This window comes from Bacillus badius NBRC 15713 (assembly GCF_001591605.1).
Classification (GTDB): Bacteria; Bacillota; Bacilli; order Bacillales; family Domibacillaceae; genus Pseudobacillus; species Pseudobacillus badius.
The window spans coordinates 1-57,671 of record NZ_BCVF01000014.1 but is presented as its reverse complement, the minus strand read 5'-3'; the positions used below and the strand labels follow the sequence as shown (position 1 = coordinate 57,671).

Here is a 57,671-nt window from a genome sequence, read left to right as displayed (position 1 = left end):
TGTATATAAGCAAGCCTTTGCAATTTTCAATAAATTGTTTGAACAAAATGATGACTTGTTCCTTGTAACGAATGTCTATAAGCATAAAATGAAAAAGCAGCGAACAAAAAAATTGAAAGTCTATCAGTCATTTCTTAAGTGTAAAAGTATGTTAGATCGTATTCAGGTAAGAACTTACCCTTATCCGTTTGATTTGGATGAATCCACAGAATATGAGATGCAACAATTTTCATTGCTGTGTAAACGAAAAGATATACGTGTCAATGAATTGCTTAAGGCAGCAAGTAATGAAGACTTTCCCTTAAAACCAAAGTTTGGAGGTTACTCCATCAATTACCCTGATGTTTTCTTTGTGAACATGACAAAAGATATTATTTTCTTTGTATATGATGATCGTGGATGTGAAGTGATAGCCCGTGAAGCAGACCTAATACGCTCTCTCTATAAGCAATACTATGATTGGGTGGAAGAAGCAGATAGAAAACGGATTGAGGATGGACTAGGAGATCTTTTCTAATGCCTATGTCGAGTATTATGTAAATCAAAGGGGGGATCGTCATGTCTAAACGAAAAACTTTACTCACGGTTGTTATTTTAGCAGCCGTGCTTGTTTCAATCATATCTTATAGGGTGAAATATCCTATCAAAAATAATCATGACGATATCCAAGAGTATTTGATAAAGTGGGAGAATCAAATTTCTGATCGGTCCAGCTTTTAACTTGAATTAATACAAGGAACTATCTATAAGTAGGACCATCCACCACCATAGGGCGCACCGGCACTTTCAGGATCATTCCTCTCTATAGATCGCCATTTTGGGCTTTCCGCTTCCTAATCATTATATTTTTTCATATAATTGTAAAAAGGTATCTTAAAAGGGGATTTAGCTAAATGGCAAAGAAAATTTTTCTCAGTGTTTTCATCTTATTATTGATGGCTTTAGGAGTTTATTATGTTTACTGGGATCACAGGGTGAAGAATGAAGAAATAGTTGCAAAAAAAGCTTTAAATGAGTACCTATATGAGGAAAGAGCTTTCCAGAAATCTGATATAAAAGAGATTACCTTTTTCAATGATAACCCCTTAGGCGGTGAAGATTATTTATTACATTATGCTTATGTCGTATATACAGATGAACCTGAAAATCAATATATATACTATATAACCAAGGACAAAAAAGCAACATTTGCAGGTTATGCAGGACAAGGAGATTCAGACACAATGAAACATGAAGATTATGAAAAGCTGAACGATGAAAAAGTCGAAGAGTAGCGCGATTATACGCTACTCTTCGACTTTTTTGTACCATTCAAGAAGAAAATGAAACGGCTTCATACTCTATTTAACTGGTATCGGGATGTCTAATTGGCCAATTTTTCTATAGATTGTTCTGACGCTTACTCCTAAATCTTCTGCAGCTAATTTCTTCCCTTCATGATCATAACCATAGAGATTCAGTTTTTGAATCAGCATTTCTTTCTCCATTTGTTTAAATCCTTGCTTTTCATTCGGAGAGTAAGGATGGCTCGCTGTTGCTTCTTTGAAAGCGCTAGGCAGGGACGAAATCGTCAGCTGCTGGCCTCTTTCCATGTTCATGCTATATTCCAGAATATTTTCTAACTCCCGAATGTTTCCGGGCCAGTGGTGCTGCTTCAGTCTTTTTAAAAACTCCGGTTCACAGCCTTGAATGAATTTTCCTGTTCTATCCTGTAATCTCTCCATTAATACGGGAACAATCTCAGCGATATCTTCTTTTCTTTCACGCAGAGGCGGCAAATGTATAGGAATTACGTTTAACCGGTAGTAGAGATCCGAGCGGAATTGCTTGGATTCTACTAAATGCTCCAACGATTGATTGGCTGCCGCGATGACGCGAACATTTACTTTTTTGGGAATCGTGCTTCCTATTCTTTGTACGATTCCATCCTGCAGGACTTTGAGCAGCTTGGGCTGCATAGATAAAGGAAGGTCAGCAATCTCATCCAAGAAAAGAGTTCCCCTGTCAGCCAGTTCAAAATAACCTGGTTTGCCTTTTTTGCGTGCCCCTGTAAACGCTCCTTCCTCGTAACCGAATAGTTCGCTTTCAAATAAGGCTTCTGGAATGCTCGCACAGTTAATCTCGATAAAGTTTCCTTTCCGGAAGATGCTTTGTTCATGAATCAGCTTGGCCAGTAAGCTCTTTCCAGTGCCTGTTTCTCCTGTGATTGCAATGGAGGAAGAACTATTGACAAGATTCTTCAGCAGCTCCTTTAAATCATTTAATGCCTTGTTGTTTCCAAGAATATAGTCCGTCTTTTCCTTTTCTTTTTTTGATACTAATTGAAAGTCGCCTAGTGCATGAAGAATGTGCATGATCGTTTGGCTTAGTTGTGACATCCAATAACTGTACTCTTTTTGCTTGTCCATTAATTCGTTTTGTCCATCTAGTGAAAAGCTGGCAAATGTAAGATACCCATAATGTCTACCGTTTTCCACGATATTGCGGACGATTTCAACGGTGGAGGGACAGTTTTTTTGAAAATGACACCCTTGGCACATCTTCATATGTCCCGGCTTTTGAATAAAGCTGATCGGGTGCTTATATAACTTTTTGAAGAAGGGCAAATGAACCCGGTTTCCTTTTCTTTTTCTGTATTCTGCTGTTGAGGCGGTTAACATCCCTTCTTGGTTGAAAAAAGCAATTTCGATTTGCAAAAGTTCGGAAAACGTTTGAATAACTGCGGCCACTGCGTTAACTGAAGACACCAAAACCCCCCCTTATTTTAAATCCGCCTGATTCTTCAATCATTTTTAGTGAATCACTTTAGCCAAGAATGCTTTTTCTGATTATAATTTCGAAAATTCAAAATTGTCAATGAACAAATAAGTATTGTCATTTCTGTCAAAGACCAAACTAGAGAAAAAGCTAAAAACTATCATTTTTGCTGTCTCCTCAATTTGGCACGCTTATTGCAATATAGTTAGCAAAACAATAAAGGAGGTCATGTGTTGGAAAAAGACTATTTTCAATTAAGGAATAAAGTGGCAGTTGTGACGGGAGCTGCATCAGGGATTGGATATGCAGCTGCAGAACTGCTTGCGGAAGTCGGAGCTAGCGTGCTTCTTCTGGATATCGATGAACAAAAAGGAAATCAAGCTGTGCAAGAGATTCGTGAGCGAGGGTTTCAGGCAGAGTTTAGAAGGTGCAATGTCACAAGCAAATCGGATTGCGAGGAGGTGGCTCACTATATTAAAGAGACCTATCAGCACGTCGATGTGCTCTTTAATAATGCAGGGATCATCAGAAGAAAAACAGTTGTCGACTTAGAGGAAGAAGAATGGGATGCGGTGATCGATGTTTCTTTGAAGGGCGTCTATCTTCTCTCCAAGCATTTGATCCCTCTTATGGACAAGGATCGCGGCGGAAGCATCATTAATACTGGTTCCGGCTGGGGGTTGAAGGGAGGGGATAAAGCAGCTGCCTATTGTGCAGCCAAAGCGGGTGTTGTCAATTTAACCAGGGCAATGGCCATTGATCATGGTCCTGAAAATGTCCGTGTAAATTGCCTATGTCCAGGCGACACGGATACACCGTTGTTGCGGGATGAGGCAAAGCAGCTGCAAGTGGATGAAGGGGACTTTCTTAAAGGATCAGCCACTGACCGTCCGCTAGCCAGAATCGGCACCCCCCGTGATATCGCTAAAGGCGTGTTGTTTTTGGCCAGCGATCTGTCTGCTTGGATCACCGGGACAGAGCTAGTCGTTGATGGAGGCGGTTTAGCGTAACGACAAAAATCTTTTTAGGAGGTATTACTATGAAAAATAAGGTGCATCCTTACATACCGAATATGGTGCCCGAGGTTAAAGAAGACATGTTAAAGGAGATTGGCGTCCCTTCTGTTATGGAGCTCTACTCATGTATTCCTGAAGAGCTTCATCTTAAGAATGAAATGAATATCCCTAAAGCCTTAACAGAATATGAACTGCGACGTCATATAGAAGGACTGCTGAACAAAAATGTCAGTGCTGATGAATATATCAACTTCTTGGGAGCCGGCTGCTGGCAGCACTTTGTGCCGGCTGTGTGCGATGAAGTAAATCAAAGATCCGAATTTCTCACAGCCTATGCCGGAGAGCCTTACGAGGACCACGGCCGCTATCAGGCCTTATTTGAGTATCAAAGTTTATTGGCAGAGCTCGTCGATATGGACGTAGTCAACGTACCGACATTTGATTGGGGGCAGGCAGCAGCCACCTCTCTAAGAATGGCAGCCCGCCTCACAGGAAGAAAGAAAATCCTGTTAGCGAGCACAGTGGCGCCGGAAAGAATGAAGATTATCGTGAATTACGGATCACCAGAGCTTGATTTTGACTTTGTAGACTTTGAGAAGGACACAGGTTTGCTAGATATGAAGGATTTAAAAGCAAAAATCTCTGATGAAACGGCGGCTATTTACTTTGAAAATCCTTCTTATCTCGGCTTTATTGAATCCCAAGGAGCGGAAATTTCGGAGGTGGCCCGGGAGAATGAAGCATTGCTTGTTGTTGGTGTAGACCCTATTTCTTTAGGCGTGCTCGCACCGCCAAGCCAGTATGGTGCCGATATTGTTTGCGGTGACTTGCAGCCGCTGGGTATGCATATGAATTACAGCGGCGGACAAGCGGGGTTTATCGCCACAAGGGATGAAGAGAAATTTATCAACGAATACCCTTCCCGGTTGTTTGGCATTGTGCCGACTGTGAAGGAAGGCGAATACGGGTTTGGCGATGTGGCCTATGATCGAACTTCTTTTGCTTTACGGGAGAAAGGGAAAGAATCGGTCGGGACGCAAACGGCATTGTGGGGGATCACGGCCGGTGTGTATCTATCCTTGTTAGGACCGAATGGAATGTATGAGTTAGGGCAAGCCATTATGCAAAATAGCCAATATGCGGTTAAGCAGCTGAATAAACTTCCGGGTGTGAAAGGCTCGCGGTTGACTTCCCCTTTCTTTAAAGAATTTATTATTGATTTTAATGATACAGGGCTTTCAGTGGAAACCATTAATAAAAAATTATTAGATCAAAAGATTTTCGGAGGAAAGGACTTATCGAAAGAGTTTCCGGAATACGGGCAATCCGCTTTGTACTGTGTAACAGAAGTTCATACGAAGGATGATATTGACCATTTAATTACATCCTTACAAGAAATAGTGACGAACTAAATCCCGTACGGGGAAAGGAGAGCTGGCAAATGGAAAGAATCCAGAGAAAAAACAAAGTAAGAGATTTTCATCAGGCAAAGTGGAACGAGCCAATTATCTTTGAATTGCATCAAAAAGGAGAAAGAGGAGTTGATATTCCGCTTTCCGATCAAGCGGTGGCGGCTGAGGTAGGCAATGGGGTTTCCGCTATTCCTGAGGGCATGTTGAGAAAGGAAAAGCCGAATCTTCCAGAAATCGGCCAAGCCCGGGTACTTAGACATTATGTTCGCCTTTCTCAAGAAACGCTGGGATCGGATTTCAATGTCGAGATTGGCCAGGGAACATGTACAATGAAGTACATTCCCAAAATCAATGAGCTGCTGGTCCGCAACCCGAAAATAATGGAATTACACCCTCTTCAAGATGAGAGCACTGTTCAGGGCATGCTTGAAATTATTTATAACCTGGATGTGTGTATGCGTGAAATTTCCGGGATGGATCACTTTTCTTTCCAGCCGAGCGGCGGCACTCAGGCATTATTTGCCATGGCCTCCATTGCCAGAAAATATCATGAATCCCGCGGAGAAGCAGAACAAAGAAATGAAATCATCACAACGATCTTTTCTCATCCTTCTCAAGCGGCCACTGCCGCAGTGAAAGGATTTAAAGTAATTACACTGCATCCTGATGAAGAGGGGTTCCCTGACATCGAGAAATTAAAAGCGGCGGTGTCTGAACGGACAGCCGGCTTTGTCGTAGCAAATCCAGAGGATACAGGTATCTATAATCCGAGAATCAAAGAATTTACTGATATTGTTCATCAAGCGGGAGGCTTATGCTATTACGATCAAGCGAACGCCAATGGCCTTTTGGGAATCACCCGTGCAAGAGAAGCGGGCTTTGACATGTGTTTCTTTAATCTCCATAAAACATTTGCCGCTCCGCATATGTGCGGAGGACCGGCGACAGGCGCACTTGGCGTTGTTGAAGAATTAAAAGAGTTCTTGCCTGCCCCGATTGTCGAGTTTGACGGCGAGAAGTATTACTTAAATGAAGACCTTCCGCAGTCGATCGGCAAAGTTCGTGCTTTCCATGGAGTCGCCCAAACTGTTTTGAGGTCGTATGCCTGGATTCGTGCATTAGGGCCGGACGGTTTAAAGGAAGTAGCACAAACAGCGGTCCTCAATAATAATTATCTGTATTCCAAAATACAGAAGATTCGCGGCGCAAGCGCTCCTTATGTGAAGGGCCAGCGGCTTGAACAGGTTCGTTACAGCTGGGAGCAAATGGCGCAAGAAACCGGAGTAACGACAGAAGATGTGCAAAGACGCATGACAGACTTCGGCCTTCATTATTGGACGAGTCACCACCCGTATATCGTGCCGCAGCCATTTACGCTTGAGCCGACTGAAAGCTATTCAAAAGCGGATTTGGATGAGTATATTGCGGCGCTTGAGCAGATTTCGGAAGAGGCCTATGAAAATCCGGAGATTGTTCAAGATGCGCCTTACAACAGTACGATTCACAAATTAGATGAACAGGATTTTCTTGATCATCCCGAAAAATGGTGCATTACATGGAGAGCCTACCAAAAGAAGACGAAACAGCCAGAGCGTATTTAACTGAACAGGCAATCAAGTGCAAGCTTGATTGCCTTCTTATCTACTGTTTTTTTAAGTAAAGTAACGGTAAAGTTCATTCAATCCTATTGATAAGAGGTGCAGATAATGAGAAAAATATGGTCCTTTGCTTTACTTGTAGGCACATTTCTTCTTTTAGTAGTAGGCGGCTGCGGATTGAAAGAGGATCAAATATCCGGAAAAGCAACAGAAAACGAAAAAGAGATCAAGCTGGTGAAAGAAGGAAAGCTGACGTTTGCTATGAGCGGGTTATTAAAGCCATTAAATTATAAAGAAAATGACAAGCTGGTAGGCTTTGATGTTGAAATCGGAAAGGAGATCGCCAAACGCATAGGACTAGAAGCCAATCCGGTGACGAACCCGTGGGAAACCATCTTGCAGGGCTTAAAAGGAAATAAGTATGACGCTATCATCGGCAGCATGACCGCTACGGAAGAACGGGCAAAGCAGGTGGACTTTTCAGACCCTTATTATATTTCCGGCGCGCAGATCTTTGTCTCTGAATCAAACCAATCCTTGGGGAAAAAAGCGGACTTGACAGACCGGAAGATAGGAGTTGTGCAATCGAGCACATATCAGCAAGATGCGGAGCAATATACGAAAAATATCAAGAGTTATCCAAGTGATGTATACGCTTTGCAGGACCTTGAACCTGGACGCGTCGATGCGGTGATTACGGATAAGATTGTAGGCATTCATGCGATGAAAGAAGCCGGCTTAAAGATCAAACCGGTAGATAAGGTGCTGAAACAAGAAAACATTGCTGTTGCTGTAAATAAGGACAATCCCATTCTTTTAGCTGAGATTAACCGAGCCATCGCCTCTATGGTTGAAGACGGCACCTATAAAACAATCAGTGAAAAGTGGTTTGGGGTCAACCTTTTGGAAAAGTAAACAGCGGAGATAGTTGATGAGAGTGAGCTTAAATGAAGGGATGGGGTAACCTTGAATGCCATCACAAGCATGATGTCTATTTTTCAAACACACGGACTTGAATTTTTAAAAGCTACGGTGATCACTGTGCAACTCACCGCTGTCTCTTTGCTCATTGCGATGGCTATCGGCTTGGTCTTTGCTTTCTTCAAGGTGTCCAACGTGTTCATTCTTGAAAAGCTGGCTGATATCTATGTCTTCTTAGTAAGGGGCATGCCGTTAATTGTACAGCTTATGTTTTTGTACTATGGCATATCCAGTGTTTTTGTATTAACAGATTTTACTGCGGGAGCCATCGCTCTAGGAATCCATTCTGGCGCTTATATCGCGGAAATTTTCCGCGGCGCTATCCAATCCATTGACCGCGGACAAATGGAGGCGGCCCGTTCCTTAGGAATGCCCTACACTCTTTCTATGAGAAGAATCATTTTGCCTCAAGCCTTTAAAAGAGCCATTCCTGCATTAGGCAACCAGTTCATTATCGGCTTAAAGGATTCTTCCCTCGTTGCCTACATCGCTGTGACGGAATTGTTCAACCGAGCGCTCTCTGCGCAGGCTGAAAACTATATGCCATTTGAAACTTATTTTGTGGTCGGAATCTATTATCTGATTCTTGTGCTTATCTTTACCGTCATTTTCAACAAAATTGAAGGAAGATTAGATACAAGCAAGAGAAGCAGGCGCAAGGGAGGAAAACCGTTTGATCAAGGTAAAACAGTTATCCAAAGCGTTTAATGGCTTGCAGGTGCTGAAGAATATTTCTATTGAAATCGATCAATCAGAAGTGGTCGTTTTAATCGGGGCAAGTGGCTCTGGAAAAAGCACTTTATTGAGATGCCTTAATTTCCTTGAGTTAAAGGATAGCGGAGAGATCGAAATAAAAGGACAAGCCATTGATGTGAACCGAACCAATCTCAACAAGGTACGCGAAGACATGGGAATGGTGTTTCAGCACTTTAACTTGTTTCCCCACATGACGGTGCTGGCTAACGTCATTGAGGCACCTGTTCATATTAAAAAGAAAAGGAAGCAAGAGGCTATTGATCAAGCAATGGGGATTTTGCAAAAAGTAGGATTAGTCGATAAAGCGCATGATTATCCGGAACAATTATCAGGCGGACAAAAACAAAGGGTAGCGATCGCCCGTGCATTGGCGATGGAGCCGGCTGTCATGCTATTTGATGAGCCGACATCCGCCCTGGACCCGGAGCTTGTCGGCGAGGTCCTTGAAACGATGAAAGGCCTGGCAAGAGAAGGAATGACCATGGTCATCGTCACGCATGAAATGGGATTTGCCCGTGAAGTGGCTGACCGTGTGATCATGCTGGCTGACGGAAAAATTATTGAAGAAGGCCATCCGACTGAATTCTTTACTCATCCTAAGGAAGAAAGAACCCGCCGCTTTTTGCAGCAGGTATTATAAGTTGAGACGATTTAAATGGTAGAGAAGGAGCGTGTGAACAATGTTATCCTGCCGGCAAGAAGTTTTACACTTAACTGATGAACTCGTTAGAATTGAAAGCGTTGTCAATACAAAAGGCGAAGTGACGATTGCCAATCGCTTGTATCAGCTGATCCGTTCATTTTCTTACTTTCAAGAAAATCCGAGTTATCTTATTCAGTCACGAACAGATAACGATGAAATCGAGCGCTACAATATACTGGCGTTTGTGAAAGGAACAAAGGAGAAAAGCAATAAAACAGTCATTTTAATGGGACATACCGATACAGTCGGCGTGGATGACTACGGGCACTTGAAAGACAAGGCCTGCTTTCCGGATCAGCTTATGGAGGCATTATCGGATGAAGAGCTTCCGGAGCTGGTTAAGTCGCATTTAGATTCAAGTGATTGGCACTTCGGCCGGGGTGTATTAGATATGAAAAGCGGTGTGGCCAGCCATCTCTATCTATTGAAATATTATTCTGATCACCCAGAGGAATTGGCTGGGAACCTCGTTTTATTAGCTGAATGCGATGAGGAAGACAGTTCTCATGGCGTGTTATCCGCTCTGAAAAATTTAAAACAATGGAAAGCGGAGCATCAATTTGACTATGTGGCTCTCATCAACTCTGATTTTGTCGCTCCCCGTTTTGAAGGAGACACCAATCGCTACATCTACAAAGGGACAGTTGGAAAATTGCTTCCGTCCTTTTTTATTACAGGGGCTGAGACTCATGCAGGTTCTTGCTTTGAAGGATTAGACCCTAACTATATAGCGGCAGAATTAACAAGCCAAATTAGCTATAATCCTGAGCTGTGCGATCAATCATTAGGAGAGACGCCTATGCCGCCAGTATCCCTCAAGCAGACGGACTTGAAGCCTGCCTATACCATACAAACGGCCTTGTCTGCATATGTCTATTTTAATTTTTTTATCCAATCCTGGTCGCCAAAGGATGTCTTGGCGAAATTGAAAAAGCAAGCTGAAATTGCTTTTGACCGGGCTTTAACTCAATTGAGAGAGCGGCACCAAACGTATTGCAAATTAAGCGGGCAGCCTTATAAGGAACTGCCTTGGCAATCGAGAGTTCTTGTTTATGAGGAAATGCAGAAGCAGCTGATCCAGCAGCATGGAGAGCCCTTTATTGAGCACATGAAAACGTTTAAGGAACAACTGCTGCTGGATCGCACCTTAGATATGCGCATGTTTGCAGCAAAGGTTGTAGAAGAAGAATGGAATTGGATGAATGATAAGAGCCCGGCGATCATTTTATTCTATTCATCTCTTTATTCTCCGCGCATAGAGTTGACCGGCAAAAACGAATATGAACAAAATCTGCTGCTGGCATTAGAGGAAGCTGTTCAATCTGTTCAGCCTTATTATCCCCATCCTATCGTGACAAAAAATTACTTTCCGTATGTTTGTGACATGAGTTGCGTGGCTTTAAGTGACAATAAAGAAGGGATTAAGGCGGCCAGCGTCAACAATCCCGGCTGGGGAACAAAGCACTACGTGGATTATCAGGCGATTCAGGAGCTTAATGTACCGGCTATCAATATCGGTCCCTACGGCCATGATGCCCATAATAGATACGAGCGGATGGAGCTGAAATACTCGACAGAGATGGTGCCGAACATTACAAATGAAGTTATTTGCAGACTGCTGGGGATGGGCAAAAGGGAAGCCGGTACATCTTTGCCGGAACGAACCATTGCAAAAAGCTAGAAAATGCTTGTCAGCTGGCAGTCAGTATTTTTTTATTTGACAGAAAATTCAAATTAATTAAGTTGGAATACTCCAAGAAAAGAGGGGAGTTCATGAGCAATTTAGAGATCAAGCCACCTGTCGAAAATGTTTCAGCACATTCAGATGCAAAACTGGAGCGAGGCTTACGCTCTCGCCATATAACGATGATTGCCATCGGAGGAGCGATCGGGACCGGTTTATTCGTGGCGAGCGGCGCAACGATCAGCCAGGCGGGACCAGGAGGGGCTCTTGCTGCTTATCTCGCTATTGGCTGCATGGTCTATTTTTTAATGACCAGCCTTGGAGAGATGGCCACCTATTTGCCGGTTTCCGGTTCATTTGAAACATACGGCACCCGCTTCGTTGATCCCGCATTCGGATTTACTCTCGGGTGGAATTACTGGTTAAGCTGGGCCACTACCATTCCTGCAGAATTGGCTGCTGGTGCATTGGTAATGAAATATTGGCTGCCGGGATCTTCAGACCTGTTATGGGGAAGCATTTTCCTCGGTTTAATATTCTTGTTGAATGTACTTTCTGTTAAAGGATATGGAGAGGCGGAGTTCTGGTTTGCCGGCATCAAGGTGATCACGATTATAGTCTTTTTAATTGTTGGCGTTCTGATGATCTTCGGGATATTTACAAGCTCTACAGCCGGCTTTGCGAATTTCACCTCGGGAGAAGCTCCTTTTAAAGGAGGTTTTTTAGCCATTGTCGGGATTTTTATGATTGCCGGCTTTTCTTTTCAAGGAACGGAGATGGTCGGTATTGCTTCCGGTGAAAGCGAAGACCCCGAACGAAATGTGCCCCGGGCGATTCGCAGCGTATTTTGGAGAGTGCTTATCTTTTATGTATTTTCCATCCTCGTTATAGGGCTGATTGTTCCTTATACGGACCCAAGCCTGTTGAAATCAGATGTGGATAATATTACAATTAGCCCCTTTACACTAGTATTCCAAAAAGCCGGGCTTGCGTTTGCGGCTTCCTTGATGAATGCTGTTATTTTGACATCTGTACTATCGGCCGGCAATTCTGCGGCTTATGCCTCTACTCGTATGCTGTGGGCGCTGGCGCAATCAGGAAAGGCGCCGAAGTTTCTGCGCAAAATCAATGCAAAGGGCGTGCCGATCTATGCGCTTTATGCCAACATTCTTTTTGGGTTAATCGTTTTCCTTTCTTCCTTTGTCGGTGATGGGGTTGTCTATCTTTGGCTGTTGAATATGACAGGCTTAACCGGTTTCCTGACATGGGTCGGCATTGCTATTTGCCACTACAGATTTCGCAAAGCTTATGTAGCACAAGGCAGGGATTTGAATGACTTGAAGTTTAAAGCGAAGTGGTATCCATTCGGTCCTCTGTTAACTTTAATTCTTTGCTCTATTGTTATTATAGGACAAGGGAGCGGAGTCATCTCAGGGGAAGGAATTAACTGGTACGGTATGCTGGTTTCATATATTAGCCTTCCAGTGTTCATTATTCTTTGGATTGGTTATAAGGTGATGAAAAAGACAAAGGTTGTGCCGCTGGAGAAGTGCGATTTTAGCCGCGATCATTTATAGTTGCTGCTGTATCCCGAAGGCTTCCCGAGCCTTCGGGATATTTATGTTTGATTTTGCCTGATATGAAAAGAACGATCCTTTCTTTGAAGTAATATCTGCTGCGGCTCTTGGCCATACTCTGTGAAAGGAGACGTTAACGTTTGTAACCAGTAGAGAAGGGGACAAAAAAGCATGCCAGAGTATTTACAAGTTCTTTTGCGGACGATGTTCGCTTTTTTTATGTTGTTTGTAGCAGCCAGATTTTTAGGGAAACAGACGATTTCCAAGATGACTTACTTTGATTTTATTGCCTCCATTACTATGGGTGCTATTATTGCCAACCTTTCCTTTAATGTTTCTTTAAAAGCCCATTATTTAGCTCTTTCGTTCATTGAGTTTACTTTAATTGTTTTCTGTATTGCCTTTATTTCACTTAAAAACAGGAAAGCGAGAAAGCTTTTTGCGGGCGATCCGACAGTGGTAATCGAGAACGGAAAAATATTAGAAAACAACATGGAGAAAATGCGTTATACACTAGATTATTTGAATCAGCAGTTAAGAGAAAAAGACGTGTTCAATATTGAAGAGGTTTTATTCGCAGTGATTGAAACGAACGGAACGTTGACTGTACTGAAAAAGCCTGAATATCGAAATGTTGTCAAACAGGATTTGTCATTAGCTGTTCAACCCGAGAAAAAGCTTCCAGTTGAGCTTGTCATGGACGGCTGCATTGTTCACAGCAATCTCATACAGAATAACTTAGAAGCCAGCTGGGTCGAATCTGAAGTGAAAAAACGGGGTCTCCACCTTAGTGAAGTGGTCTATGCTGTCCTGGCGGCTAATGGGAGAGTATATATCGATACTTACCGGGACGACATTGAATCTCCTGTTGACCAAGAGCCATCTGTCTGATAGGCCCTCTATTAATTTACAAATTTTATCTTTACAAATGGTTTTTCCGGGAGTATAGTAGCTATTATCAATTTAATGTTTACATTAAATCATACCTTATATCGCTTAATTCATGAAGAAGTGGGGGACCCATTTTTGTGCTTGGCACTTGGGGTGAATCCTTCGTTAGAGGGTAGGGCTACTTTCAAGGCCCGAGTCCGACAGCTAACCCCATCAGCGTTTTGAAAGGAGGTTTGCTTTGTGTTGTTTAAAGGGACACTGAGTAATGCCTTGGTGTTCTTTTTTGGTGTTTGCAAAAAGGCATCTTTCACCTATTTCTTGCCCTTTTAGGGACATTATATCCGATGAAGAAATGAAGGAGATACTATGGTTCACAGCAAATCCAGTCATTTTATGGATCCTCCTAAGATTTTAGCGGGCGGGTTTGCTCTTGTTATTTTATTAGGTGCCTATCTTTTAACATTACCTGTGGCGACAGCGGATGGAGAGGGTTTATCATTTTTAAACGCGCTGTTTACAGCGACTTCTGCCACCTGTGTCACGGGCCTGGTTGTTGTTGATACAGGTTCGACATTTACGCTGTTCGGCCAGCTGGTCATTTTAAGCTTGATTCAAATTGGCGGTCTAGGATTTATGTCGGTCGCAACGCTCTTTGCTTTTTTGCTGAGAAGGAAAATTTCTTTAAAAGAACGCCTTATTTTGCGGGAAGCTTTCAACTCACTGGCGATCGAGGGAATTGTGAAGCTGGTAAGAAGAGTTTTGCTCTTTACGCTGGTGTGTGAATTCATTGGCGGCACTTTGCTTGCGATCCGCTTTTCGTTTGATATGCCGGCAGCCAAAGCTATTTATTTTGGTTTTTTTCATGCCATTTCTAATTTTAATAATGCAGGATTCGATCTTATGGGCGACTACAGAAGTTTAACGGGTTATGTAAATGATCCAGTCGTTGTGTTAGTCGTCTGTTCGCTGATCATCCTGGGGGGAATTGGTTTTGTTGTCATGAATGAATTGTATGAATATCGCCAAAAGAAGCAGCTGTCTTTGCATACAAAAATTGTTTTGGTGACAACCTTCCTGTTAGTCTCTGTCGGAGCGATCTTGATTTTCTTATTGGAGCTTCATAATCCGAAAACACTGCAGCCTTTATCATGGCCAGGGAAGTTCTTAGGATCTCTATATCAATCGGTAACGGCGCGTACAGCTGGCTCCAATACGCTAAATATTGCTGATTTAACCGATACCACCTTGTTTTTAATTATCTTTTTAATGTTTATCGGTGCTTCTCCCGGCTCTACAGGAGGCGGGATTAAGACAACTACCTTTGCTACGCTTGTTGGAGCGGTGATATCCCAGATCAAGGGGAAGGAAGAGGTTGTTTTCTTTGAAAGAAGAATTGATTATAAGCTGATTTATAAATCTTTGACTATTATTCTGAGCAGTTTATCTGTCATTGTCATTGTTACGATGATCTTAACTATTACAGAAACAGGAAAAGGATTTTTAATGATTGTGTTTGAGGCGACATCCGCTTTTGCAACGACGGGTCTGTCAATGGGACTGACTCCGGACTTGACTCCTATTGGGAAAGCCGTCATTATCTTTGCTATGTTTGCGGGAAGACTCGGCCCGTTGACGTTAGCAATAGCACTTACACTCAACCGTCAGCCTGATCGCTTCCGATATACAGAGGAAAAGATAATGATTGGCTAAGTTTACTGTCATATGCGATGGCACAGGAGGATTCACAGATTGTGATTAGAAAATTGATAAGTCAATGGTTTTTCCGCTTTGGTTCAGCCCATATTCATCTGATTTTAGATAAGAAAGAGTTTACTCCAGGAGAAAGAGTAACTGGTTATTTTTCTTTAGAAGGCGGCTGGTTTGAACAGGAAATTAAACGGCTGGAGTGCGATTTGGTCGTTACAGATAAACAAAATCAAACAGAGCAATTGATTCAAGGAGCTGTGACAAGGCTAATGTCTAAATCAATTGAATCAAAGGAATCTGACCAAATTCCATTCACGTTCCTGCTGCCTGATGAGTTGGATTCTTCATCAGGCAGTCGCTCGTATCGTTTCCACACGAGAGTGGTATTCAGCAACGGGGCTCAAAGCGTTGAACATGATGAAATTAAAATTTTGAAGTAGACGGCAAAGTGCGGATCTAATCATCCGTACTTTGTTTTTGTTTGTAAGAAAAAGGAAACATGGAGATGCATATGAGAGAGCGGCGTAATGAATAACAGGCTGCAGATAAACATACTACGTAATAAAAGATGAGTTTTGAGATGATTTGAGATGGATAGCGTGAAATGACTGGAGATAAGCTTTAAGCCATGTGTAACTGTGGATAGCTGAACTGAAGCAATGAAAATCAACAAGAAAACCAATCATTTTTATTGCGCTAAAGTTAAGAATAAATTTGATCTAGTGAATCGAGACAAGCTGTAATGAAATCGTGAGAAAACATCAGAATAGTGATAAATCTAATCTGCATAAAAACGGTTGGCTTATTTTTTAAAATATCTCAATATTAGTAGTTTACTTATGAAATGAGATAAAAAAGAATAACTTCCTATAATATATATTATGTTAACTAAAAAATAGATGAAAAGATAAGCAGTGTTGTTCCTTCTTCCCTTTTGTATTTCCAGCCAACTTTATGGCTGGTAGCCTTGCTCTCCTTTATACTTAATAAATCCCGCGCAAAGTTGTATAGGCTTCTTGAAGAATCCGTTTGTTTTGACTGCTGAGCCATCCATTTACTATGCATTTTTAATTGTAAGGAGATCCTGTTGTTAGTTCATTTTTAAGAGACTGGCCACATTTTATTGTAGTGAAGCTCTCTAAAGCTAGTTCATTTTTAATGCACGAGCTTGCAATGTTTAACAAATTTATGATCACTTAGCATTCATGTCTTTTTGCCTTTATCACATGTAAAGACGATCTCCAGATTCGGGATCGTCTTTTTGGCTTATTTAACGAGGTCTTTTGCTGGCTCCTGATAGGTTTCTTTTCTTCCCGAGCTGATTAAATGGTTTGTCAGAAGGCTGACGAAGATCGCTATGATCACATTGACTGCCATCGCAATTGCCCCTGTGTTGATATCATTGATGATAGGTGGAATAGACGGAAAAGCATCAGCTAGCTTAGCGCCAGTAACCGTTGCATATAATACAATGGCAACTCCGGTGATAATGCCAGCCATTGCCCCGAATTTATTAAAGGCACGCTGGTTGAAGAAGCTGAATAACAAGGCTGGAACCAGTTGGGCAATGAAGCTGTAGGACATAATATTTAATATCGCTAAAGCATTTCCGCCTGTAACAGTGAAAATAAAGGCGACAACAATGATGATCAAGACAAATACCTTTGAGACGATCAATTGCTGGCGGTCTGAAGCCTGTGGGGCGATCAATTTATAAAACCCTGTCATCAATCCAATAGAAGCAGACATCAGCATGACAGAGACCGGCACCAGGGCTGTTAATAAGCCGGCAGCCCCGACAATGCCTACCACCCATGGGTCAAATGTTTGCAGTGTTAAACGAAGCAAGGATAAATCGCCATCCGCTCCTTGTAACCCCGGAATCTCTATGATGGCTGCGAAGCCGATGAAAAATGCAAATAGCAAAAGCAACGTATACAAAGGCAAGGTAATCGCATTTTTCTTTAATGACCTCTCCCCTTTTGCTGATAATACAACGGAGAAGGAATTCGGCAATAAATAGAAGCTGAAAGCATTCAGTATAACAGTAGACACGAACCAGGAAATACTTAAACCTTCAGCTGATAAGACTAGACTCTCCGGCTTAACGGCCTCTACCGCTTTGAATAAAGGCTGGATTCCGCCAAAATAGTGAAAGGGAATGTAAATCCCTAAAAAAACGATGACAAATAAAATCATGATGTCCTTCAGCACAGCCGTCCAAGCGGATCCGTGAATGCCTGAAATGATCACATAGATAGTGGCGATAATCGCCCCTATTGTGCTTGCTGCAAGCGGGCTGATACTTCCGTAAGACGCTTCCGATACAATGATCCCCAGTCCTTTGAGCTGGATGACAATATACGGAATCAAGGCGATCGTTCCGATGAAGCTCACAACCAATCCTAATATCGGACTATTAAATTTTGAAGCGAAGTAGTCAGGCTGAGAGATAATGTGATTCTGTTTAGCGTATCGCCAAATGTTCGGGACGATCCAATAGGAAATTACATAGGCCAGACAGATGTAGGCCGGAACGTAAAATGCCGCTGCTCCTTTTGAATAAGCCCATCCGCTGCCCCCCAAGAAAGTGAACGTCGTATAAACTTCGCCGGCAATCAGCAGGAAAATAAAAAGTGTGCCAAAGCCTTTGTTTCCAACAGCAAATTCATCTACATTCATCTCTTTTCCATGTGTCGCCCGAATGCCAAGGAAAAGGGCAAGAGCGGCAAAGGCAAATATAATGAGCAAAGCGACATTCACTTTTCTTCGCCTCCCTGGTTGGCAGGATCATACTTATAAACGATCGCCAGAATAGCCGATGACAGAACCATCCATAATATGATCCAAAACAGCAAGAATGGCAAACCGAATATATACGGTTCAATTCTGTTGGCAAACGGAAGCAGCAGGCACATGCCAATGAAAGGCACAATCAGCAACAGCTTAATCATTTACTCCCTCCTCCCCTAGTGCGCACCCGTTTTCGTTCGTTCAAAAACAAGCTCACCGTCTATCATTGTCCATTCCACTTTAATATCCTTTAATTTCTCCGGGGATTCGTTCAAGATACTTCGGTCTAAAACGACAAGGTCTGCGAGTTTCCCTGCTTCTAAGCTGCCTTTGATGGTCTCTTCAAAGCTGGCATAAGCGCCGTTATAGGTATACATGCGAATCGCTTCCAGCAAACTTATTTTTTGACTGTTTCCGAAGGGGCTGCCTGTGTTGATGCGGCGGTTAACGGCTGTATGGATGCCCACCCATGGGTTGTAAGTCGTGATAGGAGCATCAGAACCGGCTGCAGCCAGGATCCCTCGATCGATAAAGTCACGGGCCGGATACATAAAGTCTGTCCGTGCTCCATAATTGTGAAGATAGCTTTCACCAAACTCATAAGGAAACGGAGGGTTTGGCACGGGAATGACGCCTAGTTTCTTCATTCGCTCCTGCAGATCAGGACTTGAAATACCCGCATGCTCAATCCGGTGCCGATGATTGTTTCGGGGAGCTTCCTGCAGCGCTTTTTCGACCACATTTAAGTACATGTCAATTGCCTGGTCTCCCTGGGCATGAACGGTTATCTGGTAGCCGCGCTTATGGGCTTCTCCCAAGACCTCGTATATCTCATCTTCTGAGTAATACAAGATGCCGCGATCCTCTTTATTGCTTGTATACCCCTCTCTAGTCGCAATCGTCGGTCCTGTGCTGCTTCCGTCTGTAAAAAGCTTGGCCGGCCCGATCTTGAAAAATTCATTGCCTGTGCCTGTAACAACACCGGCATTTATCATATTCAGGGTAAACTGTTTACAGTCATTCAATGCGCCAATCATGGCGTAGACGCGGATTTTCAGGTCGCCTGTATTCGAAGTGAGCTGAAGAAGCCGATAGCTTTCCTGATCAAAGGTTCCTGCTTCATGGATACTCGTGATTCCTGTTTGTATAAAGTGCTGCTGGGCGATGGAAATCGCTTGCTGGAGTTCTGCTGGAGTATATCTGGCGGTCTCATTCATTCTCATGTAGGCGGTCTCAATAAGGCGTCCTGTCAGTTTGCCATCCGTCCCTTTTTCAATGATGCCGCCTTGGGGGGTGATCGTCTGTTCATTGATCGATGCTAGGTGCAGGGCGCGGCTGTTGGCGACTCCTATATGGCCGCATGTTCTCGTAATCACTATGGGATGGTCTGTTGAAACAGCATCCAATTCTTGCAAAGTAGGATACCGCTTTTCGTTGATCGTCCGTTCGTTAAAGCCCCAGGCTCGGACCCACTGGCCTTTTGGCGTCTTGCTTGCCCTTTCTTTTAATTTGGCCAATAAAGCATCTATTGATGGCATCTTTGGATCTTTGCAGCTGAGATTTAATTGGAATACACCATACAGAACGAGATGCAAATGAGCATCAACGATTCCAGGCAGCAATGATTTTCCCTTCAAATCAACCACCCGTGTCCCTTCGCCCACAAACGCCTGTAAGGCAGCATTTGAGCCGACAGCTAAAATTTTATTCGCCTTGACTGCAAGTGCTTGCTGGATAGAATCATGTTTGTCCACGGTAATGACCTCACCATTCACAAAAACAACATCTGCTTTCATCTGACCCCTCCCGATAATAGAATATTCAAATAAATGAAGCCGTAATCCTAACCTGGCAATTTGTAAAAATATAGCATAAAAAAATCGTGAAGAAAATGGTCAAAAGGTAAGTTCATTTATTGATTTAATGGACAATTTGTTAACCGCTCAAAACGGCCTTCCCATACAAAAAAGCCGGAGTTCCCTCCGGCTTTTTCATTATTTATCTGTTGTCATTTCCAATGTTCTTGGATGGTCTTCGATATGGGGCTGCAAATAGGCTTCCCTTACTTCATGTCTCATCCAGCCCATCAATCCCAGCACAATCAGGAAGGAAGCGACTGCTCCCGTAAAGGCCCGGTAAGAATCTTTTTTATCAGTGACATATAAGAAGCCCAGTAAAATAAGCGTGACAACAATAGATGCCATCAAGAGGCCAGTCGTTAACGCATTGCCCCCCATATAAAGCAGCATGACCTCTCTTTTCAGCGCAAACAGCACAAACGTGCCGGCGGCAAATTGGAAAAGCGTCAGCCAGAACGTCGTTTTAATGCCAATTTTTCTGATTTGACGGTCTGCTTTCTTTTCCTGATAATTCTGGTCTTGTTTCTGATTCCGGCGACGTTTCCACGTATAGAAAAGGTAAAGGTACAATCCGCCGGCAGCAAAACTGGATAGCATAAAGTGCACATATCGCTGCCACACTTGCGGATAAGAAAATAAGCTGTGGAAAAAGCCGTTTGATTCCATCCATTTTTCCGGATAAAGCATTGAGACAACATTGACGATAAAAATCAGCGGCACAAATAGCAGAATAACACAGGCGGCAAAACCAATCAGCCAATGAAGCATCTTTTTGTTTTTAAGCTTCTGCCACAGGAATTTATACGCATATAAGAGCAGGAAAGCCGTAATTAACAGCAGGATGATGCTTAACCAAGCCTTGCCGATTAAAATGGTGGATGAGTAAAAATATTGGGTATATACAATGCTCACCAATAAAATCGGGCCAACGCCGAGAACAACAGCGATGCTTTTGTGGATCGATGCATGATAAGAGCAAATTTGGGCCATGCGATCATACAATGGGCTTTGCTTCTTGATGCCGATTGCTTCTAAAATAACCGCTCCTGTGGCCAGCGAAATGGTCACATTGACAAATACGATATGTAATAGAAAGGTGACGATCAATAATACCGTCAGCAAGCCCATATCACCGGGAATTGGAAGCTGAATATCATTGGGGATGGGCAGCGCTTGCGCGAACATCATGTTCTTTCTCCTCCTTTGCCTGCTGTGTGTTTGTCTCCTCGTTGACGACATTGTATAAATAATGACTGAGCGCCTCCAGCTCTTTTTCCGTTCCTACGAATGGAGGCATCACGGGCCGAACATGATGCATGGTTGGAATAAAGCCCTTGATCGTTTCTTCCGACCAGCCGTCTAGCCTCTTGCTTAGCGCCCGTTTCGAGCGCCAGCCATCTACTGTATGGCAGGTCAGGCATTGGCTTTTATACACTTCTCGTCCGGCCTCATACATATTATCCGGGGTCACGCTGGTTGTTTCGGCAAATGTCGAATGAGTCAGCACGCCTTCTTTATTCAGTTTTTCGGCGTCTTTTGCTAGGACTCCATTGGCATACATATAGTCATAAATAATAAACGGCTTTCGGACAGATTCCCGGACAAATTCAAATTCTGCGATAAAGCCCATCGAGGCGCCTAATACGATAAACGATAAAATCAGCGGCATCGTCTTTGGTTTGATCGCCGCCCAAAAAATAAAGAGCAAAATCACCCCTAATCCGGTTAAATTGATCACGTCAAACATCTTTTCGCTCATGCCTGTTGAATAAACAACCAAATCATACGCTTCTTGAGGAATCGACTGTAAGTACCAAATAGCTGTTGTCAAAATCCCCGGGATCGAAATGGCCGCCCAAATTGAGAAGATCCGAAAGATTTCCTCTTTCAATTTGTTATCCTTGATGAGCCATTTGACGAAGAAAGAGACGAGGCTGATGGCCAGCAAGAGCGCTAAAAAGGTTCTGAAGCCCAATGACGGCAAATACGTCGGATTGAAGAATGCATGCCAAAAGGAAAAGGTTTCTGTCCATTTTCCCGGCGTCAATTTAGCTGCAAGCACACCGGTAATAATCGCGGCGGTAATCCAGGAAAAGATACAGAGCGCAATCCCGATGCGGATGTGCTTCATTTTTTTGGCGGTCTCTTTATACATATCCCATGTGTAATAATAAATAATGAGCAGAACGACTTCTGTAATAAAGACAGCCCATTCAGCTACCCATGCCCAAAAGAAAATCCGCAAAAGCGAGCCGATAGAATCAGGCTGAATCACAGTGGTGGAGAACCAAATCCCCACTCCTGTCATGGCCCCTGCTGTAGTGGTGATAATCAAGATCCACTTCGCCATATTTCTAGCGAAGGCATCCAGCTTCAGATTCTTCTTCCGAAATGCATGGTATTCGGCTGTGACCATTAATGTTGAGGCTCCAATGGCGACGCCATGGCTAATAACAACATGCACAATCGCAATTAAAGCAATGATGGTTCCGTTTCCAAACCAAGAAAATTCGACAGTTGGAAAGTTCAAGTTCATAACCCCCTTAATGAATAAATGAATGTTACGTAAAAAAGTTACTGCAACAGTTTGAGGGAAATGTGAAGAAAGGGGGATTGTTGTCGAATCGTCAAACTTCCTTCCTATAAACTTCATACATACTTAACTCTTTCTTCGTTAATAAGAGTTTCAGCTTGCCGGCCATATAAAAAAGCGCTTCCTGATGGAGAACGCTGTTTGTCCTGTGGCGGTTTCACAATGTATTCAATTCGGTGTCCGCCTTTTGTCTGCGTCTCTTCTACTCGATTTAATAAAGACAGCGGAATGAACCCTTACGAGGCGTCTTCTGAAGTGCTTTCTGAAAAACCCTCTCACACAAACGAAAAGCTGTGATGATCTTATTAGGACCGCCACAGCTTTTTTTCGATTACTTCGTGCCTGGAAAAAAGGCTTGTGCTGTCGGGATGTCGACTAATGCAGGCGCCGGGGTGTTCAATGCTTTTGCGAGAACCGCTTCTATTTCACTGTCTGGCTCAGCGCGGAAGCTTTTCCAGCCGCAGCTTTCTGCCATTTTCACAAAATCGGGGTTAGTTAGCTTCGTCCCGGTCTCTTTCTGTCCTGCCGCTTTCAGCTTGTCCCTCTCCATTTGCAGCGCTTCATTATTGAACACAACGACGGTAATATCGAGTTCATAGCGTGCCGCGGTTAAAAGATCGGCAAGTGTCATTTGCAAGCCGCCATCACCGACAACGGCAACTACTTGTTTTTCCGGCTTTTCGAGCTTGGCGGCCATGGCTGCCGGCAGGCCGAACCCCATCGTCCGCCAATATCCCGAGAACAGAACGGTTTGTTCGTTTGGACGGAAGTTCCGATTCATCCACACAGTGACATCGCCCGTATCTAATGTCAAGATAGCGTCTGCAGCAACTGTTTGTTCAATCGCGCGCACGATATGGGAAGGATAGAACGGGTAACCGGACGTACGCCCCTCCTGCTCATTTTTCTGAGACCACTTTTCTTTCGCATCCCCGCAGGAGGCGGCCCATTCTTTTGAAGGTGAAAAGCCTTGCAGTTCCTCTATTAAAAATGGAAGCACCTCTTCGGTTTCGCCGGTAATTCCGAGTTCTGCCGGAATACCCTTTTCGATTTTATCAAAGTGCTTATCGATTTGAATAATCCGCGCACGAGCCGGCACATATCCTTCTGGCCACCATGTCGTGCCAGCGAGCAGAACAACGTCCGCTTGTTTAAATAAGTCAGGTGCATAAGGGTTTCCGCCTTCTCCGATGCCTTGCAGCAGGTGCGGGGAGGAGTCAGGGAACAGCCCTTTTCCGCCAAGGCTTGTCAGAATGCCGGCTCCCCATGAGGCAGCAAGCGTTTCAATAGCCCCTGCGGCTGCCGCTGCCCCAGCGCCGGCAAGAATCATGGGACGTTCGGCTGTTTTCATAATAGCTGCCGCCTGTTCTAAGCTTTCTTTCGTGAACGTAGACACTCCTTCTATAACGGAAGGCAGCCGGCGCGGCTGAACAGCAACAATCTTTTCAAAAAGATCTTTCGGAATAGACAAATGAGAGACTGCCCGCTGTCCTAAAGACGTTTGTGCGGCTTTATGCAAAAGTTCAATGATGGCATCCTGGCTCGCCAAGTTCTCGGAATACGCAGCAAACGGCTTCATCAGCTCCTGCTGATTAACATACTGCTTAAAGGCGGTCCCGATTTTATTCCGGGGAGCCTGGCCCGTAATCGCAAGGACTGGAGCTTTATCAGCATACGCATCTCCTAACCCATTCAGAAGGTTAGCTGCTCCCGGTCCCATCGTAGCTGCACATACAGCCAGTTTTCCTGTCAGCTTAGCCTCTGCAGACGCCATAAAAGCAGCGGTTGCTTCGTGCTTCACCGCGATAAATTTAATAGTATCCTGCTTGGCCAGTGCATCAATCAGCCCAAAAATCCCATCTCCTACGACCCCGTAAATCCGTTTCACACCGAAAAGTGATAACTGCTCAAGTATTAGTTCAGCGACAGTTTGTTCTGTTTGTTTCATACAAGCGTCCGCCCCCTCTGTTTTCATAGTTTACGGTTCTTTTAATATTGATACTTTCACGAAAGCAAGGCCGTTAAACTTTCTATTTTTCCTATATCTTGTTATTCTTAGTAATGTTCCCCGAATGGAAACAGAACGGATACTTCATATAAAAGGAGAGATGCCAAATGAATGTTGTAACGTTAAATAATGGCTTAAAGATGCCTCAACTCGGCTTTGGCGTTTGGCAAGTAGAGGACGACCAGGCGACGGTTGCGGTCACTAAAGCGATCGAAACAGGCTACAGATCGATCGATACAGCGATGGTATACCAAAACGAAACAGGTGTCGGCAAGGCGATTCAGCAATCCTCTGTGCCGCGTGAAGAGCTGTTTATAACGACAAAGGTTTGGAATAGCGATCAAGGCTACGAAAACACATTGCGGGCTTTTGAAGAAAGCCTGGAGCGGCTCGGCCTTGAATATGTCGACTTATATTTAATCCACTGGCCTACTCCAAAATATGACGAGTATGTCGATACATACAAAGCGCTGGAAAAGCTGTATCATGATGGGCGCGTAAAAGCGATCGGCGTTTGTAACTTTGAAATTGAGCATTTAGAACGCATTTTGAAGGAATGCGATGTAAAGCCTGTGCTGAACCAGGTGGAATGCCACCCGTATCTTGCCCAGCCGGAAATGAAAGAGTTTTGCGCAAAACACGATATTCTCGTGGAAGCGTGGAGTCCGCTGGAGCAAGGAGGCGACGTATTGAAAGATGCGGTGATTCAGCAAATTGCTGAGGTGCACCGTAAATCGCCGGCTCAAGTAGTGCTGCGCTGGCATATACAAAACGGCACGATTGTCATCCCAAAATCCGTCACTCCATCCCGGATTGAAGAAAACTTCCAGGTGTTTGACTTTGAGCTATCCCAAGAGGAAATGACAGAAATTAACGAATTAAACCGCAATCGGCGCAAAGGGCCGGCGCCAAATGACATGAACATTCGCTAAATGAAACAGCGGCATGGGAAGAATCATCTTCTAGTGCCGCTTTCATTATGGAAAGCATCCCTCTTCGTTGTATCTTGCCACATCACCTCCCTTCTTTATTCTTCCCTTTAAAGTTCGGAATAAAAACAGCGGGAAATAGACAACCTACACAGTGAAGCTTCCATCGGCAGACACTGATGGATGGGTAGAAACAACTGCAATGAACTCAAGGAGGGCAATATCAAATGACAAAAAGAATTGCTGTAGAACAGTCGCTTACCAATGTCACTCAGGCACTTCGCGAAAAAGGATATGAGGTCATCGATTTTAAATCAGCGGGAGATTTAAACAACTGTTCTGCCTGTGTCGTAACAGGAATGGACTCCAATGTTATGGGCATGCAAGAGCTATCCGCAAAAGCGCCTATTATTGAAGCAAGCGGCTTATCGGCAGATGAAGTATGCCGCGAGATCGAGGAAAGAGTTCAGTAATCTAGAATGAGAATGTTATCAGCGATGCTGAAACGCTGTATCATACAAAAAGCCGTCGCCTTGAACGTGTTTCGATGTTCAAAGCGACGGCTTTTTTTACATTAATCCGCTAATATGACCGGAGTCATCAAGATCCATGTTCATGGCTGCCGGCTGTTTAGGCAGCCCGGGCATCGTCATCATCTCTCCGGTTAAACAGACAAGAAAGCCTGCGCCTATTTTCGGGATGATCTCCCGGACGGTGATCGTAAACTCTTGTGGACGGCCAATGCGGCCTGGTTCATCCGTAAATGAATATTGGGTCTTTGCCATGCAGATCGGCAGCGTATCCCAGCCATTTTGCTCAATAGCGGCAAGCTGCTTTTGGGCTTTATCAGTAAAGTGCACGTCTTCTCCTCCATAGACCTCTTTGACAATGGTCTGCACTTTATCTGCTACCTTCTCTCCTGGACTGTAAAGCGGAGCAAAGTGATTTGGCTGATTCAGTTGTCTGCAGACAGCTTCGGCAAGTTCAAGTCCGCCTTGCCCTCCTTTTTCCCAAACATCCGCAACAACTGCTTCTGTCTGATGCAAGCGGCACCAGTTAAGAATTTCATTTATTTCCTCCGGCGTATCGGATGTAAAGCGATTAACAGCGATAACAGGTTCGAGCCCAAAACGGCGGATCGTATCAATGTGTTTTTCTAAATTCGGCAAGCCAGCTCGGACTGCTTCTGCATTTTCGGCTTTTAATTGCTGCTTTGGCACGCCGCCATGCATTTTCAGTGCCCGTACGGTTGCTACAATCACGACCGCATCCGGCGAAAACTTCCCTTGTCGTGCTTTAATGTGCATAAATTTCTCTGCACCGAGATCGGCTCCGAAGCCCGCTTCGGTCACGACGATATCCGCCAGCTGCCGCGCTGTATTGGTAGCCATGATGGAGTTGCAGCCGTGAGCGATATTTGCAAACGGCCCGCCGTGGATAAGTGCCGGTGTTCCTTCAATCGTTTGAACGAGGTTCGGCTTGAACGCCTCTTTCAGCAGAACAGCGAGTGCCCCTTCTGCTTCTAAATCATGGGCCGTTACCGGTTTCTTGTCATATGTATAACCAATGACAATGCGACCGAGCCGCTCTTTTAAATCAGATAAACTTGTGGCTAAGCACAGAATGGCCATAATTTCTGAAGCCACCGTAATATCGAAGCCATCCTCGCGTGGCACACCGTGGGCAGGTCCGCCTAACCCGACCGTAATATGGCGCAACGCCCGGTCATTGAGGTCAAGCACTCGTTTCCACGTGATCCGCCGGGGATCGATTTGTAGAAGGTTTCCGTGGTGAATATGGTTATCAATCAGTGCACTTAACGTGTTGTTTGCCGCTGTAATCGCATGGATATCCCCGTTAAAATGAAGATTAATTTCTTCCATTGGCAGGACTTGTGAATATCCCCCGCCAGTGGCTCCTCCTTTCATTCCCATGACTGGTCCTAAAGAAGGCTCACGAAGGGCCACCATCGTCTTTTTTTTCAATCGGGAGAGAGCGTCCGCCAATCCGACTGTCACAGTGGATTTTCCTTCTCCTGCCGGGGTAGGGCTAATCGCTGTCACTAACACTACTTTTCCCGTCTGCGTCTTTTGAGGGAGCTTGGATACATTAATTTTGGCTTTATACTTTCCATAGGGCTCCAGTGCTTCGGCCGGAATATCCGCTGCGGCCGCAACCTCTTGAATGGGCCGCATATCCGCTTTTCGGGCAATTTCCAAGTCTGTTAATGGCGTTTGAATATTTGTCAAAGTTCTCCCTGCTTTCTTTTTTCTTTAGTATAATCGCAAACATGCAAAAAAGAACAGAAGTTTACTGATGAAGAGAACGATATAAAAAGGCCGCAGCCTGGGCTCGCGTAACTTTTTCAGCTGGCCCGAATGTGCCGTTTGAATTGCCGGCAGCTATTCCATGGGCAGCAAGGGCATGAATGGACTGAAAAGCCCAGTGATCTTTTCGAATGTCGCTAAACAACTTAGCAGGCTGTCCTTTTAGCTGAAAAGCCTCCATCAGCATTCTTGCCATCTGAGCGCGGCTCAGCGGCTCGTTTGGCCGGAAAGTTCCGTCTTTGTATCCGGACATAATCCCCTTCTCATTTAAAAAGCGTATATAAGGAAGGAATTCGCTTTGCGCCGGCACATCTTTAAAGGTTGCCTGTTCAATTTTTTGATTCAGGTCAAAGTGCAAAGCCTTGGCTAACAGCTTCGCTGCCTGTGCCCGCGTCACAGTCTGATTGGGTCCGAACGTTCCATCTGCATAGCCGCTCAGATACCCTTTTTTGGCCATAAACTGAATTTCTTTATACGCCCAGAAACCAGCCTTTACATCGGAAAAAGAGAGTGTGTCTTTTCCTATCCATTGGGCGATATCTTCAATAAATTCTTCGGGAACATTCGCTGGAACATTATATTCTGAATAATCCGGCTCCCCTTTGGCATTCACAAGCAAATGAATCAAATCTGGATACATTTTATAAGAAACGTTTTTCCGGTGAGCAAGCGCATTTTTCCATTTTGTTAATTCCGAAGCGGGTACTTGCAGATCTTTTTGTCCTTGCATAATAAGAAGCGGAACCTGTTGCTCGGCGGCTAACTCAGCCGGAACATAATCACGCAAATCGAACCACCAGTACGGATTACCGAGCTGAAATCCCTCCGGAAGACGTTCCTTTGTATAGTCTGGATTATTGATCAAAGCGATTTGCTGCTCCCAGAAGGCTAGATTGGCTTCGATCGCTTGCAAGTCTTCTGGAGGAAGCGGTTGTTTTTTCGCCCTTTCTACCGCTGCGCGCTGCTGCCATAGCATCAAATCTTGAAATTTGCCGCTAGGACCAGCTACAATAATGCCTCCTGTAATCCGGTGTGCAGCATCTGCCTTTAAAATACGCGGCAGCGCATAGCCTCCCTGGCTGTGGCCCAAGACATACAATTGATCGCTCACTTCCGGAAGACTGTCTAAAAACTGAACCGCTGCGAGAGCATCATCAATTGTCTCTTCCTGTAAACTAAGCTTTGGATTCATCCCAGTCTTTATATGATGCTCTCTTGTTAATTTCTCATAACGGAGAACAGCAATACCTTTATTTGCCAGGCCGACTGCCAGATCACGAAAGGGCTTCGTTGAATTTAAGGACTCATCCCGATCATTCGGACCTGAACCGTGGACGAGAGCGACTGCCGGAAATGGCCCTTTGCCTTTCGGAAGTGTCAATGTGCCCGGAAGCGCCAATTCCCCTTTGCCAAAGGCCACTTCTTGCTCTGTATATTTGTCTGTTTTGTCATAGGCAGGAGACTTGTATTGACTTGGCGGCGCAGCATAAAAAGGAATAAAAAAGTCATCGATTTTTCCTGCTTGATCAAGATGAATCGTAATATCGACAGGAAAAGGAGCAGTCTGATAGGTCAGCGTTACACTAGTATGTACTTGATTGTCCGCTGTTTTCACGGCCAGCGGTTTTCCCAGCTTTCCAAACGGGGCGGTTTTAGCCTTCCAAATGGAGGGGAATTGCTCCATAGAAACATACTTTTTCAAATTTTCATTAAATAAATGATAACCGTCAGCCCATCTTTCTTCCAGTACAGCCGACATAAAGAGATGGGCTGTTTCTTCTGCCCTTTTGTCTGTTTTCTTTTTAACCGGTTCCTGCGCTTGTGCAGAGATGTGAGGCTGAACTGGCAGGAAGGTGCCGCTCGTGCCGATAGCAGCCGCAAGTAAAACAGGTCCAATCCGTTTCCACTTTTGTTTTTCTCTCATATTCTTTCCTCCATTCTCCTATTAAAGGAAATTAGTCTCATTTTAATAGTAATATAGAACATTTCTGCTGACAATGAGCGAAGGGAAAGCAAGGTTCTTTATATTCCTTTTTATGGAATAAAATATACTAAGTTTCTATTTTTCCAGTCATTTACTTACAATATTGAATCTTTTGTGACACGATATATTTCTATTTGTTTTTTAGTTTGGATAGGACTATGATAATCATGCAAATACAGAAAGGAGATACTGGGAAGTTAGATGGATAAGGGTTTCAAAAATTATTGTGAAATATTGCACATAAAGTTCAAATGAAGTGAGAGGGGTTAAAAATGAAAGTAAAGTGGTTATTACTATCCGTAATCTTCGCTGTTTCCACTGCACTGGCGGGTTGTGACAGCCCGTTAATGGTTCTCGATCCTAAAGGGCCACAAGCAAAAACATTATCCGATACAATTATTTTTTCGATTATGATGATGGCCGGTATCTTGCTGGTTGTCTATATCCTTTATGTATTTGTCCTTGTAAAATATCGTGCTTCCAAGATGGATAAAGACTATGAGCCTCCTCATGAAGAAGGAAACAAATGGCTAGAATTAATTTGGACAGTCATTCCTATTATTATTGTAATTATATTGTCTGTCGTTACGGTTCGGACAACGGATAAAGTGGAGAGCGTGCCCGCAGGCTATGCTAACGAGAAGCCACTTGTCATTTATGCTTCCTCCTCTAACTGGAAATGGCATTTCAGCTATCCGGAGGAAGGAATTGAAACCGTCAACTATGTCAATCTTCCGACAGATCGTCCGGTTGAATTCCGCTTATATTCTTATGGACCAATTACGAGTTTTTGGATTCCGCAGCTTGCCGGTCAGAAATATGCTATGAGTGATATGGTGACGAAAATTCATTTGTCAGCTGATACACCGGGATCTTATATGGGCAAGAACTCTAACTTCAGCGGTGAGGGCTTTGCCCACATGGAGTTTGAGGCCCAAGCGATGACGCCATCCGAGTATAAAGAATGGGTCAGTGACGTAAAACAGACAGCACCAAAATTAACTGAAAAAGAATTTGATCAACTTTTGGAAACACCTCATGTAGGACGCAAAACGTATACATCCACTCACCTTGAGTTCAAACCAGCTCCAGAAGGAGAACATGCCGGACATCATCATGGTGAGGAGAAGGAAGATCAGCCAACAGGCCATGAGGATCACAAAGAACACGACAATATGGACCATATGGAGCATATGGAAAATAAAGAGCATCAATAAACCAGCGACTCATCTTCCCTGCTAGTGAATAAAACATTTGTCTAAAGTAACAATTTGGAAAGGAGTCATCCAATATGAAATGGGATGAATTTTTCGTAACCGGCGAACCGATGATTTATGCTTCGATGGTTGCCATCGCGGTTGTTTCGCTGGCTATTCCAATCGGGTTGACCTATTTTAAAAAATGGGGTTACCTCTGGAACGAATGGTTAACGACCGTTGATCATAAACGTATTGGCGTTATGTATATTTTGAGTGCTTTGCTTATGCTGTTCCGGGGCGGAGTAGATGCCTTGTTAATGCGGGCGCAAACCGCTAGACCGGAAAACGGCTTACTCGATGCGCAACACTATAACGAGATCTTTACGACTCATGGGGTCGTTATGATTTTGTTTATGGCTATGCCATTTGTTATTGGTTTAATGAACGTTGTCATTCCCCTGCAAATCGGGGCGCGTGACGTGGCGTTTCCGCGCTTAAATGCCATCAGCTTCTGGCTGTTTTTTGCCGGGGCTATGTTATTTAACATTTCATTCGTTATTGGAGGGTCGCCGGATGCCGGCTGGACAGCTTACTTCCCGCTTGCAAGTCCGGAGTTCAGCCCGACTGTCGGTAACAACTATTACTCTCTTGCTCTGCAAATTTCCGGTATCGGGACATTGATGACAGGGATTAACTTTATCGTTACGATTTTAAAAATGCGTGCACCAGGCATGAAATTAATGAAAATGCCGATGTTTACTTGGTCCGTTTTGATTACAAATGTCATTATTGTGTTTGCTTTCCCTGTATTAACAGTTGCTCTTGCTTTAATGATGTTTGACCGCCAATTCGGCACACAGTTTTTCGCTATGCAAAATGGCGGGATGGATATGCTTTGGGCCAACCTCTTCTGGATTTGGGGACACCCTGAAGTCTATATCGTTATTCTTCCGGCATTTGGTATTTACAGCGAAATCATTTCTACATTTGCCCGCAAGAACCTATACGGCTATAAATCAATGGTTATTAGTATGGTCGCTATTTCAATGCTTTCCTTCGTTGTATGGGCGCATCACTTCTATACAATGGGCCATGGCGTGATGGTAAACAGCGTATTCTCCATCACTACAATGGCCATTGCCGTGCCGACCGGGGTCAAAATATTCAACTGGCTCTTGACGCTGCGGAAAGGAAAAATTGAATTTACTACTCCGATGCTGTACTCTCTGGCGTTCATCCCAATTTTCACAATCGGCGGCGTCACCGGGGTTATGCTGGCGATGGCAAGTGCTGACTATCAGTATCATAATACGATGTTCCTTGTTGCCCACTTCCACTACGTATTAATTCCAGGAACGGTTTTTGCGGTTATTGCCGGTTTCTACTACTGGTTTCCGAAAGTCTTCGGCTTCCGTTTGAACGAGCGTCTTGGAAAACTGTCATTCTGGGTGATTGTTGTCAGCTTTAATGTGACATTCTTCCCGCTGTTTATTCTTGGATTAAACGGAATGACACGCCGGATGTATACGTACTCTGCAAGCACCGGCTTTGGACCATTAAACTTGATTTCTGCCATCGGTGCTGTCGGATTGGCAATTGGGTTCATTATTCTCGTGTACAATATCTACTGGAGTGTACGCTACAGCCCGCGTGATACAACCGGCGATCCTTGGAACGCCAGAACGCTGGAATGGAGCACACACAGCCCGGTTCCTGTATATAACTTTGCGAAAGTGCCAACTGTTGATTCATTAGATGCTTTCTGGTTCTCTAAGAAAAACAAAACACCGCTTGCTGAAGGCGCTTATGAGCCTATTCATATGCCAAGCAACAGCGGCATGCCATTCATTATGGGAATAGCATTCTTCTTTGCCGGTTTCTTCCTTGTATTCAGCTGGTGGCTCCCAGCCATTATTGCCGGATTAGTCATTCTTGGGACAATGGCCTTCCGCACATTTGAGCGGGATCATGGCTATCATATATCCGTTGAGGAAATCGAGCGGACGGAAGAAGCATTGCGAGGTGAAAGAAAATGAAAATAGATCACTCACTTCCATTGGAATATAGTACAGAAGAAAACCGATTAAAGGTTTTAGGGTTTTGGATATTTTTAGGGGCGGAAATTGCCCTCTTCTCCACCCTTTTTGCCGTGTACTTTACATTGGCCAACCGTTATGGAAACGGTCCGAGTGCTAAGGAAATTTTCGAATTAAAGCCTGTATTAATAGAAACCTTCCTGCTTTTAACAAGCAGTTTCACAATCGGCCTGGGTATTCATGCTATGCGGCTTGGATTAAAGAAAGCGATGATGACTTTCTTTATGATCACTCTCGTATTGGGCCTTGGGTTCCTTGGCGTTGAAATTACTGAATTTGTGACTTATGTTCATGAAGGGGCAACAATGCAAACAAGCGCCTTTCTCTCTAGCTTGTTCACATTGCTCGGTACACACGGAGCTCACGTAACATTTGGACTTTTATGGGGAACCGCCATTTTGCTTCAAGTGAGAAAACATGGATTTACTCCTGAAACAGCGAATAAGTCCTTTATTTTCTCTTTATATTGGCATTTCCTTGATGTTGTCTGGATCTTCATCTTCAGCTTCGTTTATTTGAAAGGATTGATGTAATATGAAACAGTTATTCCCACTTCCTCATGTGATGGGATTTGTTTTCTCGCTAATCCTTTCACTAGTTGCTTTAGCTGTTGTTTATTTTGATTTGTCTTATACAGCCGGAATGACGATTTTGTTAATTACGGCTATTGTTCAGGCAAGCCTGCAGTTGCTGCTGTTCATGCATATCGGAGAAAACTCGGATCGTTCTACGCTTTATACAAATATTGCGTACGCCCTGTTTGTAGGTGTAGTGACTATCCTTGGTACCCTGTTTACAATGGTTTGGGGTTATAATTAAGACGAAAAAAACGGTACGCCGGCTTGGCGTACCGTTTTTTCATATGCAAGAGAGACGAATGGTTTTGTACAACCTGTACTTAATCTTCGACAAACACCTCATTTACATGATGTGATTATTGAAAATTCCGCTTCTGGGTTCGTACGATTGATGCCCAAGACCATCACCCCATTGGAGTTTTTTCGTTCCTTGCCTTATTTAGACTATCCTGCGGGGAGAAAAATATACAGGTTTGAAAAAAACTTTTTCCTCCTTCCTTGCTTATGATTCAGCTTATATAAATAAGCAATTGAGACACAATAAGAACAGCACAGAGGCTTCTGTGCCAATACACACTTCGGAGGGATGGATCATGGGAAAAAGAAGCAAATCCAAGCGTTTTGTTAAACAAGGCACAGATTCAGTTTCACAACATGCTGAGCGCTTCCCTTACCGCACGACATACTCTGAAGCAGAAGAACGGCGATTTTCCACTGAGAATACGGCAGATAACCCTGACTTGACACTCGGAGGGGTTTAAATGGGCAGAAATCCCGAAAAATCCAAAAGAAACCAATCCGGACAGCCTAAGCCGCTCAGCGGATCGCACAAAGTGAAAAACAAAAATCATTCCCGGCAAAACAACAACAGCGGTCATGGAATGTAGCTAGCTGCTGTCAAATGACTGAAAAACCTCCGTGTACAACAAGAGCCGTTATGCTTGGCTCTATTGTTGGACGGAGGTTTTTCTTCCTTATTTAAACCAGCCTTTTTCTTTCGATTGGGAAATGGCTTCAATTCGGTTTTTTACATGGAGCTTATCGAAAATGGTTGAAATGTAATTTCTAACCGTTCCATTTTTGATTTTGAGCTGATCGGCAATTTCTTTCGTATTCTTCCCTTCAGCGACAAGCGCCAATACTTCTTTTTCCCGTTCGGTTAACGGGTTTTCCTCACTGTAGAAATCGTCCATTAATTCCGGTGCGTAGATGCGTCTGCCGGACATAATGCTGCGAATGGAGTTTGCCAGTTCTTCGCTGGGGCTGTCTTTCAGTAAATAACCGCTCACCTTCGCTTTTAAGGCGCGCTGAAAGTAGCCGGTGCGGGCGAACGTTGTCAAGATGATGACTTTACATTCAAACCCTTGCAATTCTTCCGCCGCTTCAAGACCGCTTTTTCCAGGCATTTCAATATCCATAATGCAGATGTCCGGATTCAGCTGCTGAACGAGGGCAATCGCCTCTTCTCCATTTGATGCTTTGCCAACCACTTCTATGTCTTCCTCCAGACTGAGGAGAGAGCCTAGAGCTCCAAGAAGCATGCGCTGGTCTTCCGCAATCACGATGCGAATCATGGTTTATCTCTCCTTCTCTCTTTGTTTTACATCATTAGGCACGGTGATAACAAGTGTAGTGCCGTGGTCGGAATGAATATCCAAATAGCCATTGACAAACTCAAGACGCTCCTTCATTCCTAACAAGCCATTTCCATTTTCGAACGCTGTATCCGCCGCCAGTCCCTTTCCGTTGTCTTTTACTGTAATGTGTATATCTTTGTCAGATTGCTCGATTTTTACCTCACATTGAGTAGCGTGACTATGCTTTACGACATTAGTAATCGCTTCTTTTAGGCACATGCTTAAAATATTTTCTAAAAACAAGGAAACATTCACTAATTTCGGTTCTTCATCACTGATAAATTCAATGTGTGCCGCCTGCAAAAGCTGTTTAACAAGAACAATCTCATCCTTTAAACGGATGCCCCGCATGGAAGAAACCATTTTTCGCACTTCGTTTAAGGCCGTACGAGCGGTTTGCTGTACATCCTTTAGTTCGGCTCTCGCCTGTTCTGGATTTTTGGCAATTAACCTTTCTGCCAGGTCGCTTTTTAAGCCGATCAGTGACAATTTTTGTCCTAATGTATCGTGCAAATCGCGCGCAATTCTTTGCCGCTCTTCCATTTTGACCAGCTCGGAAATCCTGTCGTTTGCATCGCGCAGCTGTTCTTCCAGCTGCTCTTGCTTTTTGCGGTTATAAACGGTGAAGGGCAGCAAAATAACGCTGATCCAAACGATAATAATAAAGGGCAGCTGCCTGACAAACAGGTCGCTTTGAAGGACAAGATGATAGTTGAAAGAAACGATCGTACTGATTAAGTGAATGACGTAAAGCGTGATAAAAGCGATCCGGTTTTTGATATTGCCATTATAGTAGGCGATATAAAAAGCAAAATAAGGAAATTGAAACAAAATGGTCATTGTAATCGAGATAGCGATAAGAATGCAGGTCCATAAATAGACCGGCCATTTTTTCGATAAGAAAGCTAACCGATAAGCAATAAAAAATAAAATCGTGAGTGTAATCCCCACGAAAATCTCAACCGTTGAGGACGACTGGAAAATAAAATAAAAGGGCAGCAAACTGAGGACGCTCCAGATATATGGTGAAATACCAGAGCTTCTCTGAAAAGCCCGCTGAATTCTTTGCATCATAAAAACCTCGTTTTTCTATCTTTTTTTCAGTATAAAGGAATTTTCTTCACTAGTGAATTGTTCGCCTGTTGAAAAACCATGTTTTCGCCCGGTCCAGTTTATCGGACGATGGGTGAAAACATGGTTTTATCTGTTTGACTTTATTTACAGTTGTAGGGCTCTCTTTTCTTTTCCGCGCGCGCGCGGTTCTCTAGCAGCACGGAAGGTGATGAATTTCTCACTTTCTTCATCCCACAAACGGAATCTTAAAGAGCTTAAGCTTGTTCTTAACGTAATCGTTGGCACATTTTGCAAAGGAAGTGTCTGATTGTGCGCTGCTTCCAGCTGATAATTAGGTACACGCGGGCTTAAATGATGCACATGATGAAAGCCGATGTTGCCTGTCAGCCACTGAAGCGGCTTTGGCAGCTTGTAAAAAGAGCTGCCCTCTACGGCGGCTTTCACATAATTCCAGTGCTCATCTTCCTTAAAGTAAGAGTCTTCAAATGTATGCTGTACATAAAAGAGCCAGACACCGGCTGAACCGGCAATAAGAAAGATTGGACCTTCCACAAGAAGAAAAGCTTCCCAGCCGACAGCCCAAATGAGCAAGGAAACGACAGCCGCAATGGCTGCATTCGTAAAGTACGTATTGAACCGTTCATTCCAACGGGCTTCTTTTCGATTAAAGCGATTTCCAATCAGAAATACATAGATCGGGCCTAAGATAAACATGACAAAGGGGTTGCGGTACAGGCGATAAGATAATCGCTGCCAAAAAGATGCTTCCCGATATTCATTCACTGTCATCACCCAAATGTCTCCTGTTCCGCGCTTATCAAGATTTCCGCTTGTCGCATGATGAACAGAATGGCTATGCTGCCATTGATTATATGGGAAAAAAGTTAAGATCCCTGTAATGGTCCCGACAATTTTATTAGCTTTTCTGCTCTTAAAGAAAGAGTAATGACAACAATCATGGAAAATAATAAATATCCGTGTCATAAAGCCGGCCCCGACAGTTGCTAAGGCGAGCGTAAGTAAGTAAGAGACAGACAGGCTTTCATAAGCGAGATACCAGATAAGACAAAAAGGAAGAATTGTATTCACTAATTGCCTAACACTGGCGGCCGTATTGGCTTTTTCATAAGGCGCTACTTGTTTGCGCAGCCATTTTGAATTTTCTTTGTTCATGTAGTTGATCCCTTTCCTCTTATAGTTCTGTTCTTTCATTATAAGAGGAAAGAGGAATACTGTGCAGTAGCACCCGTCATACTCCGTATATGACAAGTGTCATATACGGACGAATTTTTTAAATAATGGCATCGATAAAGAACCAAATGACCATAATAACTTGAATGATTAACTTAGCGATTGTGCCGCTTAAAAAGCCGATGAATGTAGCAAAGCCTATCGTCAGCGCTTTTTTAGCATCTTTTTGGATCAAAAGCTCCGTAACAACGACAGCGGCGAACGGCACAAGCAAAATGCCAAATGGCGGAAAAACAAATGAACCGGCAATGACAGCCAGAGCGGCTACCCTTTCCCCCCATTTGGAGCCTCCATATTTTTTAACAAAATAACTGTTGGCTAAAATGTCGGCCACAATAATTAAAATCGTAAACGCCGCCATCGCCAGCCAAAAGACAACGGATAATTCTTCATGATTGATGCCAAAATGATAAAGCAAAAACCCTCCCCATAAAAACACGATGGAAGGAATAATCGGAAAGATTAACCCCGCAAAGCTAATAATAAATAAAAGAACAATGCCGATCCAAGCGGCTGTTATCATGATGCTCACTCCTCCTTTTGTTTTGATTGCAGTTTACGAATGAATAGAGAGAGTTCCTTGTATATAGCGACAATGTCCTCCATCCGCATCCGGACAAGACCGCTTGAAGATGGGGCAACAAAGTCGAGAACGCCGGGGACGACAGAGGCAGGCTGCATGCCCCAAGCTGCTTCTTTTCGCCCGCTGTATTGCTGGTAGACGCCTTTGCCGACAAAACAAACCACTTGCGGTTGATAAGCTGCAATCTTCTTCTTTAATTCTAGTCTGCCCTTATTGTATTCTTCTTTCGTAATTTCTTGCGCACTCTTTGTCGGCCGTGCAACAATATTGGTTAAACCGTAGCCGATAGACAGGAGATCGGCATCTTCTTCGGGACGGAATCTTCTTTCTGTCAAGCCCGCTCTATGCAGGATCGTCCAGAAACGGTTGTTCGGGTTCGCAAAATGATGGCCGGTTTCACCTGAACGGAGACTGGGATTGAATCCGACAAACAGGACAGTCAAATTTTCTTTTAGATGGTCTTTCACAGGTTCCACGTTTTCACTTCCTTATTGTTATGTGCCATAAATTAAAGTCTTTGCACTTGTTGTATACGTCAAATACGTCAACTGGTTTCAAATAATAAAATCCGAGTGCTTCTAGCACTCGGACTTTTCCTTTGATTAGCCGCGCCGCAATGGCAGTGTGCAGCACCGAAAGGATCCACCTGACTTAATAATTTCAGTAATGTCCGCCTCAATGACTCGGTATCCCCGCTCAGCCAGCTGCTCGTTCACCCTTTTGTTGACCGGCAGACTGAATACCGTTTTGCCGCCAATGGAAAGAACGTTTGTGCCAAGAGTGAACTGTTCCTCCTCTGACACTTCAATAAGACGAAACCGGGAAGCTAAAAGCTCCCTTTCCCTTTTTCCCAGCGCCTTAGAAAAGATCAGCGCTTCATCTGGGGATAAAATATTAAAGACACAGTCTAAATGCAAGTATTTCTCATCAAAAGGAATAGAGAGCACTTCATAGTCCGGCAGCCGGAACTGCAGCTCAGCGACTGCTTGATCATCCGTCCGGCTGCTGATCCCGGCATAAACGGTGCGGCCGTTTATAAGGATATCGCCGCCTTCAATGGAGCCGCTTGTCAATGGAGAATAAGAAAGGCGGGCTTGTCTAAGCCAAGTTTTAAGAATTTTTTCTTCCCCCTGGCGAATATCCGTTGCCATGCTGGAAATAAACACTTGCTCTCCGATGGTAAAACCAATATCGCGAGTAAACACCTGCTCAGGGTACCGGGGATCCGGCGGGAGTTCAATGACTTCCACTCCGTGCTCCTGAAGCAAGCGGGAGAATTGCCGATGCTGCTTCAAGGCCCGCTGACTCTCGATATTCTCTTCTTTAAACTGCTCTTGCGTTTCGTTAATTACTTCCTCTATCGCCATATACTGCGGCTGGCACAATACCACTTTTTGCAGCCGCCCATACTCGCTGCCGCAAGTAAGCGGCTGGCTTTGCTTTGATGCAATAGACATAATATGTTCCTCCTGCAAACCTAGTGTATATGCTATTTATTCCCCAAGAACAGCAAAGAATAAACAACTCGGCCCTAGAGAGGAAGACTAACGGAACCTTTTTTTTCGGTTGTATTTTTTCTTGCGTTTAGAAGCGTGACAATCATCACAAATGGGATATTGAAAGTGAGAAGGCAACTTTTCTCCGCACCTTTTACACCGCTTGGCTTTCCCTGTTTCTCCTGCCTGCAAGTGCTTATGGACCTCATCACTAATTGTTTGGCGGAGCCGCTCCCAATAGATCGCCTCCGTTTGCCGGCCAAGCCGATATAGAAAGAGAAGATGAAGGCCAATAGCTTTATAAGAGAGCTCTAAATCCTCCAGCGTACCGGTCTTCACAATAGGCTCGGGCAAGTCCCGGCCATTTACAATCGCTTGCATTGTGGAAACCCATTGCTTTGTCATTCCCCAATCCTTTGTAGAAAAAGGAAGATGCAAAAAACCGTACAAGTCAGTCATTGGCAGCCGTGCTTCTATTTCACTCCCTTCGATGATTTCATATAAATAACGCTCTTGAGAAAGCGCTGCTTTTTTTGTTCCTTTAGGGCTTTTAAATCGCTGCCAAAGTTCAAAGAAAGTTCCCAGATCGCGATAATACCGCTGAAAGCGTTCAAACACAGCTGATGTCGGTGCGATGGCAAATGTCCGGACAGGCTCATCCTCTTTCTGAAGCAGCTCCATCATCTTTTTGACATCAGTCATAAAAGCCACCTTTCCGACAGGATAGATGCCTTTCCGTCCGGCTCTCCCAGCGATTTGTTTGACTTCCTGGGAAGTTAACAGTCTTCTTCTCGTCCCGTCGAACTTTTCATTTTTGAGAAAGACAATTCGCCGGATCGGTAAATTCAGCCCCATGCCAATGGCGTCTGTAGAAACAATGACAGAGGTTTTTCCCTCGATAAACTGTTTCATTTGTTTTTTTCTTGTTTCCGGCGGCATGCTTCCATAGATCATACTGACGGAAAAACGATTCTTTTTCAGCCGGGCGGCTGTTTCCAGTACTTCCTTTCTTGAAAAACAAACGAGTGCGTCCCCTTGAGCTGTATCCGCTAATTTAAATGGCGCGGATTCGACTTGCAACGGGATGTCCCGGCTGTACTCGCATAGTTCAAACTCGTTGTCGCCGAGAAGCTGGATAAGCATTTCTTTCATATTTCTGCTGCCAATAATATGCACTTCAGCGGCACGCGCGCCGGTAATGGCTTTGTACCAGGAAAATCCCCGATCTTTATCGGCGATCATTTGCGCTTCATCAATCACGACTACGTCGTATAATTCTTTTTCATAAAACATTTCCACGGTACAGGAGAAATGCTGAGCATTCGAATGAATCTTTTCTTCCTCCCCTGTTTTTAGCGAGCATGGCACTCCGTCTTTATTGAGCTTTTCGTATACTTCAAGAGCCAGCAGACGCAGCGGAGCGAGATAAAGCCCGCTTTTTGCTTGTTTCATTCTTTGAAGTGCCCGGTGAGTCTTTCCGGTATTGGTTTCGCCGATATGCAATATGTAGCGGACGTTCCGTTCTGCCGGAGGATGATACGCCTGGCCGAAAATGTCTTCAATCTGACTTTCCTCTTCTTCTTGACGGCGCTTCTCCTCTGCCTGCTTTTCTGCTTGTTTTTGCTTTCTTTCGGCATATTGCTGCTCGTACAGTTTCTTTTGCTCCGCTTCGTCATATGGCAAGGAGGCAATCGCAAGAAGGTGACTGAGACGTTCTGTTGTTAATTCCTCAAAAAAATCCCATACTACCCCGGAGAGAAGGTAATCTGCTGTATCGTGCAAGTGATCGGCCGTCAATTCTTGGTCATTTGCTTGCTCGTAGCGCTCTTTCAGCTGTTCCGGAATCGCCTCTAAAATTTTCTGGGAAACGGTATTGAACACATATTGGGAAGTGTACTGTTCATAGACGGAGGAATATGTCTCATATTCAAATTCCCAATGCCAGGTTTTTTCAATCCGCCCGGTTAATTCAGTGAAAAAGTCTCCGGCTGTTTCATAGTCTTGGGGATCAAACACCCCATCCTCTATCAAGGCCTCCTCAAGGGCTGATGGATCAACAGGATGGAAACGCATTTGTGTCCGCAAGTCTTGCTGCAGGCGGTTCGCCATACAGTGCCTGAATAACAAGTAGAAGGCTTTTTTGTTTTCTGCAATCGCCTGGTCTGCCGCTGTTTCAATGAAACAGTTGATTTCCTCCTGTTCTTTTGCCCGCTGTTTTGCTTCTTGTTCAGATAAAAAGTGTGCGCGGGCTTTTACATAGAGAGCTTGCCACTCTTCGGCGGAAAGCTTCGCGTATTTTTCATGCAGCCATTGCTCGGTATCAAAGGGCTGATAAGTTCTGATTTCGTTTCGGAACAGCTGATTGATCAGCTTTCGGGCCACATCTTTTGTCACGAAGCTTTTTTCTCTCAAAAACGCCCGTTTTTCTTTGCTGCTCAGTTCATTGGAGGCTTTGTTTAGCCAGATATTTAACCATATTTGCTCGATATATGGTTTGCGTTCCTGCATATACTCTTCCAACGAAGGAGCGTGTTCATGTGTCCCCAAATAAGCGAGGAGATCTTCGCAAACCTTCTGTTTAGTATGGGAAAGTGCGTGTGCATAGACATCGGAAAAGTGTTTCATGATTCTTTCCTTTCGTGTTGTTTATTTTAAATGTGGAGAACAATAAAAGAGGAAGAAATCGTTCTTATTGGCAAATCTCAAACGTTGGGGTATAATCTAGGAGAAAACACATATTTTAAAGAGACCGTTTCGATGCTGGACACATCGAAACGGCTATGCAATAGCAGGTCCCTTTTAGGAGATCAGCATCTAACATGCTAAAACCGCCGGAGCCAGGTAAACTCAAGGGCGGTTTTAGTCTTTTTTATGGAATGACAAAATTGATATGACTAAGCCTGCAAAAGCAATTGCAAACATCAGTGTTTCAAATGTTGTCATACGGCCCCACCTCCCTCCTTGTCCGTTGGAGGAGTGCGCCGACCACCCTTGAGAAGCCTATTCTATTGCTGTTTCCATTATAACACATCTAGAATTAGAACACACGTTCCTAATTGGTATTTTTTAAAAATTCTTATTAAGCCGTCCGGCTGTCTTTTAACATAGGAAAGCCGTCTTCGTTTTATGTCTATTATGAAGCATGTTCATGAAAATTAACCATTAGAAAAGCTCCGGAAGCTACATTGCCGGAGCTTTTCTTTGCAGCTGCATAGCTGCGATTTATTTTTTTTCCCCTTCGCTTAATTGATCCAGCATGCTCATTGTATCAATTAAATGATTATTAAAAATCTGGCGGGCAATCGTCAGTAAATCCATAATCATAGGATCTCTTAACGAATAAACCACGCGATTGCCATCCTTTGTGCCGTATACGATATTCTTGCTGCGCAGCACACTCAATTGTTGGGAAACAGAGGAACCTTCAGAGCCGATGGCTGTCTGAAGTTCATTCACATTTTTATCTCCCTCCGCCAACAGCTCTAGAATGCGTATGCGCAACGGATGGGAAAGAGCTTTAAAGAAATCGGCTTTAAACTGTTGCAAATCTGTATTCATTTCTTTTCTCCATTCTTTTAAGCTAAAAGGCCTTTGTCGGTCTTGGTCTCTTTTTCATTGCCAATAGAAAGTTCCGCGCATTCGTGAAAAGCGGATTGTTTGCATCCCAGGCATTTATTTTTATTTAACTTAGTCAGGGCAAAAGTGATCGCTTCCCCGGTATGCGAAAAGATATGTTCTGCTCCGATAAGATCAAGCAGTTTCGTTCGTTTGATAACTTCTGCGGGCTGAGGCTGCATGCCTGAGAGCAGGAGGAGCCCGCCTTGCTCGCGAAAATCCTTTAGTATGTCCGCTAAAATTGTTTCTCCGGTTGTATCCATATATGGAACCTTGCTCATTCTTAATATTAACACATTTGGCCGGTAATGGATGGCTTCCATGATTCTATGCTCAAACAACTGGGCAGCTCCGAAGAAAAGCGGACCTTCCACTGTGAACAGGCTGATTTGCGGACAATGATGCCCTTCTTCGATGGCGGCTGGCCGGACCTTTTTGTCTTCAGGATCAGGCAGCACTTGTTCAATTTTAAGAGAAGCGCCCATCCGTCTGACAAAAAGAATAAGCGATAAAATCAATCCGGCTTCTACGGCTATTGTTAAGTTGGCAAACACTGTAAGAACAAAAGTCGTGCATAAAATAAGCGAGTCGCTCGTTTTTGTCAGTAATATGCGCGAAAACTCTTTGCGCTCGCTCATATTCCAGGCAACTCTCATTAAAATAGGCGCCATGCTTGCTAATGGGATAGCAGAAGCATAGGGAGCAAAAAGCACTAACACGAGCAGCACAGCCAACCCATGAACGACGCCTGACACAGGAGACACAGCCCCGCTTTTGATGTTTGTTGCGGTTCTGGCAATGGCTCCTGTCGCAGCAATTCCGCCAAATAAAGGGGTAATCATGTTGGCGATTCCCTGTCCCGCCAGCTCCCGGTTGCTGTTATGCTTTGTCCCGGTCATTCCATCTGCTACAACTGCGGATAATAAAGATTCAATCGCCCCAAGAACAGCGATAGTAAAAGCCGGCCCAAGCAGCATATGCACCTTTTCGAACGTAAACTGCGGCACCTGGAAGCGGGGCAAAGAGTGAGGGATTTCACCAAAGGTAGAAGCGATGGTTGCTACCTGTCCAGGAAAGAAATAAGCCGCTGCAAGGCTTGATGCAAGAAGACCTATCAATGGGCTTGGAATTTTCGGAAAAAATTTAGGTGTAACGATCATAAAGAAGAAACAAATCAGAGCAGTTGTTATACTATATACATTCATCGTATCCAAATGGATCATAATTTCTTTCATATTGGAAAGGAAGTCTTCATGCTGCTCAACACCACGCAATCCAAAAAAGTTGGCGATCTGTCCGCTGAAAATAATCACAGCAATCCCTGAGGTAAACCCAATAATGACCGGTCGGGGAATGAACTTAATCAGCCCTCCTAATTTAAGCAAGCCCATTAACAGCAGCAGCACGCCGGCCATGAATCCGGCAATTAGCAAGTTTTGATACCCGTAAGTCATAACGATTCCGAGCAGAACAGGTACAAAAGCTCCTGTCGGACCGCCGATTTGATAGTTAGATCCTCCGAAAATAGAAATCAGAATCCCTGCAATAATTGTCGTATAAATGCCGTACTCCGGTTTTACCCCGGAGGCAATCGCAAAAGCCATGCCAAGCGGCAATGCAATGACTCCTACAATGATGCCTGCGAGCAAGTCTTTACGGAAATGGTCGGTGGAATAGCTGCTAAAAGAACGCAACATCTTACTCAACGAAACCCCTTCTTTTCTTTTGATTTGTATATTCAAATATTTGAATATACAAATATTATATAACAATAAAATGAATTGGCAAGAATAAAAAAAGACCTCATCTAAGATCTATGAGGTCTTTCCAGCGTTTGGCCAAAAGTTATGGATGTTCAAGTACGACAGCAATCCCTTGTCCCCCGCCAATGCAAAGAGAGGCCAGGCCGTATTTGACTCCGCGCTTCTTCATTTCAAGAGCAAGTGAGTAGGTGATGCGTGTTCCGCTTGCGCCAACCGGATGACCGAGTGCGATCGCTCCGCCGTTCACATTCACTTTTTGCGGATCCAGCTCCAATTGCTTCATTACAGCGAGGGACTGGGCGGCAAATGCTTCATTGAGTTCAATGAGACCGATGTCTCCCCAGGTTAAGCGGGCTTTCTTTAGTGCCGCTTCACTTGCCGGCACAGGACCAATTCCCATTACATTCGGATCTACACCAGCTATCGCCCACGCCCGTACTCTTGCCAGCGGCTGGATGTCCGGCCGGCTCGATAAGAATGATTCAGAAGCAAGAACGACTGCAGCGGCTCCATCATTAATTCCGCTTGAACTTCCAGCAGTAACGGTTCCTTCTTTAAGAAAAGCCGGTGTAAGCTGGCTGAGCCCTTCGAGTTCGGCAGCTTGGCGGATATGTTCATCCTGTGAAATGGTTTTTTCACGCTTCTTTTTATCTGTATAAGAAACAGGCACAATTTCTTCGCTGAAACGGCCGGATTTCTGAGCTTCTCTCGCCTTTTGATGCGATTGCCAGGCAAACGCATCTTGCTCCTCACGGCTGATTTCAAATTTTTTCGCCAAATTTTCTGCCGTTATGCCCATACCGCAGCCAATATACTCATCTGTCAACGTTGACCACAGCATATCATCCAACGGCGGCGGTCCGGACGGCGAGCCGAACCGGGTGCCGCGCAGCACATGCGGGGCCTGACTCATGTTTTCAGTTCCCCCGGCGAGGGCAGTATGGGCGTCTCCCAAAAGAATCGTCTGGGCGGCGGACATCATTGCCTGCAGTCCGGAGCCGCATAGCCGATTTACTGTCAGTGCCGGCGTTTGCTCAGGAATTCCGCTCTTTAGCCCGATATGCCGAGCTAAATAAGCCGCTGCTTTTGTCGTATGAATGACATTGCCAAACACAACCTCTTCCATTTCTTCTGGCAACAGCGAGCTTCTGGTGATTGCCTCTTTGGCTGCTGTTACTCCAAGGTCGATATCAGTTACCCCTTTGAGCCCTCCTCCAAAAGCGCCGAATGGCGTTCGGGCTCCATCAATTAAATAGACAGCCTGCATGATTCATCCCCCTATCCTTGATTTCTTTCTTACTATAACACAAAATGAATGGTTATTCACTTTTGGAGAATAGAATGAAAAGATTCAAAAAGAAGATTTAGTGAGAAAAATGTGAAACCAATCTTTATATCCTGCGTATCCTTTTGTAAAGTGCGCTGCTGTTATTCAATGGAGCGAAATTCATCATTTCTTAACGGCGCTTTATATTAAATATGAGAGAGGCAAGAAGAATGACGAAACGAGATAAAAAGCAAGAGACAGCCATTATTGTTGTCCACGAAATTTATGGAGTGAATGAGCATATGAAAAGCTTCTGCAGGTTGTTAGCAGAACAAGGATTTACAGTGAGCTGTCCAAACTTGCTTAAGCGGGAGTCTCCGTTTGAATACGCTGAAGAAGGAATGGCCTATCGTTATTTTATGGACCATGTCGGTTTTCAACAGGCGGCAGCTGCTGTGAAGAGCCTGCTGATAGATATGAAAGAAACCTATCAAAAAGTCTTTATTATTGGATTTAGTGTAGGCGCAACGATTGCCTGGCTATGCAGCGAGGAAAGAGCGGCAGATGGCATCGTCGGTTATTACGGCTCCCGCATTAGAGATTACACAGGCATCGCGCCCGAATGTCCGGTTCTCCTGCTGTTTCCACAGGAAGAGCCTTCGTTTAGCGTCGATGGCCTCATTCAGTCTCTTTCGCAAAAGAACGTAACCATACATAAACTTGCCGGTCAACACGGATTTGGTGATCCATGCTCCTCAAAGTATCATATGGAAGCAGCAGAAACGGCGCTTCATAAAGTGATCCATTTCCTCGGCTCCTAATTCTTTAACAGCAAAAACGGCCATCCGAGATGGAAGGCCGTTTTTATTTTATTGAAGATAGCGGCGTGCGCCGGCATATTCCTCGCCGTAGCCGGATGTTTCGATAGGATCAATCCGCACATGGGTAGAGCTGTTTGGAGAGTGAATCATACGGCCATCTCCAACGTAGACAGCTACATGATGAACTTTGCCTTTCCCTTGATCATAAGCAAAGAAGAGAAGGTCTCCCGCCTGCAGATTTTCCCTTTCTACCGGCGTGCCATGTTTGGCCTGCACCGAAGAATCTCTTGGTATGATGATTCCATTGGCATGATAGAGTGTATAGGTAAATCCGGAACAGTCAAACCCGAACCCTGACATACCTGCCCATAAGTATGGGAGGTTGAGAAATTTTTTGCCGGTATTAACGATATCCTGACCAGTAGGCGCAGGGATCTCTTGTTCAGTTTGATAGATAGCGGCATCGTTCTTTTTCAGCCATTTTGTGCCGTCGCTAGGCGTGGCGACAAGCACCTCGCCTTTCCATTCTTTGATGACTGGAAGTCGTGTGTTAAAGCTGACTTCCATGAATGCTTTTTTGCCTTTTTTGTCATTGTAAAGCCAGGCTGTCGGAGAAGTGATTAAGGCAAACGGGCGATTGAGTTTCTTTTCAAAGCTTTTTCCTGCTGTCAGCTGGGCTTTCGGCATCCACCCGGGATAGCCTGTTTCGTTGCGGGGCGTCGGCTGATTGTGAACAGCCACCTTGGCCCAGTCGCCTTTTTCTTCAAGCAATGTTACTTTAGAGCCGTATAAGGCTTGCGTTTCCAACTTTCCGACGAGATCCAGCTTATCCTCATACGTCATGCTAGCTGTCCATTTCCTTAAATCGACCGGATTGGTGGCAGAAGGCTTATCCACTTCTTTTAATAAATCCGGTGCTGTCCATAAGGTCGCGGCGGATACATCCACATAGTAAGTATCTGCTTCTTTTGCTTTTGCCTCTGCCGGACTCATGGCCAGGAAAAACAACATTCCCAGAGCTGCCACGGCGATAGACCATTTTTTCATCATACTAACGATTCATCCTTTCCCGTATTTATTTGGCCCTGTTAGATGAACGGAGCCATTTATTTAAAAGGAACATTTTCTTTCCTTTTAATCCCCAGTCCTGGCTCATTGCCGAGATGAATCGTATCTCTCTCATAGGCAATGCCTTCAAAGCTTTCCTGCTTGATCCACAGTGGCGCATCCAAGTCAATTTTTGTGATGTTCGGATGCGCAACCGCCAGATGGATGGCTGCCGACACACTGACGATGGATTCCATCATGCTGCCAATCATGCATTCAACCTCTGCTGCTTCCGCCATATCCGCTATTTGCACCGCACGGCGGATTCCCCCTGTTTTCATTAATTTAATATTTAAATAGTCTACAGCTTGCTCAGATAACAGTTTCATTGCGTCAATTGGAGAAAATAAGCTTTCATCTGCCATGATGGGCGTTTGGACATGTTGTTTAATTTCTTTTAGGCCGGCAATGTTGTAAGCCTTGACCGGCTGTTCGATCAGTTCAACATTCAATTGCTTATCTTCTAATTCTCGAATAATCCGAATCGCTTGGCTGACTGACCATCCTTGATTAGCATCCACCCGGATCACCGCTTGATCACCGACCGCGCGGCGGATCGCGCTGATTCTTTCTGCATCCTTCTCCCAATCCTTCCCGGCCTTCACTTTTAAAATCGAAAAGCCGTCTTGAATCGCTTTCAGCGCATCATTCACCATATCCTCTTTGTCAGCCACACTGACTGTCATATCATTGCGAAGCTCGTTTGTTTGCCCGCCGAGCAATTCATACAAGGGGATGTCCCAATAGCGGCAGGCCGCGTCATAGACGGCAATCTCTACAGCTGCCTTGGCGCTCGTGTTACCTGCGCATGATTGCTGAATCCTTTTGGAGAGCGCATGGAACTGGGTAATTTTTTGCCCGATGAGCTGCGGGGCAATGACTTGTTCAATCACGCTGGCAATTCCCGCTGTTGAATCGCCTGTAATAGCCACTGTCGGAGCCGCAGCTCCTATTCCTGTAATGCCGTTTTCAAGATGAATGACAACAAATATATTGTCAATTTCTTTTGCTATGCGTAAAGCGGTTTTAAACGGTTTGACCAAAGGGAGTTTTTCTACGAATATATCTAGTTTGCGAATATACATGATGACATCCTTTCCTTAAAATGCAGATAAAATATAAGAAGTTAAAATACCGTAGTAGGTGCCGAGCAGACTGCCGAGCACAGCCATTAAAATGCCCACCGGAATCAATGCCCGGTTGAATGCCCCTGCTAAAATTGGAGCTGAAGCTACGCCGCCGATATTGGCCAGAGAAGCAACACCCATTGTAAATAAATCGAGCTTAAACACCTTAGCCAAAATCACCATAATTAATCCGTGGAAGAACATGATCATAAATCCGGAAATAATGTACACAGGCGCTTGGAACAATTGCGAGAAATCAGCATGTGAGGCGATTAAACCGATCACGATATAAAGCATGACTTTTGAGATTTCCATGGAGCCTGGCAGCTTGCCTACTTTTGTCATGGCTAGTATCAGGCCGACAGCAGAAGCGATAATAATCGTCCAAGTCGTTGCATTGACAGCCGCCCCAAGTTCAGGAAGAACCGTACCTATTTTCGTCGCTGCCGCTGAAACAAACAAGCCAAGCGCAAGAAATCCGATAAGTTCAACGAAGCCGATTGGCTGTTGGCTGTTGCTTTCTTCGGCTTCCAGGTGAGCGGTAATTTCATCAATATAAGAAGTATCCGCCTTCGTCCATTTGTTGAATTTCATGGCAAACGGCACAAGCCAGAACAAGAACATTACCCATACAGAATAATTGACAGTATCCATAATTAAGGCGTAGCCAAAAATATTTTCAGGCACGTCTAAAATTCCTTGAAGGATCACCATATTTGCCGATCCGCCTGTCCAGCTGGCGCTCAGCGCAGAAAAAGCTTTCCATGTTCCTTCCGCGTAAAACCCGCGAAGAAGCGCATAAGTAATCGTGAATCCTCCTACAATGCTGAGCGATGCAGCAAAAAATGTTAACAGCATTTTCGGGCCTAAACGGACGATTTTTCTTAAGTCACAATGAAGCAGCATGAGCATCAGCATCGCGGGCAAAAGCAATCCGCGCACGGTTCCGTAAGCGTTTTCAACAGATTCACTTGCAGAAAAGAGGCCGAACGTTTTCATTAAAGCGGCACCGATATAAATCAGTACAATCCCGGGCACGTATTTAAAAAACTTGCCCCCAATCTTTTTCTCCGCGATCGCAATTACAGCTGTAAATGCGAGCAAAAAACAAACAAACATCACACCATCTTGAATCATCTATTCTTCCTCCTTTAAAGAAAGTTTAAAAAAATAAAAAATCCAGCTGCCAAAGGACGTCCGCCCTTTAACAGCTGGATTTCATATGCATAAACAAATGAAGCAGCTAATTGTTAATAATTTGGTTGTATTTAATACAGGCGTTTTTAAACGCGACAATTAAAGCTTTTTGTGACGCACCGAAATATCGGTTCTCAATGTCGGCAACAATGTCCTCAAATTCCATCATGGACCGCCCGTTAAAGATGGATTGGACGAATTGAGAGGTTAAGGAAATAGTAGAAGAGCATTCCGCCTCTATAATCTTATGATTCTTCCGGTCGATGACAAGACCGATAAAGTAAGAATTAAATTGCTGCATAATTGGATTGTTAGAAGCTGTTTTGCTGTCTCCAATCACATAAATCGTATCTTTATCAAACACGGATGTTCCTCCTGCCATTCGGATATTACGCGGGGCATTCGCATGGTTTGCATGCAAATGTTCATCGTAATAAGGATGGTATACTCATCTTAATATATCTGCCTGCCATTTGCAATATTAAAAATATTGAGTTTTGGAATTTACTAGTGAAAAAAATAAAAGCAGGACCGCTCGATGATTTCCCCTTATCCGTTAAACCTTCCCATCACCACAGTATTATAATAGTTCCCATCTGAAAGAATTTTGTCCTTTTGCAAGAGGCCCTCGATTTGAAAGCCGCACTTCTCATACAGGCGGATCGCTTTCTCATTTGTTTCTAGCACGTGCAATGTCATTTTTTCAATGTTGTTGGCATCCGCCCAAGCGATCGATTCTTTCAGAAGGTTTTTTCCGATGCCCCTTCCCCAGTAGTCTTGCAAGATGCCAACCCCGAATTCTACCTTATGGGCGAACCGCTTTAAATGATTGCCTTCACACCTCGAAAATCCGACAATTTTGCCGCTCACAACTGCTACTAAAAACAAGTTTTCTCGTTTTCTATGTCTGATTGAATGAATCGTTCAAAGCCGGCCTTATCTATAAAGCCTTCTCCCTTTTCTCTATCAAGGTTTTCTGTTTCGCCGTCAATCTGGAGCCGTATATCAGATAATGCCTGTGCATCATTATGCCGGGCGATTCTGATGGTGTAGCATGTGCCGTTGGCAAAAAATTGTTTTTCAATGTCCATTTTCTCTTCCTTTCACATACATGTACGGGAGATGCTTGAAGAAAGCAGCATCAGCTCATTCAAGGGAGCTGATGCTGCAGTTCGTTCAGCAGTTGTTTATAGTATCCGGCATTCGATGTTTCCGACAAAGCCGCCAGTTGTCCGGCTGCCTGCTCTTTGATTTGCGCCTCTGCATCTGTCTTCGCTTCTTCAAGAAAGCGCTGGTAAAACGGCAGCAGAATGGCTTCCATGCGCTCCTGTTCCTGCCGGATATATTCATGCACAGGCGGAATCAGTTTCTTTTCGATTTCATCTCGTATTTGTTTATTTCCCCCTTCTGCAAAGAACTGTACAGATGTTTTATATTCTTTAAACAAGGAAGCGAACAAGCCGGAATGCACCTCATGCAGCTCCGGCTCAAAAGAGATACCTGGAGCTGTGTCGGCCTTTGTTTCTTTCAAGTACACCCCTGGCAAGAAGGCTCCTGTTTCCTTTTCAAGCGAGCGGTAAAACCGGCGGCTGCCTTTTTGCATAAAGGCCTGCAAGCGAAAAGCTGTCGTCCTCATTTCACGAGCCAGTTCAGCAGCAACAAACCGGATTACTTCATTGGTCATCCGGTGCAGCGCCGTACGCATATCATCAAAGGAATCAAAAGCAGCCGGGCTGAAAATGACCTTAAATTCATCGTTATAACGATAAAACAAGCGTTGTCTGGCATAGAATAACAGTTCTTTGATTTCTTGATGGAAGGCTTCATATTCTGCCGTGACGAGCCGGCCTTCTAAGTAAGACAGCGCTGCAGATAATTGACGGGACAGCTCGCGACGCCGTTCTTGCTTGATCACTTCATCCGTTTCGGCAAGCTTAATCCGCCGTTTTAATTCAAGGATGCCTTGATTGGCATCCGCCTCTGCCTGATGCAAAACAGCAGCAGCCAGAGCTTGTTTGGTGAAAGGATAAAAATGCTGTTCGAATAAAGCGAAGCCTGACAGTTCCAGCACCTCTTCCTTTGGAAGACGTTCTGCTTCTGAAAGTGCCAATAAAGATTGGTACCGCTGTTTTTCGTCTGATGTTAAAGAGTGAGCCGCTTCTTTTTTTGCCAATAAAGCGAGGTGGCTCGATACCGGATAAATGCGTGCTTGTTCAATCCCGCAGTGCAATAAATTTTGCTCAACATGACGAAGCACATCCTGCAAGTCGCTTTTCTCTGTGGCAAGATCAGCTGCGTTAACGATAAAAAACAACTTATCTTTGCCAATAAACTCTTTGACCTGTCCAAGCTGAGTCAAAAAGACTTGATCGGCTCGCGAAAAGGCATGATTGTAATAAGTAACAAATACGATCGAATCAGCGCTCGTTATATAGTTGAAGGCCATTTCAGTATGACGGGCATTCATGGAACCCGCACCGGGCGTATCAACAAGTACCATTCCTTGCTCGGTCAGCGGTGAAGCATAATACAATATGATCCGCTCAACAAAGCACGCTTTTTCTTCCACACTGACAAACTCGGTATACGTATCAGCGTTTTTTACTGCTAGCTGCCCGAGCAGCGGCTGGATCTCCTTATAGCCGGAAAGAGCGGCGCGCAGGAATGAAAATTGTTCCAGCGGCAATGCAGCAAGCGGACTAAAGTCTTCTTCCGGTTCTTGTTCTTCGTTTTCCCCATTTCCTTGCCTCTTGTTCTCCGCCCATTCGTCATGCTCCCGCAAAAGCAGCTCCAGGCTCTCCAAGCTCCCAACCGTTTTTCCGCTCAATTCCAGCGCCTGATTAATATCCTTGAGGAGCTGTTCCTCTGTTTTGAACAAGAGCGTGACAGTTTCGTGAGGATGTTCTTTATCGGGCGCACGGATTTCATTGATGGCTGCGGTGGTGGGATTGGGCGACACAGGAAGCACCCGTTCACCTAGCAAGGCATTGGCAAATGATGACTTGCCGGCACTGAAAGCTCCAAATAAAGCGATCGTATATTCGTTCTTCTCAAGCCTGGCAATCCGCTCATTCAGCTTAGTGATCTTTTGCTCCATATGGCCGGCCTTGAGCAGCAAGCGGGCTTTTCTTTTAAGCTCTTCTATCTGTTTTTCCAAGCCGCCATAGACAAGAGAAACCTCCTCCGACCGGCTCAGCCATTCCCTGGCTACTTCACCGATAGAGACCACTTGCTTTCGTTTTGCCCCTTGTAGTTGCCCCCCCTTCTTAAACGCCTGAAATGGTTTTTTCTCCGCTTTTTCCGTTCCACGCACCGCCAGTGTGGAAAGCAGCCTGTTGTACAACTCTTTTTCTTGCGCTTTTAACTGCTCCCGTTTTTCCCAAGCAGCTATTCTTTGGTGAATGTCTTTCTCCTCTTGGGTAAGCAAAATCCGTTTGCTGCGGTTATTTTCCTTCGCCTGCGCTTCCAGCGGTTCAATGATCCCAGCGAACGCTTGTCGATATAAGCTTCTCAGTTCATTTGCGATGTCTTTGGCATAATTCAGCACATAATCATCAGTAAGCATCGCTCCGCTTTTTACAAGCTTCACAAGCAGCTCGGGAGAAAAGTCAACCTCACATCGGCGGATTTGCTCCCGCAGTTCCTCCGTCAGCACATCAAATGAGCTTAACAGCTGAATGAGGTCCTCCTTTAAGGGGATATCAATATAGGAAACTCTATTTTCATTTAAAGTTTGAAACAGCTGCTGCAGGCGATGATCTTTTTCTTTTTTGGTTTTCTTGCGTGAAAATAAGCCGCGCACCTGAAAGGAAAGTTCCCGGGATTCTAAAAATTGCCGCACGAAAATCCGGGCATAATAGTCAAGCAGCTTGGCATTGTAAAAAACCTTCGCCAGCGTTTGATCAAAGAGAGGAATAAAAAGATGATCGCGTTTCTCTATGGCTTCTTTCCGTTCCTTCCATTCCCGCAGCTCGTCTTGAAGCTGCTGAAAAGAAGAGACTTCCGCCAGCTGCTCATCATACTGATCAAGCTCTTCCCTGCTTTTTTCCCGCTGTTTATCGAAAAAATCCATCGCTGCCATCAGTGCTTCCTGCAGAACATGAACTGGAAGCTGCTGCCGGCGGTCAGCCATCTTTCCGGATAAGAAATCCTTCAATTCGTGGATCTGATTATAAGGGTGATTCTCCTCCTTTAAGGATGTGAAATACAATCCGTTGTACGACAGCTTATGTTCAGCGAATGACTTGTGAATGCGGCTTGAGAACTGGGAAAAAGACAGCTCACTGGCGATGTGCTTATCGATTTGGTTAATAATGAAATAGTTTTCTTTTCCTCTTTCTGCCAGATATCGGTTAAATTCAAAATTGGCCGGCGATTGCACGTGGTTATAATCCATCATATAAAAAACAAGATCAGCCAAGTGTAATTTCGACAATGCGCTAACCCTGTGGGCGTCGTCTGTTGAATCAATGCCTGGGGTGTCAAAAACGGCTACCCCTTCTGGAAGCTGGCCTGTACGCTGGGAAATGTCTACTTCTTCAACAGCATTCCCATTCACACAATAGGCCTGAATTTCATTGATATCATAAGGATAAGGGAACCTCTGGCTGCTTCCGTCTTTAAAGAAAACCTTGGCGCAAGGCTCTCCTTCTTTCACTTTGACAATATTAGCGCTTGTAGGAATTGGGCTCGACGGGAGCAAATTTTCTCCTAGCAGCTCATTAATCATGGAGGATTTTCCGGCAGAAAAGTGGCCGTAAAAAGCAATAATGTACTCTATATTTTCCAACTTTTCTATGAGTTCAGCACAGGCATGAGCATTCGTCTGATCGTTATACTCGGAAAATAAATGATGAAGTTCCTTTAGTTTTGGCAGCAGCAACGCGCGGGTAGGCCTTTGATTAGCAAGCCATTTTTTTAATTGGTCAGTCAGCATAAGTCCCCTCCTCTCTGTGTTCAATCTTATTATTTTTATTGTACCGGAATAAATAAACAATTTCAGCTTGTGTCCTTTTTTCGCAAAAAAACAGAAGCTGCACTAGTCAGCTTCTGTCTGCCGTCATTTATTAATAACTGGCCGAGCTGCTTCCAATAGAAGCAGATTGTTTATAAAAGCTCGGCGCGGTCTTTTTCAAAAATACTAATATCGCTGCTGTGATTAACATTTCCGGAAGCAAATAGGAAATGTTATACAAAAAAGAATATACAGCGACTGGCATTTCCTTTGGTGCAGCACTGCCGAACCAGATGATGCCGGACATAAAATGGCAAGCGAGACGCAGGGACGTTCCCAGCAATAAGCCGGTGAAAATCCTTCCTGTTGTAATCGGCTTATGAAAAACTGCAAGCCCTCCGATTCCAAGCACCGCGTAAGCGAGAGGATAATCCAACACAAGCTGGACCGGATGGACGACATAGCCGCCTGTCAGCAAGCTGATGATCCCGGCTAATAGCCCTGTAACCAAGCCGGCCTGCCAGCCGCGGCGAAAGGCCATTACAAAGATTGGCACCATGATAAGTGAAATCGAGCCGCCAAATGCCCACAGAGCGCCGAATTCTACTTTGCTTAATATAAACGATAGCCCCGCCATAATGGCAATTTCGATCATCGTTATCAATTTGTTTCTTTCCATAAAAAAGCCCCCTTCTATTATCCAGAGGGGTGTACGGATACAACAGGCTCTTCCGTGTAAAGGAATGTTGGCTGCATCTGTCACACGTTCCCTACGCTGGTACTAACCAGATCAGGTTCATAGAGTTGAGGACGGCTCCTCTCTCAGTCTAACGACACCCCTAGTGGACTTCTATGCTCTTACTATAGCACAAGTGCATCAAAAATGAAATATCAGCCAAATATCGTGATATCGTCAAAGAAGCTTCTATTTGCGTCTATCTGCTCCCCTCCGGTCATATACGTAAATGAACAGTAAAGAACCACAAAAATATAGACAAAATTAGGTGAGGCTATGAATCACGTTGTTAAACGCGGGGAAACGCTGGCTTCAATTGCCGCTGATTACCGGATTTCTGTCGCTCGGCTGCTTGCGGCTAACCCTGGAATGAGCTCTTATTCTCTAGCACCCGGGCAAATCATTCGCATTCCCGGTCTTTCCCCGCCCGCTTCTCTTCCTTATTCGATCCGCGTTTCCCTGTCGCAGCGGCAATTAACCTTACTGCATCACGGAACTGTTCAAAAGGTCTATCCCGTGGGGGTAGGCAAGATGCTGACCAAAACCCCGACAGGAGATTTTGTCATTATTAATAAAGCGCCGAATCCGGGCGGCCCATTTGGAACGATGTGGATGAGCTTATCCAAAAAGTCCTATGGCATTCATGGAACGAATAATCCTTCCTCGATCGGCAAATTTGTTTCCAAAGGCTGCATTCGCATGTACAACCGTGATGTGGAAGAACTGGCTCGAATCGTTCCGATCGGCACGCCTGTACAGATCCGGCCGTAAGCTAGCCGAAATCATCCGTCTGATGTTTGAAAATGGATCAAGGGGGGCATAACGAAACAGTAAAGGAGGAATGACGGATGACAGAGAAAAATCACGCAATTCACAAAGATGGAGAACTGCAGCCAAATAAAGTGGATGATGCCCTTGAACGGATCAGCCCTGAAAGAATGGACAGCATTCTTGAAAATTTCCATTCCTTCAAAGCTTACCTGAAGAAACGAATAGAACTAGCTGAAAAAATCGGTTTAAATGAAGAAGAGCTGGCGGTTGCGGCAGAAAAAATTGCCGGGTATCTTGCTGAACATGCTGAGCCGAAAAACAGAGAAGAAAAATTGCTTCAAGAGCTGTGGAAGGTCGGCACGAAGGAGCAGCAGCATCAGCTTGCTCATATGCTCGTGAAATTTGTCGATGAGGAATAAAGGATGACCGAAAAATCGGGTATCTATTCTACGGCAAAAGAGGTTCGGAATGATCTCATTCCGAACCTCTTTTCGTTTGTTAGGTGATTTTTAAGTCATTCGGCAGAAAGATAGACCACTCCAAGTCGATGCTTGGGCAGCCTGCTTCCTAGTACAATTCTTCCACCCGGTCATAAATAAAAGAAAAATCAGCCGCTGCCTCCATTTTAACAAACAGATGCTTTTCTGGTACAAGCTGATCTATAGTAACCCCTTCTATTTTATCCCGTTGGCTGGGATGATGTTTCGAAAGCTTCTTTCCCACCCCAAGCATTTGATCGATTTATTTTCAAACAGGCATTGTTATACGGATATACTAACTTTGTCCACTCTGTTGATTGAAATGGAAGGCGTGCAGACTCCTGC

50 protein-coding genes, 1 pseudogene and 2 riboswitches (1 of these 53 running past the window's edge) are annotated in these 57,671 nt (G+C 44.4%); of the genes and pseudogenes, 25 read left to right on the top strand and 26 right to left on the bottom strand.

The window, feature by feature from the left end:
- The 3 genes from BBA02S_RS09140 to BBA02S_RS09135 all read left to right on the top strand — a co-directional run.
- Window positions 1–517, top strand: partial view of a DUF3885 domain-containing protein gene (locus BBA02S_RS09140; RefSeq protein ID WP_041095958.1) — the 3' portion only. It extends 155 nt beyond the left edge of the window; the window shows 517 of its 672 coding nt (coding positions 156–672); the start codon falls outside the window, past its left edge; the stop codon is at window positions 515–517.
- A gap of 41 nt (window positions 518–558) precedes the next feature.
- Window positions 559–720 carry a hypothetical protein gene (locus tag BBA02S_RS20605; RefSeq protein WP_156136567.1) on the top strand — a complete coding sequence of 54 codons (162 nt, stop codon included), beginning with the start codon at window positions 559–561 and terminating at the stop codon, window positions 718–720.
- A 173-nt stretch (window positions 721–893) separates the two neighbouring features.
- The gene (locus BBA02S_RS09135; protein WP_041113570.1) at window positions 894–1,274 is read left to right on the top strand and encodes a DUF3139 domain-containing protein; all 381 of its coding nucleotides are present in this window, start codon (window positions 894–896) and stop codon (window positions 1,272–1,274) included.
- A 66-nt stretch (window positions 1,275–1,340) separates the two neighbouring features.
- Here the strand turns inward: BBA02S_RS09135 and BBA02S_RS09130 are convergent, their stop codons facing one another.
- Complete coding sequence (locus BBA02S_RS09130; RefSeq protein ID WP_082040209.1) at window positions 1,341–2,747, bottom strand: sigma-54 interaction domain-containing protein; 1,407 nt, start codon at window positions 2,745–2,747, stop codon at window positions 1,341–1,343.
- Between the two features lie 243 nt (window positions 2,748–2,990).
- On the opposite strand from BBA02S_RS09130, the gene BBA02S_RS09125 reads away from it, so the two are divergent.
- From BBA02S_RS09125 to BBA02S_RS09075, 11 genes are all read left to right on the top strand, one after another.
- Window positions 2,991–3,767 carry an SDR family NAD(P)-dependent oxidoreductase gene (locus BBA02S_RS09125; RefSeq protein ID WP_041095961.1) on the top strand — a complete coding sequence of 259 codons (777 nt, stop codon included), beginning with the start codon at window positions 2,991–2,993 and terminating at the stop codon, window positions 3,765–3,767.
- A 29-nt stretch (window positions 3,768–3,796) separates the two neighbouring features.
- Complete coding sequence (gcvPA, locus tag BBA02S_RS09120; protein WP_041095962.1) at window positions 3,797–5,185, top strand: aminomethyl-transferring glycine dehydrogenase subunit GcvPA; 1,389 nt, start codon at window positions 3,797–3,799, stop codon at window positions 5,183–5,185.
- A 29-nt stretch (window positions 5,186–5,214) separates the two neighbouring features.
- The gene (gcvPB, locus tag BBA02S_RS09115; RefSeq protein ID WP_041095963.1) at window positions 5,215–6,786 is read left to right on the top strand and encodes an aminomethyl-transferring glycine dehydrogenase subunit GcvPB; all 1,572 of its coding nucleotides are present in this window, start codon (window positions 5,215–5,217) and stop codon (window positions 6,784–6,786) included.
- A 105-nt stretch (window positions 6,787–6,891) separates the two neighbouring features.
- On the top strand, window positions 6,892–7,698 hold the full coding sequence (locus BBA02S_RS09110; RefSeq protein WP_041113572.1) for an ABC transporter substrate-binding protein: 807 nt from the start codon (window positions 6,892–6,894) through the stop codon (window positions 7,696–7,698).
- Window positions 7,699–7,767: 69 nt separating this feature from the next.
- Complete coding sequence (locus tag BBA02S_RS09105) at window positions 7,768–8,472, top strand: amino acid ABC transporter permease (protein WP_041097959.1); 705 nt, start codon at window positions 7,768–7,770, stop codon at window positions 8,470–8,472.
- Complete coding sequence (locus BBA02S_RS09100) at window positions 8,438–9,160, top strand: amino acid ABC transporter ATP-binding protein (RefSeq protein ID WP_041095965.1); 723 nt, start codon at window positions 8,438–8,440, stop codon at window positions 9,158–9,160. The genes BBA02S_RS09105 and BBA02S_RS09100 overlap by 35 nt, the downstream gene beginning before the upstream one ends.
- A gap of 40 nt (window positions 9,161–9,200) precedes the next feature.
- Window positions 9,201–10,904, top strand: a complete 1,704-nt coding sequence (locus BBA02S_RS09095) for a M20/M25/M40 family metallo-hydrolase (protein ID WP_041113573.1) — start codon at window positions 9,201–9,203, stop codon at window positions 10,902–10,904.
- 92 nt (window positions 10,905–10,996) lie between these two features.
- Window positions 10,997–12,484, top strand: coding sequence for an amino acid permease (locus BBA02S_RS09090; protein ID WP_052477281.1), 1,488 nt, complete (start codon window positions 10,997–10,999; stop codon window positions 12,482–12,484).
- A 171-nt stretch (window positions 12,485–12,655) separates the two neighbouring features.
- A complete protein-coding gene (locus tag BBA02S_RS09085; RefSeq protein WP_041113574.1) occupies window positions 12,656–13,375 on the top strand; it encodes a DUF421 domain-containing protein in 720 nt (239 codons plus the stop codon).
- 92 nt (window positions 13,376–13,467) lie between these two features.
- A riboswitch (cyclic di-AMP (ydaO/yuaA leader) is annotated at window positions 13,468–13,608 on the top strand.
- Between the two features lie 133 nt (window positions 13,609–13,741).
- The gene (locus tag BBA02S_RS09080) at window positions 13,742–15,085 is read left to right on the top strand and encodes a TrkH family potassium uptake protein (protein ID WP_041095968.1); all 1,344 of its coding nucleotides are present in this window, start codon (window positions 13,742–13,744) and stop codon (window positions 15,083–15,085) included.
- Between the two features lie 41 nt (window positions 15,086–15,126).
- The gene (locus BBA02S_RS09075; protein WP_052475057.1) at window positions 15,127–15,522 is read left to right on the top strand and encodes a sporulation protein; all 396 of its coding nucleotides are present in this window, start codon (window positions 15,127–15,129) and stop codon (window positions 15,520–15,522) included.
- An 826-nt stretch (window positions 15,523–16,348) separates the two neighbouring features.
- Here the strand turns inward: BBA02S_RS09075 and BBA02S_RS09070 are convergent.
- The 6 genes from BBA02S_RS09070 to BBA02S_RS09045 all read right to left on the bottom strand — a co-directional run bounded on the left by BBA02S_RS09070 (window position 16,349) and on the right by BBA02S_RS09045 (window position 24,275).
- Window positions 16,349–17,845, bottom strand: a complete 1,497-nt coding sequence (locus BBA02S_RS09070; protein ID WP_041113575.1) for a sodium:solute symporter family protein — start codon at window positions 17,843–17,845, stop codon at window positions 16,349–16,351.
- Window positions 17,842–18,036 (bottom strand): DUF3311 domain-containing protein, encoded by a 195-nt coding sequence (locus BBA02S_RS09065; RefSeq protein ID WP_041095970.1) that lies wholly within the window; start codon window positions 18,034–18,036, stop codon window positions 17,842–17,844. The genes BBA02S_RS09070 and BBA02S_RS09065 overlap by 4 nt, the downstream gene beginning before the upstream one ends.
- Before the next feature lie 15 nt (window positions 18,037–18,051).
- Entirely contained in the window at window positions 18,052–19,671 is a 1,620-nt protein-coding gene (locus BBA02S_RS09060) for an amidohydrolase (protein WP_041113576.1), read from the bottom strand.
- Window positions 19,672–19,869: 198 nt separating this feature from the next.
- On the bottom strand, window positions 19,870–20,922 hold the full coding sequence (locus BBA02S_RS09055; RefSeq protein ID WP_041113577.1) for a cytochrome ubiquinol oxidase subunit I: 1,053 nt from the start codon (window positions 20,920–20,922) through the stop codon (window positions 19,870–19,872).
- Window positions 20,888–22,264, bottom strand: a complete 1,377-nt coding sequence (locus tag BBA02S_RS09050; RefSeq protein WP_063441592.1) for a c-type cytochrome — start codon at window positions 22,262–22,264, stop codon at window positions 20,888–20,890. The genes BBA02S_RS09055 and BBA02S_RS09050 overlap by 35 nt, the downstream gene beginning before the upstream one ends.
- A 394-nt stretch (window positions 22,265–22,658) precedes the next feature.
- A complete protein-coding gene (locus tag BBA02S_RS09045) occupies window positions 22,659–24,275 on the bottom strand; it encodes a thiamine pyrophosphate-binding protein (protein ID WP_041113578.1) in 1,617 nt (538 codons plus the stop codon).
- Between the two features lie 167 nt (window positions 24,276–24,442).
- On the opposite strand from BBA02S_RS09045, the gene BBA02S_RS09040 reads away from it, so the two are divergent.
- Both BBA02S_RS09040 and BBA02S_RS09035 read left to right on the top strand, forming a co-directional pair.
- Window positions 24,443–25,267, top strand: a complete 825-nt coding sequence (locus BBA02S_RS09040; RefSeq protein ID WP_041095974.1) for an aldo/keto reductase — start codon at window positions 24,443–24,445, stop codon at window positions 25,265–25,267.
- A gap of 224 nt (window positions 25,268–25,491) precedes the next feature.
- On the top strand, window positions 25,492–25,737 hold the full coding sequence (locus tag BBA02S_RS09035; RefSeq protein WP_041095975.1) for a YkuS family protein: 246 nt from the start codon (window positions 25,492–25,494) through the stop codon (window positions 25,735–25,737).
- Window positions 25,738–25,833: 96 nt separating this feature from the next.
- Here BBA02S_RS09035 and BBA02S_RS09030 read toward each other — a convergent pair whose 3' ends face one another.
- The gene (locus BBA02S_RS09030) at window positions 25,834–27,513 is read right to left on the bottom strand and encodes a formate--tetrahydrofolate ligase (protein WP_082040210.1); all 1,680 of its coding nucleotides are present in this window, start codon (window positions 27,511–27,513) and stop codon (window positions 25,834–25,836) included.
- A gap of 61 nt (window positions 27,514–27,574) precedes the next feature.
- The gene (locus BBA02S_RS09025; protein ID WP_052475058.1) at window positions 27,575–29,515 is read right to left on the bottom strand and encodes an S-layer homology domain-containing protein; all 1,941 of its coding nucleotides are present in this window, start codon (window positions 29,513–29,515) and stop codon (window positions 27,575–27,577) included.
- Between the two features lie 332 nt (window positions 29,516–29,847).
- Here BBA02S_RS09025 and qoxA point away from each other — a divergent pair, with 332 nt between their 5' ends.
- From qoxA to BBA02S_RS09000, 6 genes are all read left to right on the top strand, one after another.
- Window positions 29,848–30,792 carry a cytochrome aa3 quinol oxidase subunit II gene (gene qoxA, locus BBA02S_RS09020; protein ID WP_041095976.1) on the top strand — a complete coding sequence of 315 codons (945 nt, stop codon included), beginning with the start codon at window positions 29,848–29,850 and terminating at the stop codon, window positions 30,790–30,792.
- Window positions 30,793–30,866: 74 nt separating this feature from the next.
- On the top strand, window positions 30,867–32,810 hold the full coding sequence (qoxB, locus tag BBA02S_RS09015; protein ID WP_041095977.1) for a cytochrome aa3 quinol oxidase subunit I: 1,944 nt from the start codon (window positions 30,867–30,869) through the stop codon (window positions 32,808–32,810).
- Window positions 32,807–33,403, top strand: a complete 597-nt coding sequence (gene qoxC / locus BBA02S_RS09010; protein ID WP_041095978.1) for a cytochrome aa3 quinol oxidase subunit III — start codon at window positions 32,807–32,809, stop codon at window positions 33,401–33,403. Before qoxB ends, qoxC begins: the two co-directional genes overlap by 4 nt.
- A gap of 1 nt (window position 33,404) precedes the next feature.
- Window positions 33,405–33,689 (top strand): cytochrome aa3 quinol oxidase subunit IV, encoded by a 285-nt coding sequence (gene qoxD / locus BBA02S_RS09005; protein ID WP_041095979.1) that lies wholly within the window; start codon window positions 33,405–33,407, stop codon window positions 33,687–33,689.
- Window positions 33,690–34,041: 352 nt separating this feature from the next.
- Entirely contained in the window at window positions 34,042–34,209 is a 168-nt protein-coding gene (locus BBA02S_RS20965) for a hypothetical protein (RefSeq protein ID WP_169713109.1), read from the top strand.
- Complete coding sequence (locus tag BBA02S_RS09000; protein WP_041095980.1) at window positions 34,210–34,335, top strand: small acid-soluble spore protein P; 126 nt, start codon at window positions 34,210–34,212, stop codon at window positions 34,333–34,335.
- An 87-nt stretch (window positions 34,336–34,422) separates the two neighbouring features.
- On the opposite strand, the gene BBA02S_RS08995 is transcribed toward BBA02S_RS09000, so the two are convergent.
- The 10 genes from BBA02S_RS08995 to BBA02S_RS08950 form a co-directional block, all read right to left on the bottom strand.
- Window positions 34,423–35,022, bottom strand: coding sequence for a response regulator transcription factor (locus BBA02S_RS08995; RefSeq protein WP_041095981.1), 600 nt, complete (start codon window positions 35,020–35,022; stop codon window positions 34,423–34,425).
- Window positions 35,023–35,025: 3 nt separating this feature from the next.
- Window positions 35,026–36,156 (bottom strand): sensor histidine kinase, encoded by a 1,131-nt coding sequence (locus BBA02S_RS08990; protein WP_041095982.1) that lies wholly within the window; start codon window positions 36,154–36,156, stop codon window positions 35,026–35,028.
- A 147-nt stretch (window positions 36,157–36,303) separates the two neighbouring features.
- Entirely contained in the window at window positions 36,304–37,332 is a 1,029-nt protein-coding gene (desA, locus tag BBA02S_RS08985) for a Delta(5) desaturase DesA (protein WP_041095983.1), read from the bottom strand.
- 118 nt (window positions 37,333–37,450) lie between these two features.
- Window positions 37,451–37,933 carry a DUF456 domain-containing protein gene (locus tag BBA02S_RS08980; protein ID WP_041095984.1) on the bottom strand — a complete coding sequence of 161 codons (483 nt, stop codon included), beginning with the start codon at window positions 37,931–37,933 and terminating at the stop codon, window positions 37,451–37,453.
- A 5-nt stretch (window positions 37,934–37,938) separates the two neighbouring features.
- Window positions 37,939–38,469: a G/U mismatch-specific DNA glycosylase gene (mug, locus tag BBA02S_RS08975; protein WP_041113579.1), complete on the bottom strand. Its 531-nt coding sequence runs from the start codon at window positions 38,467–38,469 to the stop codon at window positions 37,939–37,941.
- Between the two features lie 126 nt (window positions 38,470–38,595).
- The gene (locus BBA02S_RS08970; protein WP_052475059.1) at window positions 38,596–39,450 is read right to left on the bottom strand and encodes a dimethylarginine dimethylaminohydrolase family protein; all 855 of its coding nucleotides are present in this window, start codon (window positions 39,448–39,450) and stop codon (window positions 38,596–38,598) included.
- Between the two features lie 87 nt (window positions 39,451–39,537).
- Window positions 39,538–42,114: a helicase-related protein gene (locus BBA02S_RS08965; RefSeq protein ID WP_041113580.1), complete on the bottom strand. Its 2,577-nt coding sequence runs from the start codon at window positions 42,112–42,114 to the stop codon at window positions 39,538–39,540.
- 597 nt (window positions 42,115–42,711) lie between these two features.
- Window positions 42,712–43,047 carry an ArsR/SmtB family transcription factor gene (locus tag BBA02S_RS08960; protein WP_041095988.1) on the bottom strand — a complete coding sequence of 112 codons (336 nt, stop codon included), beginning with the start codon at window positions 43,045–43,047 and terminating at the stop codon, window positions 42,712–42,714.
- Window positions 43,048–43,064: 17 nt separating this feature from the next.
- A complete protein-coding gene (locus BBA02S_RS08955) occupies window positions 43,065–44,801 on the bottom strand; it encodes a SulP family inorganic anion transporter (protein ID WP_041113581.1) in 1,737 nt (578 codons plus the stop codon).
- Window positions 44,802–44,949: 148 nt separating this feature from the next.
- Window positions 44,950–46,134, bottom strand: coding sequence for an acetyl-CoA C-acetyltransferase (locus BBA02S_RS08950; RefSeq protein ID WP_041113582.1), 1,185 nt, complete (start codon window positions 46,132–46,134; stop codon window positions 44,950–44,952).
- A gap of 230 nt (window positions 46,135–46,364) precedes the next feature.
- Between BBA02S_RS08950 and BBA02S_RS08945 the strand changes: the two genes are divergently transcribed.
- On the top strand, window positions 46,365–46,955 hold the full coding sequence (locus BBA02S_RS08945; RefSeq protein ID WP_041113583.1) for a dienelactone hydrolase family protein: 591 nt from the start codon (window positions 46,365–46,367) through the stop codon (window positions 46,953–46,955).
- Between the two features lie 48 nt (window positions 46,956–47,003).
- On the opposite strand, the gene BBA02S_RS08940 is transcribed toward BBA02S_RS08945, so the two are convergent.
- The 7 genes and pseudogenes from BBA02S_RS08940 to thiT form a co-directional block, all read right to left on the bottom strand.
- Window positions 47,004–48,002, bottom strand: a complete 999-nt coding sequence (locus BBA02S_RS08940) for a C40 family peptidase (protein WP_041113662.1) — start codon at window positions 48,000–48,002, stop codon at window positions 47,004–47,006.
- 59 nt (window positions 48,003–48,061) lie between these two features.
- Window positions 48,062–49,147, bottom strand: a complete 1,086-nt coding sequence (locus BBA02S_RS08935; RefSeq protein ID WP_041113584.1) for a mandelate racemase/muconate lactonizing enzyme family protein — start codon at window positions 49,145–49,147, stop codon at window positions 48,062–48,064.
- Between the two features lie 15 nt (window positions 49,148–49,162).
- Window positions 49,163–50,326: a DUF819 family protein gene (locus tag BBA02S_RS08930; RefSeq protein WP_041113585.1), complete on the bottom strand. Its 1,164-nt coding sequence runs from the start codon at window positions 50,324–50,326 to the stop codon at window positions 49,163–49,165.
- A gap of 106 nt (window positions 50,327–50,432) precedes the next feature.
- Entirely contained in the window at window positions 50,433–50,750 is a 318-nt protein-coding gene (locus BBA02S_RS08925; RefSeq protein WP_041095994.1) for a DUF3870 domain-containing protein, read from the bottom strand.
- A 185-nt stretch (window positions 50,751–50,935) separates the two neighbouring features.
- Window positions 50,936–51,477, bottom strand: a pseudogene (locus tag BBA02S_RS08920) (N-acetyltransferase family protein).
- Window positions 51,478–51,536: 59 nt separating this feature from the next.
- Entirely contained in the window at window positions 51,537–55,322 is a 3,786-nt protein-coding gene (locus BBA02S_RS08915) for a dynamin family protein (protein ID WP_041113586.1), read from the bottom strand.
- Window positions 55,323–55,452: 130 nt separating this feature from the next.
- The gene (thiT, locus tag BBA02S_RS08910) at window positions 55,453–56,019 is read right to left on the bottom strand and encodes an energy-coupled thiamine transporter ThiT (protein ID WP_041095997.1); all 567 of its coding nucleotides are present in this window, start codon (window positions 56,017–56,019) and stop codon (window positions 55,453–55,455) included.
- Between the two features lie 70 nt (window positions 56,020–56,089).
- A riboswitch (TPP riboswitch) is annotated at window positions 56,090–56,191 on the bottom strand.
- 161 nt (window positions 56,192–56,352) lie between these two features.
- On the opposite strand from thiT, the gene BBA02S_RS08905 reads away from it, so the two are divergent.
- Complete coding sequence (locus BBA02S_RS08905) at window positions 56,353–56,847, top strand: L,D-transpeptidase family protein (RefSeq protein ID WP_041113587.1); 495 nt, start codon at window positions 56,353–56,355, stop codon at window positions 56,845–56,847.
- Window positions 56,848–56,924: 77 nt separating this feature from the next.
- Window positions 56,925–57,266 carry a DUF3243 domain-containing protein gene (locus BBA02S_RS08900; protein ID WP_041095999.1) on the top strand — a complete coding sequence of 114 codons (342 nt, stop codon included), beginning with the start codon at window positions 56,925–56,927 and terminating at the stop codon, window positions 57,264–57,266.
- Window positions 57,267–57,671 lie beyond the last annotated feature (405 nt).

Bases quoted from the DNA above. Each gene is read 5' to 3' on its own strand.
- BBA02S_RS20605 (WP_156136567.1), top strand. From the start codon at position 559: ATGTCTAAACGAAAAACTTTACTCACGGTTGTTATTTTAGCAGCCGTG.
- BBA02S_RS09135 (WP_041113570.1), top strand. From the start codon at position 894: ATGGCAAAGAAAATTTTTCTCAGTGTTTTCATCTTATTATTGATGGCT.
- gcvPA (WP_041095962.1), top strand. From the start codon at position 3,797: ATGAAAAATAAGGTGCATCCTTACATACCGAATATGGTGCCCGAGGTT.
- gcvPB (WP_041095963.1), top strand. From the start codon at position 5,215: ATGGAAAGAATCCAGAGAAAAAACAAAGTAAGAGATTTTCATCAGGCA.
- BBA02S_RS09110 (WP_041113572.1), top strand. From the start codon at position 6,892: ATGAGAAAAATATGGTCCTTTGCTTTACTTGTAGGCACATTTCTTCTT.
- BBA02S_RS09105 (WP_041097959.1), top strand. From the start codon at position 7,768: ATGATGTCTATTTTTCAAACACACGGACTTGAATTTTTAAAAGCTACG.
- BBA02S_RS09095 (WP_041113573.1), top strand. From the start codon at position 9,201: ATGTTATCCTGCCGGCAAGAAGTTTTACACTTAACTGATGAACTCGTT.
- BBA02S_RS09090 (WP_052477281.1), top strand. From the start codon at position 10,997: ATGAGCAATTTAGAGATCAAGCCACCTGTCGAAAATGTTTCAGCACAT.
- BBA02S_RS09085 (WP_041113574.1), top strand. From the start codon at position 12,656: ATGCCAGAGTATTTACAAGTTCTTTTGCGGACGATGTTCGCTTTTTTT.
- BBA02S_RS09080 (WP_041095968.1), top strand. From the start codon at position 13,742: ATGGTTCACAGCAAATCCAGTCATTTTATGGATCCTCCTAAGATTTTA.
- BBA02S_RS09065 (WP_041095970.1), bottom strand. From the start codon at position 18,036: ATGATTAAGCTGTTGCTGATTGTGCCTTTCATTGGCATGTGCCTGCTG.
- BBA02S_RS09060 (WP_041113576.1), bottom strand. From the start codon at position 19,671: ATGAAAGCAGATGTTGTTTTTGTGAATGGTGAGGTCATTACCGTGGAC.
- BBA02S_RS09055 (WP_041113577.1), bottom strand. From the start codon at position 20,922: ATGATGTTCGCGCAAGCGCTGCCCATCCCCAATGATATTCAGCTTCCA.
- BBA02S_RS09045 (WP_041113578.1), bottom strand. From the start codon at position 24,275: ATGAAACAAACAGAACAAACTGTCGCTGAACTAATACTTGAGCAGTTA.
- BBA02S_RS09040 (WP_041095974.1), top strand. From the start codon at position 24,443: ATGAATGTTGTAACGTTAAATAATGGCTTAAAGATGCCTCAACTCGGC.
- BBA02S_RS09035 (WP_041095975.1), top strand. From the start codon at position 25,492: ATGACAAAAAGAATTGCTGTAGAACAGTCGCTTACCAATGTCACTCAG.
- BBA02S_RS09025 (WP_052475058.1), bottom strand. From the start codon at position 29,515: ATGAGAGAAAAACAAAAGTGGAAACGGATTGGACCTGTTTTACTTGCG.
- qoxA (WP_041095976.1), top strand. From the start codon at position 29,848: ATGAAAGTAAAGTGGTTATTACTATCCGTAATCTTCGCTGTTTCCACT.
- qoxB (WP_041095977.1), top strand. From the start codon at position 30,867: ATGAAATGGGATGAATTTTTCGTAACCGGCGAACCGATGATTTATGCT.
- qoxC (WP_041095978.1), top strand. From the start codon at position 32,807: ATGAAAATAGATCACTCACTTCCATTGGAATATAGTACAGAAGAAAAC.
- qoxD (WP_041095979.1), top strand. From the start codon at position 33,405: ATGAAACAGTTATTCCCACTTCCTCATGTGATGGGATTTGTTTTCTCG.
- BBA02S_RS20965 (WP_169713109.1), top strand. From the start codon at position 34,042: ATGGGAAAAAGAAGCAAATCCAAGCGTTTTGTTAAACAAGGCACAGAT.
- BBA02S_RS09000 (WP_041095980.1), top strand. From the start codon at position 34,210: ATGGGCAGAAATCCCGAAAAATCCAAAAGAAACCAATCCGGACAGCCT.
- BBA02S_RS08995 (WP_041095981.1), bottom strand. From the start codon at position 35,022: ATGATTCGCATCGTGATTGCGGAAGACCAGCGCATGCTTCTTGGAGCT.
- BBA02S_RS08990 (WP_041095982.1), bottom strand. From the start codon at position 36,156: ATGCAAAGAATTCAGCGGGCTTTTCAGAGAAGCTCTGGTATTTCACCA.
- desA (WP_041095983.1), bottom strand. From the start codon at position 37,332: ATGAACAAAGAAAATTCAAAATGGCTGCGCAAACAAGTAGCGCCTTAT.
- BBA02S_RS08980 (WP_041095984.1), bottom strand. From the start codon at position 37,933: ATGATAACAGCCGCTTGGATCGGCATTGTTCTTTTATTTATTATTAGC.
- BBA02S_RS08970 (WP_052475059.1), bottom strand. From the start codon at position 39,450: ATGTCTATTGCATCAAAGCAAAGCCAGCCGCTTACTTGCGGCAGCGAG.
- BBA02S_RS08965 (WP_041113580.1), bottom strand. From the start codon at position 42,114: ATGAAACACTTTTCCGATGTCTATGCACACGCACTTTCCCATACTAAA.
- BBA02S_RS08960 (WP_041095988.1), bottom strand. From the start codon at position 43,047: ATGAATACAGATTTGCAACAGTTTAAAGCCGATTTCTTTAAAGCTCTT.
- BBA02S_RS08955 (WP_041113581.1), bottom strand. From the start codon at position 44,801: ATGTTGCGTTCTTTTAGCAGCTATTCCACCGACCATTTCCGTAAAGAC.
- BBA02S_RS08950 (WP_041113582.1), bottom strand. From the start codon at position 46,134: ATGCAGGCTGTCTATTTAATTGATGGAGCCCGAACGCCATTCGGCGCT.
- BBA02S_RS08945 (WP_041113583.1), top strand. From the start codon at position 46,365: ATGACGAAACGAGATAAAAAGCAAGAGACAGCCATTATTGTTGTCCAC.
- BBA02S_RS08940 (WP_041113662.1), bottom strand. From the start codon at position 48,002: ATGAAAAAATGGTCTATCGCCGTGGCAGCTCTGGGAATGTTGTTTTTC.
- BBA02S_RS08935 (WP_041113584.1), bottom strand. From the start codon at position 49,147: ATGTATATTCGCAAACTAGATATATTCGTAGAAAAACTCCCTTTGGTC.
- BBA02S_RS08930 (WP_041113585.1), bottom strand. From the start codon at position 50,326: ATGATTCAAGATGGTGTGATGTTTGTTTGTTTTTTGCTCGCATTTACA.
- BBA02S_RS08915 (WP_041113586.1), bottom strand. From the start codon at position 55,322: ATGCTGACTGACCAATTAAAAAAATGGCTTGCTAATCAAAGGCCTACC.
- thiT (WP_041095997.1), bottom strand. From the start codon at position 56,019: ATGGAAAGAAACAAATTGATAACGATGATCGAAATTGCCATTATGGCG.
- BBA02S_RS08905 (WP_041113587.1), top strand. From the start codon at position 56,353: ATGAATCACGTTGTTAAACGCGGGGAAACGCTGGCTTCAATTGCCGCT.
- BBA02S_RS08900 (WP_041095999.1), top strand. From the start codon at position 56,925: ATGACAGAGAAAAATCACGCAATTCACAAAGATGGAGAACTGCAGCCA.